At 70.1% G+C, this 55,965-nt stretch carries 53 protein-coding genes and 4 tRNA genes; 35 read left to right on the forward strand and 22 right to left on the reverse strand.

The features are described from left to right. Nucleotides 1-430: 430 nt before the first annotated feature. The 9 genes from ACFSL4_RS11600 (at nt 431) to ACFSL4_RS11640 (ending at nt 10,065) form a co-directional block, all read left to right on the forward strand. On the forward strand, nt 431-1,399 hold the full coding sequence (locus tag ACFSL4_RS11600) for a complex I subunit 1/NuoH family protein (RefSeq protein ID WP_381081343.1): 969 nt from the start codon (nt 431-433) through the stop codon (nt 1,397-1,399). 110 nt (nt 1,400-1,509) lie between these two features. Further along, on the forward strand, nt 1,510-2,013 hold the full coding sequence (locus ACFSL4_RS11605) for a 4Fe-4S binding protein (RefSeq protein ID WP_381081619.1): 504 nt from the start codon (nt 1,510-1,512) through the stop codon (nt 2,011-2,013). Continuing rightward, a complete protein-coding gene (locus tag ACFSL4_RS11610; protein ID WP_381081345.1) occupies nt 2,010-2,645 on the forward strand; it encodes an NADH-quinone oxidoreductase subunit J family protein in 636 nt (211 codons plus the stop codon). The genes ACFSL4_RS11605 and ACFSL4_RS11610 overlap by 4 nt, the downstream gene beginning before the upstream one ends. Then, nucleotides 2,645-3,010 carry an NADH-quinone oxidoreductase subunit NuoK gene (nuoK, locus tag ACFSL4_RS11615; protein WP_381081347.1) on the forward strand — a complete coding sequence of 122 codons (366 nt, stop codon included), beginning with the start codon at nt 2,645-2,647 and terminating at the stop codon, nt 3,008-3,010. The genes ACFSL4_RS11610 and nuoK overlap by 1 nt, the downstream gene beginning before the upstream one ends. Beyond that, nucleotides 3,007-4,998, forward strand: coding sequence for an NADH-quinone oxidoreductase subunit 5 family protein (locus tag ACFSL4_RS11620; RefSeq protein WP_381081349.1), 1,992 nt, complete (start codon nt 3,007-3,009; stop codon nt 4,996-4,998). The genes nuoK and ACFSL4_RS11620 overlap by 4 nt, the downstream gene beginning before the upstream one ends. A gap of 6 nt (nt 4,999-5,004) precedes the next feature. After that, nucleotides 5,005-6,579: a complex I subunit 4 family protein gene (locus tag ACFSL4_RS11625; RefSeq protein WP_381081351.1), complete on the forward strand. Its 1,575-nt coding sequence runs from the start codon at nt 5,005-5,007 to the stop codon at nt 6,577-6,579. After that, nucleotides 6,576-8,075 (forward strand): NADH-quinone oxidoreductase subunit N, encoded by a 1,500-nt coding sequence (locus ACFSL4_RS11630; protein ID WP_381081353.1) that lies wholly within the window; start codon nt 6,576-6,578, stop codon nt 8,073-8,075. The genes ACFSL4_RS11625 and ACFSL4_RS11630 overlap by 4 nt, the downstream gene beginning before the upstream one ends. Nucleotides 8,076-8,296: 221 nt before the next feature. After that, nucleotides 8,297-9,160, forward strand: a complete 864-nt coding sequence (gene htpX / locus ACFSL4_RS11635) for a zinc metalloprotease HtpX (RefSeq protein WP_381081355.1) — start codon at nt 8,297-8,299, stop codon at nt 9,158-9,160. A 404-nt stretch (nt 9,161-9,564) separates the two neighbouring features. Further along, the gene (locus tag ACFSL4_RS11640) at nt 9,565-10,065 is read left to right on the forward strand and encodes a GNAT family N-acetyltransferase (protein WP_381081357.1); all 501 of its coding nucleotides are present in this window, start codon (nt 9,565-9,567) and stop codon (nt 10,063-10,065) included. A gap of 145 nt (nt 10,066-10,210) precedes the next feature. On the opposite strand, the gene ACFSL4_RS11645 is transcribed toward ACFSL4_RS11640, so the two are convergent. Next, the gene (locus ACFSL4_RS11645) at nt 10,211-10,612 is read right to left on the reverse strand and encodes a YccF domain-containing protein (protein WP_381081359.1); all 402 of its coding nucleotides are present in this window, start codon (nt 10,610-10,612) and stop codon (nt 10,211-10,213) included. 597 nt (nt 10,613-11,209) lie between these two features. Between ACFSL4_RS11645 and ACFSL4_RS11650 the strand changes: the two genes are divergently transcribed. Continuing rightward, complete coding sequence (locus tag ACFSL4_RS11650) at nt 11,210-11,776, forward strand: SMI1/KNR4 family protein (RefSeq protein ID WP_381081361.1); 567 nt, start codon at nt 11,210-11,212, stop codon at nt 11,774-11,776. A 111-nt stretch (nt 11,777-11,887) separates the two neighbouring features. Here the strand turns inward: ACFSL4_RS11650 and ACFSL4_RS11655 are convergent, their stop codons facing one another. Further along, on the reverse strand, nt 11,888-13,090 hold the full coding sequence (locus tag ACFSL4_RS11655) for an APC family permease (RefSeq protein WP_381081363.1): 1,203 nt from the start codon (nt 13,088-13,090) through the stop codon (nt 11,888-11,890). A 35-nt stretch (nt 13,091-13,125) separates the two neighbouring features. Here ACFSL4_RS11655 and ACFSL4_RS11660 point away from each other — a divergent pair, with 35 nt between their 5' ends. Continuing rightward, complete coding sequence (locus ACFSL4_RS11660) at nt 13,126-13,392, forward strand: GlsB/YeaQ/YmgE family stress response membrane protein (protein ID WP_381081365.1); 267 nt, start codon at nt 13,126-13,128, stop codon at nt 13,390-13,392. Nucleotides 13,393-13,532: 140 nt separating this feature from the next. Here ACFSL4_RS11660 and ACFSL4_RS11665 read toward each other — a convergent pair whose 3' ends face one another. Beyond that, the gene (locus tag ACFSL4_RS11665; protein WP_381081367.1) at nt 13,533-14,021 is read right to left on the reverse strand and encodes a YajQ family cyclic di-GMP-binding protein; all 489 of its coding nucleotides are present in this window, start codon (nt 14,019-14,021) and stop codon (nt 13,533-13,535) included. A gap of 275 nt (nt 14,022-14,296) precedes the next feature. Here ACFSL4_RS11665 and ACFSL4_RS11670 point away from each other — a divergent pair. From ACFSL4_RS11670 to ACFSL4_RS11680, 3 genes are all read left to right on the forward strand, one after another. Further along, nucleotides 14,297-14,378: transfer RNA gene (locus ACFSL4_RS11670), tRNA-Tyr, on the forward strand. A gap of 592 nt (nt 14,379-14,970) precedes the next feature. Beyond that, a complete protein-coding gene (locus tag ACFSL4_RS11675) occupies nt 14,971-15,402 on the forward strand; it encodes a nitroreductase/quinone reductase family protein (protein ID WP_381081369.1) in 432 nt (143 codons plus the stop codon). A 347-nt stretch (nt 15,403-15,749) separates the two neighbouring features. Continuing rightward, a complete protein-coding gene (locus ACFSL4_RS11680) occupies nt 15,750-15,962 on the forward strand; it encodes a hypothetical protein (RefSeq protein WP_381081371.1) in 213 nt (70 codons plus the stop codon). An 83-nt stretch (nt 15,963-16,045) separates the two neighbouring features. Here the strand turns inward: ACFSL4_RS11680 and ACFSL4_RS11685 are convergent, their stop codons facing one another. After that, nucleotides 16,046-16,702 (reverse strand): SDR family oxidoreductase, encoded by a 657-nt coding sequence (locus ACFSL4_RS11685; RefSeq protein ID WP_381081373.1) that lies wholly within the window; start codon nt 16,700-16,702, stop codon nt 16,046-16,048. A gap of 196 nt (nt 16,703-16,898) precedes the next feature. Next, nucleotides 16,899-18,146, reverse strand: coding sequence for an amidohydrolase family protein (locus ACFSL4_RS11690; RefSeq protein WP_381081375.1), 1,248 nt, complete (start codon nt 18,144-18,146; stop codon nt 16,899-16,901). Nucleotides 18,147-18,526: 380 nt separating this feature from the next. Between ACFSL4_RS11690 and ACFSL4_RS11695 the strand changes: the two genes are divergently transcribed. The 8 genes from ACFSL4_RS11695 to ACFSL4_RS11730 all read left to right on the forward strand — a co-directional run bounded on the left by ACFSL4_RS11695 (nt 18,527) and on the right by ACFSL4_RS11730 (nt 23,810). Continuing rightward, a tRNA-Thr gene (locus ACFSL4_RS11695) sits at nt 18,527-18,599 on the forward strand. Nucleotides 18,600-18,645: 46 nt separating this feature from the next. Beyond that, nucleotides 18,646-18,718 (forward strand) — tRNA-Met (locus tag ACFSL4_RS11700). Between the two features lie 89 nt (nt 18,719-18,807). After that, nucleotides 18,808-18,972, forward strand: coding sequence for a 50S ribosomal protein L33 (gene rpmG, locus ACFSL4_RS11705; protein ID WP_065962933.1), 165 nt, complete (start codon nt 18,808-18,810; stop codon nt 18,970-18,972). A gap of 347 nt (nt 18,973-19,319) precedes the next feature. Continuing rightward, on the forward strand, nt 19,320-19,775 hold the full coding sequence (locus ACFSL4_RS11710) for an FAS1-like dehydratase domain-containing protein (protein WP_381081377.1): 456 nt from the start codon (nt 19,320-19,322) through the stop codon (nt 19,773-19,775). 5 nt (nt 19,776-19,780) lie between these two features. Then, nucleotides 19,781-20,209: a MaoC family dehydratase gene (locus tag ACFSL4_RS11715; protein WP_381081379.1), complete on the forward strand. Its 429-nt coding sequence runs from the start codon at nt 19,781-19,783 to the stop codon at nt 20,207-20,209. 211 nt (nt 20,210-20,420) lie between these two features. Continuing rightward, the gene (locus ACFSL4_RS11720; protein ID WP_381081381.1) at nt 20,421-21,002 is read left to right on the forward strand and encodes a TetR/AcrR family transcriptional regulator; all 582 of its coding nucleotides are present in this window, start codon (nt 20,421-20,423) and stop codon (nt 21,000-21,002) included. 170 nt (nt 21,003-21,172) lie between these two features. Then, nucleotides 21,173-22,627 (forward strand): MFS transporter, encoded by a 1,455-nt coding sequence (locus ACFSL4_RS11725; RefSeq protein ID WP_381081383.1) that lies wholly within the window; start codon nt 21,173-21,175, stop codon nt 22,625-22,627. 127 nt (nt 22,628-22,754) lie between these two features. Continuing rightward, nucleotides 22,755-23,810, forward strand: a complete 1,056-nt coding sequence (locus tag ACFSL4_RS11730; RefSeq protein WP_381081385.1) for a UDP-N-acetylmuramate dehydrogenase — start codon at nt 22,755-22,757, stop codon at nt 23,808-23,810. Between the two features lie 123 nt (nt 23,811-23,933). Here ACFSL4_RS11730 and ACFSL4_RS11735 read toward each other — a convergent pair whose 3' ends face one another. Further along, entirely contained in the window at nt 23,934-24,566 is a 633-nt protein-coding gene (locus ACFSL4_RS11735; protein WP_381081387.1) for an NAD(P)-dependent oxidoreductase, read from the reverse strand. 133 nt (nt 24,567-24,699) lie between these two features. On the opposite strand from ACFSL4_RS11735, the gene ACFSL4_RS11740 reads away from it, so the two are divergent. Then, nucleotides 24,700-25,356 (forward strand): TetR/AcrR family transcriptional regulator, encoded by a 657-nt coding sequence (locus tag ACFSL4_RS11740; protein ID WP_381081389.1) that lies wholly within the window; start codon nt 24,700-24,702, stop codon nt 25,354-25,356. 51 nt (nt 25,357-25,407) lie between these two features. On the opposite strand, the gene ACFSL4_RS11745 is transcribed toward ACFSL4_RS11740, so the two are convergent. Continuing rightward, nucleotides 25,408-26,448: an adenosine deaminase gene (locus ACFSL4_RS11745; protein ID WP_381081391.1), complete on the reverse strand. Its 1,041-nt coding sequence runs from the start codon at nt 26,446-26,448 to the stop codon at nt 25,408-25,410. Between the two features lie 222 nt (nt 26,449-26,670). Further along, nucleotides 26,671-27,897, reverse strand: coding sequence for a pyridoxal phosphate-dependent aminotransferase (locus ACFSL4_RS11750; RefSeq protein ID WP_381081393.1), 1,227 nt, complete (start codon nt 27,895-27,897; stop codon nt 26,671-26,673). A 402-nt stretch (nt 27,898-28,299) separates the two neighbouring features. On the opposite strand from ACFSL4_RS11750, the gene ACFSL4_RS11755 reads away from it, so the two are divergent. The 11 genes from ACFSL4_RS11755 to ACFSL4_RS11805 all read left to right on the forward strand — a co-directional run bounded on the left by ACFSL4_RS11755 (nt 28,300) and on the right by ACFSL4_RS11805 (nt 42,716). After that, a tRNA-Trp gene (locus tag ACFSL4_RS11755) sits at nt 28,300-28,372 on the forward strand. Nucleotides 28,373-28,479: 107 nt separating this feature from the next. Next, complete coding sequence (secE, locus tag ACFSL4_RS11760) at nt 28,480-28,767, forward strand: preprotein translocase subunit SecE (RefSeq protein WP_381081395.1); 288 nt, start codon at nt 28,480-28,482, stop codon at nt 28,765-28,767. Between the two features lie 80 nt (nt 28,768-28,847). Then, complete coding sequence (gene nusG / locus ACFSL4_RS11765; protein ID WP_381081397.1) at nt 28,848-29,705, forward strand: transcription termination/antitermination protein NusG; 858 nt, start codon at nt 28,848-28,850, stop codon at nt 29,703-29,705. A gap of 173 nt (nt 29,706-29,878) precedes the next feature. Further along, the gene (gene rplK, locus ACFSL4_RS11770; protein WP_030345386.1) at nt 29,879-30,313 is read left to right on the forward strand and encodes a 50S ribosomal protein L11; all 435 of its coding nucleotides are present in this window, start codon (nt 29,879-29,881) and stop codon (nt 30,311-30,313) included. Nucleotides 30,314-30,409: 96 nt separating this feature from the next. Further along, nucleotides 30,410-31,135, forward strand: coding sequence for a 50S ribosomal protein L1 (gene rplA, locus ACFSL4_RS11775; protein WP_381081399.1), 726 nt, complete (start codon nt 30,410-30,412; stop codon nt 31,133-31,135). 174 nt (nt 31,136-31,309) lie between these two features. Beyond that, on the forward strand, nt 31,310-32,191 hold the full coding sequence (locus ACFSL4_RS11780; RefSeq protein WP_381081401.1) for an SCO4651 family lipoprotein: 882 nt from the start codon (nt 31,310-31,312) through the stop codon (nt 32,189-32,191). A 129-nt stretch (nt 32,192-32,320) separates the two neighbouring features. Further along, nucleotides 32,321-33,178 (forward strand): SCO4651 family lipoprotein, encoded by an 858-nt coding sequence (locus ACFSL4_RS11785; RefSeq protein ID WP_381081403.1) that lies wholly within the window; start codon nt 32,321-32,323, stop codon nt 33,176-33,178. Between the two features lie 290 nt (nt 33,179-33,468). After that, a complete protein-coding gene (rplJ, locus tag ACFSL4_RS11790; protein ID WP_381081405.1) occupies nt 33,469-33,999 on the forward strand; it encodes a 50S ribosomal protein L10 in 531 nt (176 codons plus the stop codon). 134 nt (nt 34,000-34,133) lie between these two features. Further along, a complete protein-coding gene (gene rplL / locus ACFSL4_RS11795) occupies nt 34,134-34,520 on the forward strand; it encodes a 50S ribosomal protein L7/L12 (protein ID WP_381081407.1) in 387 nt (128 codons plus the stop codon). Nucleotides 34,521-35,231: 711 nt separating this feature from the next. Beyond that, nucleotides 35,232-38,720: a DNA-directed RNA polymerase subunit beta gene (rpoB, locus tag ACFSL4_RS11800; RefSeq protein ID WP_381081409.1), complete on the forward strand. Its 3,489-nt coding sequence runs from the start codon at nt 35,232-35,234 to the stop codon at nt 38,718-38,720. Between the two features lie 96 nt (nt 38,721-38,816). Continuing rightward, the gene (locus tag ACFSL4_RS11805) at nt 38,817-42,716 is read left to right on the forward strand and encodes a DNA-directed RNA polymerase subunit beta' (RefSeq protein WP_381081411.1); all 3,900 of its coding nucleotides are present in this window, start codon (nt 38,817-38,819) and stop codon (nt 42,714-42,716) included. A 64-nt stretch (nt 42,717-42,780) separates the two neighbouring features. On the opposite strand, the gene ACFSL4_RS11810 is transcribed toward ACFSL4_RS11805, so the two are convergent. From ACFSL4_RS11810 to ACFSL4_RS11875, 14 genes are all read right to left on the reverse strand, one after another. Then, nucleotides 42,781-43,047, reverse strand: coding sequence for a hypothetical protein (locus tag ACFSL4_RS11810; RefSeq protein WP_381081413.1), 267 nt, complete (start codon nt 43,045-43,047; stop codon nt 42,781-42,783). Beyond that, complete coding sequence (locus ACFSL4_RS11815; protein ID WP_381081415.1) at nt 43,044-43,319, reverse strand: hypothetical protein; 276 nt, start codon at nt 43,317-43,319, stop codon at nt 43,044-43,046. Before ACFSL4_RS11815 ends, ACFSL4_RS11810 begins: the two co-directional genes overlap by 4 nt. Nucleotides 43,320-43,334: 15 nt before the next feature. Further along, the gene (locus tag ACFSL4_RS11820; RefSeq protein ID WP_381081417.1) at nt 43,335-44,240 is read right to left on the reverse strand and encodes a peptidoglycan-binding protein; all 906 of its coding nucleotides are present in this window, start codon (nt 44,238-44,240) and stop codon (nt 43,335-43,337) included. Nucleotides 44,241-44,348: 108 nt separating this feature from the next. After that, nucleotides 44,349-44,744, reverse strand: coding sequence for an ATP-binding protein (locus ACFSL4_RS11825; protein WP_381081419.1), 396 nt, complete (start codon nt 44,742-44,744; stop codon nt 44,349-44,351). A 56-nt stretch (nt 44,745-44,800) separates the two neighbouring features. After that, the gene (locus ACFSL4_RS11830) at nt 44,801-45,517 is read right to left on the reverse strand and encodes a hypothetical protein (RefSeq protein WP_381081421.1); all 717 of its coding nucleotides are present in this window, start codon (nt 45,515-45,517) and stop codon (nt 44,801-44,803) included. Next, nucleotides 45,517-46,620: a hypothetical protein gene (locus ACFSL4_RS11835; protein ID WP_381081423.1), complete on the reverse strand. Its 1,104-nt coding sequence runs from the start codon at nt 46,618-46,620 to the stop codon at nt 45,517-45,519. Before ACFSL4_RS11835 ends, ACFSL4_RS11830 begins: the two co-directional genes overlap by 1 nt. Nucleotides 46,621-46,647: 27 nt before the next feature. Beyond that, nucleotides 46,648-47,670 carry a hypothetical protein gene (locus ACFSL4_RS11840; protein ID WP_381081425.1) on the reverse strand — a complete coding sequence of 341 codons (1,023 nt, stop codon included), beginning with the start codon at nt 47,668-47,670 and terminating at the stop codon, nt 46,648-46,650. A gap of 31 nt (nt 47,671-47,701) precedes the next feature. After that, entirely contained in the window at nt 47,702-48,895 is a 1,194-nt protein-coding gene (locus tag ACFSL4_RS11845) for a hypothetical protein (protein WP_381081427.1), read from the reverse strand. 24 nt (nt 48,896-48,919) lie between these two features. After that, a complete protein-coding gene (locus tag ACFSL4_RS11850; protein WP_381081429.1) occupies nt 48,920-50,137 on the reverse strand; it encodes a hypothetical protein in 1,218 nt (405 codons plus the stop codon). A gap of 70 nt (nt 50,138-50,207) precedes the next feature. Continuing rightward, the gene (locus ACFSL4_RS11855) at nt 50,208-51,014 is read right to left on the reverse strand and encodes a hypothetical protein (protein WP_381081431.1); all 807 of its coding nucleotides are present in this window, start codon (nt 51,012-51,014) and stop codon (nt 50,208-50,210) included. 5 nt (nt 51,015-51,019) lie between these two features. After that, nucleotides 51,020-51,940: a phage distal tail protein gene (locus ACFSL4_RS11860; RefSeq protein WP_381081433.1), complete on the reverse strand. Its 921-nt coding sequence runs from the start codon at nt 51,938-51,940 to the stop codon at nt 51,020-51,022. Between the two features lie 104 nt (nt 51,941-52,044). Continuing rightward, nucleotides 52,045-53,337, reverse strand: a complete 1,293-nt coding sequence (locus ACFSL4_RS11865; protein WP_381081435.1) for a phage tail tape measure protein — start codon at nt 53,335-53,337, stop codon at nt 52,045-52,047. Then, nucleotides 53,334-54,527: a phage tail protein gene (locus tag ACFSL4_RS11870; RefSeq protein WP_381081437.1), complete on the reverse strand. Its 1,194-nt coding sequence runs from the start codon at nt 54,525-54,527 to the stop codon at nt 53,334-53,336. The genes ACFSL4_RS11865 and ACFSL4_RS11870 overlap by 4 nt, the downstream gene beginning before the upstream one ends. Before the next feature lie 52 nt (nt 54,528-54,579). Continuing rightward, nucleotides 54,580-55,218, reverse strand: a complete 639-nt coding sequence (locus ACFSL4_RS11875; RefSeq protein ID WP_381081439.1) for a hypothetical protein — start codon at nt 55,216-55,218, stop codon at nt 54,580-54,582. Between the two features lie 65 nt (nt 55,219-55,283). On the opposite strand from ACFSL4_RS11875, the gene ACFSL4_RS11880 reads away from it, so the two are divergent. Then, on the forward strand, nt 55,284-55,685 hold the full coding sequence (locus tag ACFSL4_RS11880) for a hypothetical protein (protein ID WP_381081441.1): 402 nt from the start codon (nt 55,284-55,286) through the stop codon (nt 55,683-55,685). The last annotated feature ends 280 nt before the right edge of the window (nt 55,686-55,965 follow it).

Genomic DNA, 55,965 nt, shown 5'->3' on the forward strand with positions numbered 1-55,965 from the left:
CCGGCGCGGGGGCCCCGGCTCCGGCCGGGCCGCGGCGTGCGCGCAGTGCGTCCGAGGGCTCTGCCTCGCAGCGTGCGGCCGCTCCGGCGGCAGAGGGCACGGCCCCCGCGTCCCGCACCGCACCAAGCAGCTCGGACGCGCCCTGGCACCACGCCCGCCCGGCCTTCGACGAGCCCGAACCCCCTCTCGGCCAGGGCCCGGAACCGGCGGCCGGGGCGGAGACGGCAGACGAGCCCGCAGACGAGACCGGAGCCGAGCCGGGCGCGGCCGGCCGTGAAGCCGGCCCTGGTGAAGCCGCCGACACCGGCGAAGCCCGCAGCCCCGGTGAAGGCCACCCCGGCGACGCTGAACCCCCCAGGCCCGCTCCCTCAGCCGAGACCGTCACTCGGGACGAGACCGCCACCCCCGACGACTCCACCGGAGGCACGCAGTGAACGGCGCACTCGACGTCGCCCTGCGACTTCTCGTCGTCTTCGTCGTCTTCCTCACCTTCCCCCTGATCGTGGGCCAGACCGAACACAAGGTCATGGCGCACATGCAGGGCCGCCTCGGCCCGATGTACGCCGGCGGATTCCACGGCTGGGCACAGCTCGTCGCCGACGGCGTGAAGTTCGCGCAGAAGGAGGACGTCGTCCCCGCGGGCGCGGACCGCCGCATCTTCCAGATGGCCCCCGCCGTCGCGCTCCTCCCGTATCTGCTCGTGCTCCTCGCGATCCCGATCGGCCCCGGTGAGGGCGCCGTCGGTCAGGCCATCGACGCGGGCATCTTCTTCGTCCTGGCCGTGATGGGCGTCGGCGTCCTCGGCTCCCTCATGGCCGGCTGGGCCTCCGCCAACAAGTTCTCCCTCCTCGGCGGCCTGCGCACCGCGGCCCAGCTCCTCGCCTACGAACTTCCGATGCTGCTCGCCGCCGCCTCTGCGGCGATGGCGGCGGGCACCGTCTCACTGCCGGGCATCGTCGACGCCTTCGAGTGGTGGTGGCTGCCCTGGCAGATCGTCGGCGCGATCGTCTTCTTCGTCGCCGGCCTCGCCGAGCTGCAGCGGCCGCCCTTCGACATGCCCGTGGCCGACTCGGAGATCATCTTCGGTGCGTACACCGAGTACACCGGTCTCCGCTTCGCCCTGTTCCTCCTCGCCGAGTACGCCGGAATCGTCGTCCTGTGCGGTCTGACCACTGTCCTGTTCCTGGGCGGCTGGCACGGCCCGTGGGGTGCCGACGGGCTCGGCTGGCTCTGGACGCTGCTGAAGACCGCGCTCCTCGCCTTCGTCGTCATCTGGCTGCGCGTCACCTACCCCCGCCTGCGCGAGGACCAGCTCCAGAAACTCTCCTGGACGCTCCTCGTCCCCCTCTCCCTCGCCCAGATCGCCCTCACCGGCATCGTCAAGGTGGTGATCTCCTGATGTCCCGCCCGTCGCCGGGCCGGCGCCCCGCAACGACGTCCTCCGGACGGTCCCGACTGTCGATCCCCGGCTCCGGTCTGGCCAAGGGCCTGGCCGTCACCCTCCGCACGATGACGAAGAGGTCCGTCACCGAGCAGTACCCGGACGCCCAGCCCGACCTCCCGCCCCGCAGCCGTGGCGTCATCGGCCTCTTCGAGGAGAACTGCACGGTCTGCATGCTGTGCGCCCGTGAGTGCCCCGACTGGTGCATCTACATCGACTCCCACAAGGAGACGGTGCCGCCCGCCACCCCCGGCGGCCGTGAGCGCAGCCGCAACGTCCTGGACCGCTTCGCCATCGACTTCTCCCTCTGCATGTACTGCGGTATCTGCATCGAGGTGTGCCCCTTCGACGCCCTTTTCTGGTCCCCGGAGTTCGAGTACGCCGAGACCGACATCCGCGACCTCACCCACGAACGCGACAAGCTCCGCGAGTGGATGTGGACGGTGCCCGCCCCGCCCGCCCTCGACCCGGGCGCCGAGGAGCCGAAGGAGATGGCCGCCGCCCGCAGGACCGCCGAGAAGCTGGCCGCCGCCCAGGCCGAACCGACCGACCCGCAGGAGGGGGAGTCATGAGCCCTGCCTCCGCCGTACTGGCCACGGCCACGGCCGCCGGGACGCACGGTTTCCTCTCGCCGACCGGCGTCGAGGGCGCCTTCCTCCTCGTCGGCCTGGTCACCTTCGGCGCCGCGCTGGTGACCGTGACCACCAAGCAGCTGGTGCACGCGGCCCTGTGGCTCGTGGGCGCCCTCGGCGGGCTGGCCGTCGAGTACCTCCTGCTCACCGCCGAGTTCATCGCCTGGATGCAGGTCCTCATCTACGTGGGTTCCGTCGTCGTCCTCCTCCTCTTCGGTCTCATGCTCACCAAGGCGCCCATCGGCCGCTCCCCGGACGCGGACTCCGGCAACCGCTGGGCCGCTCTCACCGTGGCCGTCGCGGCCGCGGCCGCCCTGGTCTGGGTGGTCGTCGACGCCTTCCGCACGACCTGGATCGACCTCGACGGCCCCGCCTCCGGCTCCACGAAGGTCACCGGCGCGAGCTTGTTCCAGAACTGGGTCCTCCCCTTCGAGGCCCTCTCCGTCCTCCTCCTTGCCGCCCTGGTCGGCGCCATCGTCCTCTCCCGCAAGAGGAAAGCGGACGCGGCGACCACCGCCCCCGGCGCCGCGGCCGTTCCGGACGGCGGCAGCGAGAAGAAGGGCGTCCGCTGATGCACCTCGTCTATCCCGCCGTGCTCTCCGCCCTCCTCTTCTGCACGGGCCTGTACGGTGTCCTCGCCCGCCGCAACGCGATCCTCGTCCTGATGTCGGTCGAGCTGATGCTCAACGCCGTCAACCTCAACCTCGTCGCCTTCGACGTGTGGCTCAGCAGGGCCGCCAGCGAAACGCTGCACTCCGGCCAGGCCCTGACCCTGTTCACCATCGCCATCGCCGCCGCCGAGATCGGCATCGGCCTCGCGATCGTCCTCGCCGTCCACCGCAACCGGGGCACCTCGGACATCGACAGACTCCGCGACACCGCCGAGGGCCGCGAAGGTGACACCCCTGCGGCCGAGAAGGCTGAGGCCACCGCGTGACCACGACCACCCTCGCCGTCCTCGTTCCTCTCCTTCCGTTCCTGGGCGCCTTGGCCGGCCTGCTGCTCGGCCGCACGGCCCCCGGCTTCGTCCGCCCGCTCGCCGTCCTGCCGATCCTCGCGTCGCTCGTGGTGGCCGTGCTGGTCGCCGCGCGCCAGGGCGGTGGCCGGGCCGTCGACTCGGCCACCGAGCTCACGCCCACCGGCTCGGTCCCGATCGAGCTGGCCCTGCACATCGACGGCTTCGCGGCCCTCGTCGCCGTCCTGGTCGGCGTCGTCGCCACCTGTGTGCAGATCTACTCGACGGGCTACCTGCACGACGACCCGCGGTATCCCTCGTACGCGGCTCTCGTCTCCCTGTTCAGCTCCGCGATGCTCCTGGTCGTCTACTCCGGTGACCTGATCGTGCTGCTGGTCGGCTGGGAAGTGATGGGCATCTGCTCGTACTTCCTGGTCGGCCACTACTGGGAGACGCCCGAGGCCCGTGCCGCGTCCATCAAGGCGTTCCTGGTCACCAAGCTCGGCGACGTCCCCTTCCTCATCGGGCTGTTCGCCCTCGGCACCGACGCGGGCTCCTTCCGCATCACGAAGGTCCTGGGGGCCGTCGCGACCGGCGGACTGCATCACCCGACCCTTGTCGCCCTGCTGCTCTTGGCCGGAGTGGCGGGCAAGTCGGCGCAGTTCCCGCTGCACACCTGGCTTCCCGACGCGATGGCGGGCCCCACCCCCGTCTCGGCACTGATCCACGCCGCGACGATGGTCGCCGCCGGTGTCTACTTCATCGCACGTCTCCTCCCGGTCTTCGAGGCATCCTCCGCCGCGATGGTGGTCCTCGCCGTCATGGCCGCCGTCACGATGGCCGGCTCGGCGCTCGCCGCGCTCGCCCAGGACGACATCAAGCGTGTCCTCGCCTACTCGACGATCGGCCAGCTCGGCTACATGGCCGGCGCCCTCGCCGTCGGCGACCGCGGTGCCGCTGTCTTCCACCTCCTCGCCCATGGCGCCTTCAAGGCGCTGCTGTTCCTCGCCGCCGGCGTGATCATCCACGCCGCCGGCACCAACTCGCTGGCCGCCATGTCCCGCATGAAGGACCTGCGCGTCCGTGTTCCCGACGCCTACTGGACGATGACCGTGGCGCTCCTCGCGCTCGCCGCGATCCCGCCGTTCGCCGGCTTCTTCTCCAAGGAGTCCGTCCTCGGCGCCGCCGAGCGTGTCGCCACCGGCCACACCGAACACGCACCCGGTGCCGCGGGCTGGATCGTCCTCGTCGTCGGCCTGGTCACGGCTCTGCTCACCGCCGCGTACGCGTGCCGCCTGTGGCTGCTGGCCTTCCGCGGCCACGGCGCCGAGGCCCCCGACCACGGCAGACAGCCTCTCGTCATGAACACCGTGCTGTGGGTGCTCGCCGTCCCGTCGCTCGCGTTCGGACTCACGTACCGTGTCCTGCCCGACTGGTTCGGCGGCGGCGATCTGGCGCCGACGCTGACAACCTCCGTCCTCGGCACCGGCCTCGCCCTGACCGGCGCGCTCGTGACATACGCCGCCTGGCGCCACACCACCGCGCTCGCGGGCCGCGTGGCACTGGGCGCGGTCGCGGCCCACCCCGAGGGGGGCGCCGGTGCCGTGGAGGCCGAGGCCATCGCGACCCATGCGCCCGCGTACGGTGGCGTGGCCTACACAGCGGACCCGGCGGACCCGGGCCGCCTCCTGCTCGGCCCGCTGCACCGCCATGCGGCCGTCGGCTTTCACCTGGACGCGGTGTACGACGCGCTCTTCGTCCGCCCGGTCAGCGCCGGAGCGAACCTGGTCCGGTTCCTGGACCGCGAGGTCATCGAGACCTATGTACGCGGAGTGGCCGCCCTGCCCCGCCTGCTCGGCGCGGCCGTACGACGCGCCCAGACCGGCAATGTGCAGACCTATGTGAGCGCGTTGCTCGCCGGCACCCTCGTCCTGGCGGTGGCCGCCCTCCTCGTCGCCACGGGAGCGTGAACAGGCGTGATCGATATCAGCGAGTCCGTGATGCAGTTCCTACTGGCGTTCATCGTCGTCGCGCCGCTCCTCGGCGCGCTCGCCGCGCTCCTGCCGGCCCCGCCCGGGCTGAAGGGGAAGTCGCCCGAGCATGCCGTGCTGCGGCACGGCGTGACGGTCACCGGCGCCGTGCTCATCGCGGCGATCGTCCTCGCACTCGGCTTCGACCACGACCACCCGTCGACGATGCAGGCCACGACCGACATCAGCTGGATCCCCGCGCTCGACGTACGGATCCACCTCGGTACAGACGGCATCTCTCTCCCCCTTCTCGTTCTGACCGCGCTGCTGACCTTCCTCTGCGCGCTCTACTCCTACTTCAAGATGCCTTCGGGCCCGTCCCCGAAGGCGTTCGTCGCCCTGCTGCTCGTCCTCGAGTCCGGCACCCTCGCGGCCTTCGCCGTCCTGGACCTGCTGCTGTTCTTCCTCGCGTTCGAGACGGTGCTCATCCCGATGTACTTCCTGATCGCCCGCTGGGGCGGTGAGGGGCGGACCCGGGCGGCCTGGAGGTTCATCCTCTACACGTTGCTCGGCTCCGTCGTCATGCTGCTCGGCCTGCTCCTGATCGGAATCAAGGCGGGCACGTTCGACATGGTGGCACTCGCCACTGACAACGGCCGGTCCCTCACCACATCCGTGCAGGTCATCGCGGTCTTGGCGATCGGGATCGGGCTCGCGGTCAAGACGCCGATGTGGCCGCTGCACAGCTGGCTGCCCGACGCCCACACCGCCGCGCCCACCGTCGGCTCGGTCCTGCTGGCCGGTGTCCTGTTGAAGATGGGTACATATGGGTTTGTCCGGATTCTCCTTCCGGGTGTGCCCGACGGCTTCCACACCTTCGCGCCCTACCTCGCCGCCTTCGCGGTCGTCGGGATCGTCTACGGGTCCCTCGCCTGCCTCGCCCTCGCCAAACGGGGCGCGAAGGGTGACCTCAAGCGGCTCGTCGCCTACTCCTCCGTCGGCCACATGGGCTTCGTACTGCTCGGCATCGCGTCCGCGACCCCCACCGGCGTGAACGGGGCCCTGTTCGCCAACATCGCCCACGGCCTCATCACCGGCCTCCTCTTCTTCCTGGTGGGCGCCCTGAAGGACCGCACGGGCACGACCGACCTCGACACCCTGGCCGAGGAGACCGGCGCCGCCCTCTACGGCAAGGCACCCCGCCTCGGCGGCCTGCTCGCCTTCGCCGCCGTCGCCTCACTCGGCCTGCCGGGACTGGCCGGGTTCTGGGGCGAGATGCTGGCGATGTTCGGCGCCTTCAAGCCCGCCGCAGGCCTCAGCCGCCCCGCCTTCCTCACCTTCATGGCGGTCGCCGTGTTCGGCACCCTCCTCACCGCCGCCTACCTGCTCATCGTCGTACGGCGCGTCTGCATGGGCGTGGTGACCGAGGAAGCCCCGAAGATCGCCGATGTCCACACGTACGAATTCGCGGCCTGGACGCCGCTCGTCGCCCTCACCGTCGTCGCCGGCCTGTGGCCGAAGGCACTCCTCGGCCTGACCGACCCGGCCGTGCAGCAGCTCCTCGCAGGAGGCACCCGATGAGCTCCCTCGTCCAGTCCGTCGACTGGTTGCCGATCGCACCGCCCACCATCGCGGCGGTCGCGGGGCTGGCCGTCCTCGTCGCCGACCTCTTTCTCGCAGAGCGGAACAAGGCCCTCCTCGGCTGGGTGTCCATCGCCGGACTGGCCGCGGCGGCGCTCATGCTGCTGCCCCTCCTCGACGCCGACCGCGCCACCTTCTGCCTCACGGGTGATCCGCAGGTCTGCAGCTATGTGGCGGACCGCTTCACACTCGTCATCCAGTTCCTGGTCGTCGGGGGTGCCCTCCTCGCGGCCCTCCTGTCCGTCACCGCCCTGAAGGACGCCGGGAAGGAACTCCCCGAAGGGGAGTTCTGGTTCCTGCTGCTGTCCTCGGCGGCGGGCGCGGCCCTGCTGCCCGCCTCCCGCGACCTGGCGACCCTCGTCGTCGCCCTGGAGGTCGCCTCCCTGCCCGCGTTCGCCCTCGTCGGCATACGGCATGGGGACAAGCGCTCCTCCGAAGCGGCCCTGAAGTTCTTCCTGTCGTCCGTCACCGCGACCGCGGTCAGCCTCCTGGGCATCAGTTTCGTGTACGCGTCCACCGGCACCCTCTACCTGACCCAGGTGGCCGAACGGATCCAGCACGTGGACGGCCCGCTCCGCACGCTCGCCCAGGCGGGCGTCGTGCTCACCCTGGTGGGCTTCGCCTTCAAGACGGCCGCCGTCCCGTTCCACTTCTGGGTGCCCGACACCTATGTGGGCGCGCCCCTGCCGGTCGCCGCCTACCTGTCGGTCGTCGGCAAGGCGGTCGGCTTCTCCGGCCTGATCCTGGTCACCGTGGTCGCCCTGCCCACGTACTCCGACGTGTGGGGCCCGGCACTCGCCGCGCTGGCCGCGCTCACCATGACCGTCGGCAACGTCGGCGCCCTCCGGCAGCAGGCCACGCGCGCGTACAGCGCGGTACGCCTGCTCGCCTGGTCCTCCATCGGCCAGGCCGGCTACCTCCTGGTCCCGGTCGCCGCGGCCGCCTACACCAAGGACGTGCAGAAGCCGATCGGCTCCACCGTCGCGTACGCCCTGATGTACGCGGTGGTGAACCTCGGCGCCTTCGCAGTGGCCGCCCTCGTGGGCCGTAGGAGGACCCTGAACCGCGTCAGCGACTACCGCGGCCTGTACGCGTCGAACCCCCTCGCGGCCCTGCTCCTGGCGTTCTTCCTGCTCTGCCTGGCCGGCCTGCCGCCGGGCATCATCGGTCTCTTCGCCAAGGTCACCGTCTTCTCCACGGCCGTCGACGCGGGCCTCGGCTGGCTCGCGGTGGTGATGGCCGCCAACGTGGTGATCGCGCTCGTCTACTACCTCCAGTGGACGGCCCTGCTCTTCCGCGCCTCCGAGGGCGAGCCGGAGAAGCATCGCGTTCCGGGCCCGCTCACCGTGGCCATCGGCCTGACCTCCGTCGTGGGCATCGCCCTCTCCGGAGCGCCCCAGCTGGTACTCCGCTTCTCGGCCACCGGCCTGTTCTGACGGGCGCCCTCACGCGCGCGGGCACCCGGGGCCCCGCAGGCGGGGACGCCTGGACGGCACCGGGCCGCGTCACCCGGAGGGCCCACGTGCTCCGATGCGCGCACAAGGGAACTTGCGCTCCTCGCCTGGCGTTGACCAGTGCGGGAGGGTCCACTGAGAAGTGGAGTCAACAGCATTCGCAGACAAAGGGTTCCCCTGCCGCACCACTTGGAGGGCGTACCGTGCACCGCCGGCACAACGGGCTCAGGACCGCAGTACTCCTCGGGGGACTGTCCGCACTCATCATCGTCATCGGCAGTTTCTTCGGGCGTACCGGCCTGGTCGTCGCGGTTCTCATCGCGATCGGCACCAACGCGTACGCGTACTGGAACAGCGACAAGCTGGCGCTACGCGCGATGCGCGCCCGTCCGGTGAGCGAGTTCGAGGCCCCTGGGCTGTACCGCATGGTCCGCGACCTGTCCAACCAGGCCCGCCAGCCCATGCCCCGCCTGTACATCTCGCCGACGGACGCGCCGAACGCCTTCGCGACGGGCCGCAACCCGCGCAACGCGGCGGTGTGCTGCACCGAAGGCATCCTCCGCATCCTCGACGAGCGTGAACTGCGCGGCGTCATCGGACACGAGCTGAGCCACGTCTACAACCGCGACATCCTGATCTCCTCCGTCGCGGGCGCCCTCGCCTCGGTGATCATGTTCCTGGTGAACTTCGCCTGGCTGATCCCGGTCGGCCGCTCGGACGACGACGACGGCCCCGGCATCCTCGGCCTGCTGCTGATCATGATCCTGGGCCCGTTGGCCGCGACCCTCATCCAGCTCGCCATCAGCCGCTCGCGGGAGTACGAGGCGGACGCCTCAGGCGCTCAGCTGACCGGCGACCCGCTCGCACTCGCCAGTGCCCTGCGCAAGCTGGAGGCGGGCACCAAGCAACTCCCGCTCCCGCCCGAGCCGCGCATCGAGACGGCGAGCCACATGATGATCGCGAACCCCTTCCGTCCCGGTCAGGGATTCTCCAAGATGTTCTCCACACACCCGCCGATGGCGGAGCGCATCGCCCGGCTCGAGCAGATGGCGGGGCGGCACCGGTAAGCCAATCCTGAGCGTCATGCGGCTCGTTCCGAGCGGTTTCTGCGGGACGGCTCGGCGCTCTCCGCCGGCCGAAGGCCTCGCGGAGGCGGGCCCGCGAAGGCCAGCATCGAGACGACCGACAGCAGCGGGGTGACGCTGAACGTCGACAAGCTCGGCGCGCTCGGCGAACCGGCCTTCTCGCCGCCTGCCGCGACAACGGCCGCTCCCGTCTCCGAGAGCGGTTCCAGCGAGCTGCCGACGACAGCGATCGCCTCCGGAGGCCGGTCCGGGGGCGCCTGGCCCGCCGGCCGGCTCCGGGGCGGTGCCCCTGGTCTCGGGCACGCCCCACTGCCGTTCAGCCGCCGCCTCCCGTGCGAAATCGCGATTGCTGACGAGGGCGTCGGCGGTCCCGGTAGAGTTGCCCGGTGCCCGAGCTGCAGCAGCTGCATGCCAGCCATGCCCCGACGGTCTTGGCCTTCGAGCTGGCGAACCGCGCCTACTTCGCTGCCTCGGTCTCCGACCGCGGCGACGAGTTCTTCGACCACTTCACCGACCGGCACAGCGCCTTGCTGGCAGAGCAAGAGGCAGGCACCGGCGCCTTCTACGTGCTCGTTGACGAGGACGGCTCGGTTCTGGGCCGGTTCAACCTGTACGGCTTCACGGACGGTACCGCCGAACTCGGCTACCGGGTCGCGGAGCACGCCGCCGGCCGCGGCGTGGCGACCGCGACCGTCCGGGAGCTGTGCCGTCTGGCGGCGGCGCGGCACGGGCTGCGCGTACTGCGGGCGGCCACCTCCCGCGACAATGTCGCCTCCCAGAAGGTCCTGGCCAAGGCCGGATTCGTTCCGGTCGGCCCGGCCGGCCCGGCCGACCTCGGCGGTAAGCCAGGCACTTGGTATCAGCGTGACCTGGCACTCCAGCCATAAACCGTGCTGTTGCCGGTGGATCGGCTCTCCGCGTTGCGCCATGGGCGAGGCATGTCGAGCACCACACCCCGGTCCGCACCGCGCCGCAGCCCGACACGACAGTGCCGGGCCCGCAGAGTCGGGACTCCGCCGTATCCAGACCTGATCAGCGCCCGCCGAACCCGTCGTGGCTCGACACAATCTCGTGCCCGAGAGGCATGAGGGAGATCGGGATCAGTTTGAGGTTCGCCCATCCGAAGGGGATACCGATGATCGACAGGAAGAGCGGGATGCTCGTGATGAGGTGACCGATGGCGAGCCACCAGCCTGCGAAGATGATCCAGATCACGTTGCCGATCAGCGAGCCCGCTCCTGCGCCTGCTTTCGGCACCGCCGTACGGCCGAAGGGCCAGAGCACGAAGCCGGCGATCCGGAGCGAGGCGACGCCGAAGGGGATCGTCACGATCAGGACGAAGCAGATCAACGCGGCCAGTGTGTAGGCGAGTGCCATCCAGATCCCGCAGAAGATCAACCACAGGAGGTTCAGGATGAGGTTGATCAGTTTCATGATCACTGCCCCTTCGAGATTGACGCTCGCACCCGGTGCCACCAGCTAGTATCCGGCGCTCAGCACGGAGCCGGAACCGTGGCGGCCTTGTTGGCGTGTTGTGGGCGTCGGAAAGCGATCCCGTTCGGCCTAGGGGGTGTTTCGGAAGTCCCGCACAGCACCCACGGTGCCCGGCACGCTCCCCCATCCTCTTCGAGCAGGGGGCACCCCCACTCGCCGCACCGGCCGAAACCCCGAGTACGTCCAGTACGAGGGCTTTCGTCCGGCACGCCGAGAGCACGCACCGGACACCGCGGGCACCGCACAGGACTTTCGAAACACCCCCTAGCCCACTTCATGCTCCTCCCGCGTTCGCGGCGCGTACGAGCAACGCCAGGCCCCGGTACGGCGACGGCTCCGGCCGGTGGTCCGGGAATCGCCGAGGGCGAAGCGGCGGCATGGACTTTGTCCGCGCCCGGCCGTGGCCTGGCGGAGTGACCTGCGGAGCGGCCTGCGGAGTGACCTGCGGAGCGACGCGTCGACATCGACCCGGTCCGAGGGATGCGAGGGTTGTCCACAGGCTGCCCGATTGTCAGTGGCGCCCTGCATCATGAACCCATGACCGAGATGGAGCAGTTGCTGGACAGGGTGGCGCTGCAGGCCCGCAACACCCGCCCGTGGGGCTGGCCTTCGCTTCCCGACCCGGTGGAGGAGGCCGCGATCGCCCGTGCCGAGGCGGTCCTGGGCTTCTCCCTGCCCTCGCTGCTCGCCGCGCTGTATCTGCGGATAGGAGACGGTGGCTTCGGCCCGGCATACGGTTTGCTGCCCCTGCTCGACAGTCCGCCGTCCGGTGAGCCGGCCGCCGTCCCGCAATACCTCGCGAACCGCGAGAGCGGCCGCAAGGACCCCGACTGGCCCTGGCCCGAGAGCATCCTGCCGATATCCCACTGGGGCTGCGGCATGTACGCCTGCGTGGACTGCCGCACCCCGCAGGGCACGGTTCTGCTCTACGAGCCGAACGCCGACGAGGCCGACCATGCCTGGTACGTGGACGCCCCCGGTCTCGCAGAGTGGCTTCAGTCATGGCTCGACGGCACGGGCTGGTACGAGGAGTCCAACGCCGGAGCCGACCTGGCGCCGTGGGCCGACCTCCCTATACGCACGGACGGTGCGCGCCCGTCATAGGGAAGCCCCGCCCGTACGGCGCCTGCCCGCAAGGACTCCGGGCACGCACGGCCACCCGTGAACCCTCCGGGCCTGGGTGAACCCTCCGGGCCCGGGTGAACCCGCGGCTCGCTACCGAGCAGCGACCCTGCGCCGTACGACGTACGCCACCACGCCCAGAAGCAGCACGCCCGCGCCCAGGCCCACCGACGCCCTCGGCAGCGCGAACGCCAGGATCACGCAGCCGAGGAGCCCGAACGTGGGCAGAGTACGCGACGCCGGCGCCCAACTCAGCGTCCAGGCGGACGCGTTGGCGATCGCGTAATAGGCCAGCACCCCGAAGGAGGAGAAACCGATCGCGCCCCGCACATCCACCGTCGCGGCGAGCACGGCCACCACGGCGCCCACGGCCAACTCTGCCCGGTGCGGCACCTGGAAGCGTGGGTGCACGGCGGCCAGGGAGCCCGGCAGATGCCGGTCGCGGGCCATGGCCAGCGACGTCCGCGAGACGCCCAGGATGAGCGCGAGCAGCGAGCCCAGTGCGGCTACCGCGGCGCCCACCCGCACCACCGGCGCGAGACCGGGCACGCCCGCCGCCCGTACCGCGTCGGCCAGCGGCGCCGCCGCCTGCCCCAGCCCCTTCGTACCCAGCACGGAAAGGACGGCGACAGCCACCGCCGCGTACACCACCAGCGCGATGCCCAGGGCGAGCGGGATCGCGCGCGGGATGGTGCGCGCCGGATCCCGTACCTCCTCACCGAGGGTGGCGATCCGCGCGTACCCGGCGAACGCGAAGAAGAGCAGGCCCGCCGCCTGAAGCACCCCGCCGGCGCCCCCGAAGCCCCCGCTGTCCAGCCGGGAGGCGTCGGCCGCCGCGGACCCGAGGGACACGACCACCACGGAAGTGAGGACAGCCAGGACGACCGCCACGATCACCCGCGTCAGGAGGGCCGACTTCTGCACGCCGCCGTAGTTCACGGCGGTCAGTGCCACCACGGCCGCCACCGCCACCGCATGCGCCTGCCCGGGCCAGACGTACGCCCCCACGGTGAGCGCCATCGCCGCGCACGAGGCGGTCTTCCCGACGACGAACGACCAGCCCGCCAGATACCCCCAGAAATCCCCGAGCCGTTCACGTCCGTACACATAGGTGCCGCCCGAGGCGGGATACCGGGCTGCCAGCCGTGCCGAGGACATCGCGTTGCAGTAGGCGACCACCGCTGCAACCGGCGGGCGATGCCAAGGCGTCCTCCCCGACAGCGACGGGCCGGCACGTTGATCAGCGGCGGCGAGCGGCGTCCGAGCATGCGCACAGCCGGACCGGAGCAGGAGCACAGCACAGGCACAGCACGGAGAGGCAGGATCACGGCATGGGCATTGTCAGCTGGATCGTTCTGGGGCTGTTGGCAGGCGCCATCGCCAAGTTCCTGCTGCCGGGCAAGGACCCCGGCGGCTTCATCGGCACGACTCTCATCGGCATCGCGGGTGCCTTCATCGGCGGCTGGATATCCGCCCGCTGGCTCCACCACCCGATCACCAAGGACTTCTACGACGGGCCCACCTGGGCGGCTGCGATCGGCGGCTCGCTGGTGCTGCTGATCGTCTACCGCGTTCTGTTCGGCGACTCACGCCGCTGAACGCACTTCCCCGGCCGCAGCCGGCAGCACACGCAGAAGGGTGGGCACCCGCACTCCGGGGTGCCCACCCTTCCTGCACGAGCGATGAACCGGCCCCGGGGGGACACCCGCCCGACCACCGGGACCGGCCATCGAACGACCTACCGGTAGTTCACGAACTGCAGCGCGAAGTCGAATTCCGTGCTCTTCAGGAGGGCGATCACGGCCTGGAGATCGTCGCGGCTCTTCGAGCTGACGCGAAGTTCGTCCCCCTGAACCTGTGCCTTGACGCCCTTCGGGCCCTCGTCACGGATGATCTTCGCCACCTTCTTCGCGTTCTCCTGGGAGATGCCCTCCTGGATCGACGCGAAGATCTTGTACTCCTTGCCGGAGAGCTGCGGCTCGCCGGTGTCCAGAGACTTCAGGGATACGCCGCGCTTGACCAGCTTGGACTGGAAGACGTCGAGGATGGCCTTCGCCCGGTCCTCGGAATTGGCCTGCATCAGGATCTTGTCGCCGGACCAGGCGATCGAGGCACCGACGTTCTTGAAGTCGTAGCGCTGCGAGATCTCCTTGGCGGCCTGGTTGAGGGCGTTGTCGACCTCCTGCCGCTCGACCTTCGAGACGATGTCGAAACTGGAGTCGGCCATGTCCTGTGGCTCCTTGTATCGGGGTGGATCGGGGTGGATCGGGGTGGATCGGGGTGGATCGGGGTGGATCGGGGTGGATCGGGGTGCGTTTCGGCGTGCGGGAGCGCGGCCGCCCGGCCCGGCATCGATCCCGGGCCGCATCCGGATAAGCCTAGCCACCTCGCCCCCTCCGAACGCCGATCTATCGGGTGGCGAAGCACCCCCCCGCATCAGGTATCGTTTACGTCGTTGCCAGGGGGCACCGCCGAAAAGCGGCCTCCGCAGCAACAAACCATGGCGGTGTGCCCGAGCGGCCAAAGGGAGCAGACTGTAAATCTGCCGGCTCAGCCTTCCTAGGTTCGAATCCTAGCGCCGCCACACTGGGAAGACCCCCTCTGAACTGCGGAGACGCAGAGCGGAGGGGGTCTTGTCGTGTCCGCGCGCGAACGTTCGACGGTGATCAGGCCGTCGGGTCATCAAAGGGGCGACTTGTCCCGCCCCGTTCCCCCCCGCTTCTGCAGGGCCGGGTCGATCCGTCGGTTCGTCCGTCCCGAGCCGTGCGTGAACGAGTGCCTTCGCGGACGCCGGTCGGGCGGCCAGGAAGAGGCCGGCGAACCTGGGCCGGCAACGCGGGCCCCCTTCACCGGGTTGCGCCGGAGCTGAGCCGGAACAAGAGGCTCGTGTGCCGAAGATCATATGGCTGACGGGTGAGAGGCGAGGCGCATCGGGTTCCCCGGATGCGGAGCGGTGGAAGCCGCCATGGCCTCGACCGGCCAGGCCCGCCGTTGCTGACGAGGCCGGGCCGGACCGTTCGCACGGGTGCGGCAGGGAGCCACGCCGAGCGCCGACAACTCGCCCGGTCGGCCGACAGGTCCGATGTTCTCCGCTGGGCTGCGGCGAGGCTCGTCGCGGCCGCCGCCCCCGCTGGTTAGCTGATAGGTGGTCAGTTCCTTGGCGGAGTGAGGCGGACATGGGCGATGTGAATGAGGCGAACAAGCAGGTCATCAGCCAGTTCCGGGCACATGGCGGCGTCGTGGGAGGGCCCTTCGAGGGCAAGCATCTGCTGCTCCTGCACACCGTCGGCCGCCGTACCGGCCGGGAACGCGTGAATCCCTTGGTCTACGCGGCCGATGGGGACGGCTTCCTTGTCTGCGGCTCCTCGCGTGGCGCGGAGAAGGACCCTGCGTGGGTGGGCAATGCCGCCGCCATGGCCGAAGTGACCATCGAGGTGGGCGAGCGCGTCCTGAGGGCGACGCCCACCGTCGTCACGCATGCGTCGCCGGAATGGGAGCGTCTGTACGGGATCTGGTCGGCGTACTGGCCCGACAGCGCGCAGTACGAGGCCAGGACGTCGCGCAAGTTCCCCGTCGTGAGACTGGAGCCGGTCGCATCCGAGGACTGAACCCGTGCCGCAGCGAGTTCGAGCGGCTGTCGGGGCACCGGCGGCGGTCCGGTGGCCGGCCCTCGGCCGGCGGGCGCGGGCCGGCGCTGCTCGGCCGGGCGTTCGGCGCGTTCGCCAACCTGGTCGGCCGGTCCGTGGTGCCTTCGGGGTGCGTCGAAGTTCCACGCTCTCCTCTGACCGCGGGGCACCTTGAGTCCCTGTGGTGCCGGTCATGTCGAACCTATGGCTTCTTCGGTCTACGGCCTCTTCGGCCCACGGTCCTTCGCTCTGCGGCCCCTTTCAGCGCACGGCGACTTCAGCCGTCCCGCCTCCCTGCCGGGGTGAGCCGGCACTCGTACGCTGAGGGCATGTCCCCGCGCCGCAGGAACTGCCCAGAGTGCCGTCGGGACATCGCCGTCGTCGCGGGGCGGTTCGCGCGGCACGACCCGCCGGGTGCACGGAGCAGCGGCATGCTCGTCTCGTGCTGCGGATCCCGTCGGTCGGCCCAGACCGACGCCACGCGGCCCGCCCTCGACGGGTACGCCCCGCCGGAGTTCCCCGGCCGGCTCGCCCTCTTCTGAGCCGCGCCCCCCAAAAAGAGTGGCCGGACCGTCCAGTTCCCCAGGGGGCGGACGAGAGGTGGCGGCGCTGCGGTATGCGCGGTTCAGTTCCCCGCCACCGACTTCACGGCCACCGACACCGGAGTCGAACCACTGATCAGCTCCAGGGTCAGACCGGCCGTCGCGGGCGTGTCGACCAGTTCCGCGAGGACCGCCGCCACGTCGTCGCGCGGGATCGAGCCGCGTCCCGTGTGCGCCTCCAGGCGGACCAGCCCCTTGCCGGCGTCGCTGGTGAGCGAGCCGGGGCGCAGGATCGTCCACTCAAGGGACTTGTGGGCGCGCACGTACGCGTCGGCCTCGCCCTTCGCGCGCAGATACACGTCGAAGACCTCGTCGCCCGGGTGCTCCGGGTCCGCGCCCATCGATGAGACGACGACGAACCGGCGTACGCCCGCGCGTTCCGCCGCGTCCGCGAACAGGATCGCCGCGTCCCGGTCCACCGTGTGCTTGCGGGCCGCGCCGCTGCCCGGCCCCGCGCCCGCCGCGAAGACGGCCGCGTCGGCTCCCTCCAGGTGCGCGGCGACCTCTTCGGCCGACGCCGCCTCCAGATCGCACACGATCGGCTCCGCGCCGGCGGCCCGCAGATCGCCGGCCTGTTCCGCGTTGCGGACGAGTCCCGCGGCCTCGTCACCGCGCGCGGTGAGCAGCCGCTCCAGCCGTAGCGCGATCTGACCGTGACCACCAGCGATGACAATGCGCATGTTTCCGACCGTACGCCCGGGCGGGCCCCTTCGCCGTGCGACGTCCCGCACGCCCTGTCGCCGCACCGCCGTGCACCGGCGCGCACCACCGTCCGTGCGCATCACCGCCGCGCACCCCGTGGCAACGGGCACACACCGCCGCGCACCGCCGACAGGGCACCGCCACAGGGCGCCCCGGTCACCCGGCGCGCCACGGTCACGGCGGCTGGACCCGGCCCTGCCGTGGCAGGTCAAGTGCCACCGCCGCCGAGCTGCAGTACTCCCGCACCGCGCTGGTACGGGCCACCACGCGCCCCCGGTGGACCACGATGCGGCTGTACGCGAGCGACAGCGCGCCCGCCAGCCGGTCGCCGCGCACGGCCAGCAACTCTGCCGGGAAGCCCGCCTCCACACGTACCTCGGGCAGCCCGAGCGCGGCCCGCGCCGACGTGCTGACGGTGTCGTAGGCGTCCTCGGGGCGCAGCCCGTACCGCGAGGCCAGCAGGTATGCGGCCTCCAACGGATCCCCGCGCCCAACGGGGTTCGACACGTCCCTGAGCGCCCCGCTGCCCGCCGCGACCCGCACCCCGGCCGACCGCAGCAGCCGTACCGGGGCGGTGTCGCGCCGCTCGGCACCGCCGCAGCCGCCCTGCGGCAGGCAGACCACCGTGACCCCGGCGGCGGCGAGCTGGTCGGCGGCGCGCGCCGCCGTGTCCGCCGGAAGGCGTCCGAGCCCGCCGCACGGTCCGAGCGCCACTCCCGGGCGCAGCCCGCCCGCCATCGCCGCGACCCGGCCCAGGCGCGCCGGATCGTCGGCGTCCGTGTGCAGGTCGACCGGGCATCCGTGCTCGGAGGCCAGCTGCAGGACCGCTTCCACGTACCCGATCGGGTCGGGGTCCGCGTCCGGGCAGCCGCCCACGACCGTCGCGCCCATCTTCACCGCGTCCCGCAGCATCGCGAGCCCGTCCGCCCCTGCGGCCCCGGTCAGTACCCGCGGCATAGCCACCGCCGTCAGCTCGGCGAGCCCGTGCAGGGAGTGTCGCGCCCTCAGCACCGCGGCCAGCGCGTCCAGCCCCTGTACGTCCCCGATGTGCACGTGCGAGCGCAGCACCGTCGCGCCGTGCCCGAGCTGCAGCAGGGCGGCCTCGGTGGTGCGGCGCTGGACCTCCTCGGCGTCGTACGACATCGGCCCGTCCCGGTCCGCGGACAGGGCCGTGTCGCCGTGCGCGTGGGGTTCGGCGGGGGCCGGAAGGAGCAGATGGCCGCGGAGATCGACCCGTGCGCCCACGGCCCCCACCGCCAGGCTGCCGGCGGTGCCCACGGCCTCGATGCGCCCGCCGCCCAGCCGCACGTCCACCGTCCGGCCGTCGGTGAGCCGTGCCCCGCACAGCAGCAGGGGGGCCGAGTCGGCCGGACCTGACGACGAGGACGAGGAGTGGGGCGGCTGCGGGCAGCTGTCGGGCATCGCGCTCCTGTGGCTCGGGGCGGCTGCGCACCAGGGGCAAGATCACGCAGAGTGAGTCGAGCCTAGGATGACGACCCGGCCGGGGCGGGGAGGAGCGCAATAGTCGTACTGGTGTGGTGTTCGGCGGCGGTTCGGGTGCGTGGGCTTCCCATTGTCGGCACGGGCCGGAGACGGAGCATCGCAGGCGAACAAGAGCGGTTACGCCAAGTGAGCACACCGCTGCGGCCATTGGGGCTGGGGTGACTGCGGTGGTTCCCGCCACCCGCTGGACCGAAGAATGGCCGGGGAAACGCCCGGGCGGCGCGGGGGACAGGTCGGGGCGGGTGCCGTGAAACGGATTTGGGCGAACGGCGGGCGACCGTGTAATGTCTTCATCGCTCGCCCCAATAGCTCAGTCGGCAGAGCGTCTCCATGGTAAGGAGAAGGTCAACGGTTCGATTCCGTTTTGGGGCTCTGGTGTGAGAGGTACTCGCTGCGAGGCGGGGCCCGATCGCATCGCAGCGGTGTAGCTCAGTCGGTAGAGCAAGCGGCTCATAATCGCTGTGTCACCGGTTCAAGTCCGGTCACCGCTACTCACAGTAGCCGATTGTGGGGTCGGTCCTTCGATCGGCTACTCTTTCTTGCGTTAATTTCGTCTATCCGTTCGTCAAGGAGCACTCACGTGGCTGCCACCGACGTCCGCCCGAAGATCACGCTGGCCTGCGTGGAGTGCAAGGAGCGGAACTACATCACCAAGAAGAACCGGCGCAACGACCCGGATCGCCTTGAGCTGAAGAAGCACTGCCCGCGCTGCAACGCGCACACCGCGCACCGCGAGACGCGATAACTCAGGCTTGTTCGCGAGGCCGCTCCCAGAGCCATGGGGGCGGCCTCGCGGCGTTACGGCGGCCGCCCGCCGCTCCACGGTGCACACCACCGGACCCGGCCACGCCGGGCGTGCCCGGTGGCGTACGCCCCGCCGTACGGCTGAAGAAATCGGACCTGAGATGTCAGGCCCGAAGCACCAGGACAGACACATCGGATGGAGAATCGGTCGCTGCGACCGGTGACGCCGTGCCGGTCGCACCGACCGGACCCGCCGCGTCGGACACGTCAGCCGAACGGAGAGCCCGCCGCCGCGGCGTCGGCGGCCTCGTGAGGCAAACCCGTGAACAACCAGGAGGTGCCGAGCCCATGGCGCTCGACCAGTCCTTCGTGGGGCGGTCCTACCCGCCCACCGACCCGTACGAGGTCGGCCGGGAGAAGATCCGCGAGTTCGCGGAGGCGATCGGAGACGCCAACCCGGCCTACACGGACCCGGAGGCCGCCAAGGCGCTCGGTCACTCCGATGTGATCGCCCCGCCGACCTTCGTCTTCGCGATCACCTTCAAGGCCGCGGCGCAGGTCGTCGAGGATCCTCAACTGGGGCTGGACTACAGCCGGGTGGTGCACGGCGACCAGAGGTTCAGCTATGCCCGCCCGGTCCGGGCCGGCGACCGGCTGAGCGTCACCTCGGCCATCGAGTCGATCAAGTCCCTGGCCGGCAACGACGTCGTGGACATCCGCGGCGAGGTCCGCGACGAGGCCGGTGAGCGCGTGGTGACCGCCTGGACCAAGCTCGTGGCCCGGGCGCCGGAAGAGGAGGCGTGAACCCGATGACCGCGAAGATCGCGTACGACGCCGTCGAGGTCGGTACCGAGTTGCCGGCACAGACGTTCCCCGTCAGCCGAGCCACGCTCGTGCGGTACGCCGGCGCATCCGGGGACTTCAACCCGATCCACTGGAACGAGAGGTTCGCCAAGGAGGTGGGCCTGCCGGACGTCATCGCGCACGGCATGTTCACCATGGCCGAGGCGATCCGTGTGGTGACCGACTGGGTGGGCGACCCGGGCGCGGTCGTCGAGTACGGCGTCCGCTTCATCAAGCCCGTCGTCGTCCCCGACGACGACCAGGGCGCCCTCATCGAGGTCGGCGGCAAAGTGGCGGCGAAGCTCGACGACCGGACCGTTCGTGTCGACCTCACGGCGATGAGCGCCGGTCAGAAGGTGCTGGGCATGTCGCGAGCGGTCGTACGGCTGGCCTGACCGGAGGAACCCCGGCCTCCCGGTGCGCTGCCCGCCTGTCAGGCCACCCTCGGCCACGGGCCCGGTAAGGGGCGTCCGCCTGGCGGACGCCCCTTACGCCGCCCGTCGCCCGTCGCCCGTCGCTCGTCGTCTGCCGGGCGCCCGGCAGACGACGAGTAGGGTCTTCGCTGCGCCTTGACGTAGTTAGTGATTGAACACTAACTTGGCTCGCATGGTCAGGATGAGCGCAGCGGAGAGGCGCGAGAGCGTCATCCGCGCGGCGATCGCCGAGTTCGCGCAGAAGGGCTACTACGGAACGTCCACCGAGGCGATCGCCAAGCGTGTGGGCGTGTCGCAGCCGTATCTCTTCCGGCTCTTCCCGGGCAAGAAGGCGATCTTCACCGCCGCCTCGCTGCGGTGCGTGGAGGAGACGCGCCTGGTGTTCGAGGGGGCGGCCGAGGGGCTGGAGGGCGAGGAGGCCCTGCACGCCATGGCCCGGGCGTACATGCGGCTGATCGCGGAGCATCCCGAGAAGCTCCAGATGCAGATGCAGACGTACATCGCCGTGGCGGCCGTCGAGGCGGAGGGCGACCACGAGTTCGGCGAGGCCGTTCGGGCCGGCTGGATGAGGCTGTGGGAGGCGGTGCACCTGCCGCTGGGGGCCGACGTGGGCGAGACCACGACCTTCATGGCCTACGGCATGCTGGTCAACACCCTCTCGGCCATGGGGTTTCCGGCGGAGCACCGGGTCTGGGAGGGGATGTACCCGTCGGCCCGGCTCACGGGCCGGCTGGAGAAGGGCGAGGCCGGGTGATCGAGTGGGCTTCGCGGCGGCGGCCGTTTCATGCCTCCCAAAGTTAGTCATTGATAACTAACCGGCAGGTGTCACCACTGCCACAACCGGCGAAGGTCGTCAGCCGGCAAGCCGACGACTCGACGAGCGCCATCAACCGGCGAGCGCCATCAACCTTCTGGGGGAAAGCGATGTCACAGCAGCAGACAGCACGTCGCGGGGGAGCGGCCTGGGCCCTCGTGATCACCAGTGTGGCCGGATTCATGGCGGCCCTGGACAACCTGGTCGTCACCACGGCCCTGCCCTCCATCCGCAAGGACCTCGGGGGAGCCCTGGACGACCTGGAGTGGACCGTGAGCGCTTACACGCTCACCTTCGCGGTCCTGCTCATGTTCGGCGCGGCCCTCGGTGACCGGTTCGGCCGCAGGCGTCTCTTCCTCGCCGGCCTGGCCGTCTTCACGGGCGCGTCGGCCGCAGCGGCCATGGCGCCCGGCATCGATTCCCTCATCGCGGCCCGCGCGGTGCAGGGCGTCGGCGCGGCCGTCATGATGCCCCTGACGCTCACCCTGCTGACAGCCGCGGTCCCGGCGGAGAAGCGCGGCATGGCGTACGGGATCTGGGGCGCCGTCAACGGGCTCGCCGTAGCGTCCGGACCCCTCATCGGCGGCAGCCTCACCGAGCACGTGTCCTGGCACTGGATCTTCTGGCTGAACGTCCCGCTGGGTCTCGCCGTGCTGCCGCTGGCCCGCCTCCGCCTCACCGAGTCGTACGGCACCGGCGCCCCGCTCGACGTCCCCGGCACCCTGCTCGTCAGCGGGGGACTCTTCGGGATCGTGTACGGGCTGGTGCGTGGCCCGGTGGACGGCTGGAGCGGCTCCCTCGTGCTGACCGGTCTGTTCGCGGGCACCGCGCTGCTCGTCGGCTTCGTCCACCACGGCATCCGCGGCCGCAGCCCGATGCTTCCCATGCGACTGTTCCGCTCCCGGGCCTTCTCCGGGATCAACGCCGCGAGCCTGCTGATGTTCCTGGGGATGTTCGGTTCGATCTTCCTGCTCAGCCAGTACATGCAGGGTGTCCTCGGATACTCGCCGACCCAGGCGGGCCTGCGGATGCTGCCCTGGACCGGCATGCCCATGCTGGTGGCCCCGATCGCCGGTTATCTTTCCGACCGCGTCGGAGGGCGTCCGGTCGTCGCGGCCGGGCTGTTCCTGCAGGCCGCCGGGCTCGCGTACTACGCCGTCGTGGTCGGCGCCGACGCCTCGTACACGGTTCAGCTGCCCGCCCTGATCATCAGTGGCATCGGGATGTCCCTCTACTTCGCCCCGGCCTCCAACCTGGTCATGTCCAGCGTCCGGCCCCATGAGCAGGGCATCGCCTCGGGCGCGAACAACGCCCTGCGGGAGGTCGGCGGTGCGCTCGGGATCGCGGTCATGTCGTCGATCTTCTCGGCACAGGGCGGTTACGAGACCGCGCGGACCTTCGTCGACGGCCTGCGGCCCGCGCTGGTGACCGGCTTCGCGGTGGTGGCGCTGGCCGGCCTCGCGGCCCTGTTGATCCCCGCCCGCCGGCGTACCGCCTCCTCGGTCACCGTCACGCGGCCGGCCCCGGTCCCGGAGACGACCGCTCTGGAGACGACCGCTCCCTGAACCACCGCCCCACCGCTCTCCTGCCCGGCCACCGCCCGCTCTGCGGTGACGACGGCCCCGCCGGTCCTCCGGCGGGGCCGTCGTCGCGCGATGCGGGGCCGTCGGTGGCGTCTCGTAGTCTTGGCGCGTGCAGGAACTCCACGACGCCCCGCTCGCCCCGCTGACCACCTTCCGGCTGGGCGGCCCCGCCACCCGCCTGATCACGGCCACCACCGACGCGGAGGTGGTCGCCGCCGTCCGCGAAGCCGACGCCTCCGGTACGCCGCTGCTGCTCATCGGCGGCGGATCCAACCTCGTCATCGGCGACAAAGGCTTCGACGGCACCGCCCTGCGCATCGCGACCGAGGGCTTCTCCCTCGACGGGACACGGCTGGAGCTGGCCGCCGGGGAGGTGTGGACCGACGCCGTCGCCCGCGCCGTCGAAGCCGGGCTCGCCGGCATCGAGTGCCTCGCCGGAATCCCCGGCTCCGCGGGCGCGACCCCGATCCAGAACGTCGGGGCGTACGGCCAGGAGGTCTCCGCCACGATCACGGAAGTGATCGCATACGACCGCAGGACGTGCGAGACGGTCACGATCCCGGGCGCCGAGTGCGACTTCTCGTACCGCCACAGTCGCTTCAAGGCCGATCCCGAGCGCCATGTGGTGCTGCGCGTCCGCTTCGCGCTGGAGGACGCCCAGGGGCTGTCCGGCCCCCTCAGGTACGCCGAGACGGCCCGCGCCCTCGGCGTCGAGCCCGGTGACCGCGTGCCGCTGGCCGCCGCCCGTGAGGCCGTCCTGAAGCTGCGCACCGGGAAGGGCATGGTGCTGGACCCGGAGGACCACGACACCTGGTCGGCGGGCTCCTTCTTCACCAACCCGATCCTCACGGACGCGGAGTTCGCCGCGTTCCGCGCGCGGGTGAGGCAGCGGCTGGGCGAGGACGTGGAGCCGCCCGCGTACGCGGCGGGCGACGGCCGCACCAAGACCTCCGCGGCCTGGCTGATCGACAAGGCGGGCTTCACCAAGGGGTACGGAGACGGACCCGCCCGTATCTCCACCAAGCACACCCTCGCCCTGACCAACCGCGGCGGCGCCACCACCGAGGACCTGCTCGCTCTGGCCCGCGAGGTCGTGGCGGGAGTTCGCGAGGCGTTCGGGATCACCCTGGTCAACGAGCCGGTGACGGTGGGCGTGAGCCTCTGAGGCGCCCCTCCGGACGACCCGGCGACCCGGCGAGGCGACTCTCGGACGACCCGGCGACCCGGCGAGGCGACTCTCGGACGACCCGGACGACTCCGGGTGATCCCGGGCGAATCCGGTATTCGGCTAATAGGCCACCCCCACCCCCTGTTTCACCGTCCCCGGGTCGTCCACCATCGCCAGCATCGCGTGGGCGACATCGGCGCGCGCGATGAAGCGGCCCCTCGGTGGGAAGCCGCCCACGACCGTGCGGTAAGAGCCGGTGGGCGGCTTGTTCTGCAGGCGCGGCGGGCGCACCACCGTCCAGTCCGTGGCGCTGCGGGCGAGTTCCGCCTCCATCTCCCTCAGATCGGCGTAGACGTCCTTGAGGGCCGCCGAGAGGAGCCCGCAGACGGCGCGGTCCAGCGCCCCGGCGCCCTCCGGCTCGGGGCCGACCGGGCTCGCGCTGACCACGAGCAGCCGGCGGACCCCCTCCGCCTCCAGGGCACCCAGCACCGTTCGGGTCAGCCGGGTGGCCACCCCGGCGTCCTTGCGGCTGCGCGCGCCGAGTCCCGACAGGACCGCGTCCCGGCCGGCGACCGCCGGGCGCAGGGCGGCGAAGTCGCCCAGGTCCGCACGGAACACCTCCAGGCCCGCGCCGGTCACGGTGAAGCGTGCGGGATCCCGCGCGACGGCGGTGACCTGGTGGCCGGCCGTGAGGGCCTGCCGGACGATCTCCTGGCCGATGCCGCCGGTGGCACCGAAAACGGTGAGCTTCATGGCATGTCTCCGTCTCCCCCGCTGATCCACCCCGATGGTGGGTGAGTGTTCACTCACCCACCACCCATCCAGGGTGGGCAAGCACTCACCCACCCGTCAAGCCCGCAGGAACAGACCGTGGAATCCTTGGGCCATGCAGCACTCAGGGGCGCAGCAGGAGGCGGCGCGGCAGAGGACGGCGCGGCATCGGCCCGCCCGGCTCCGCATCCTCGACGCGGCACACGAGCTGATGCTCACGGTGGGACTCGCCCGCGCCACGACCAAGGAGATAGCCAAGGCCGCGGGCTGTTCCGAGGCCGCCCTCTACAAGTACTTCGCGAGCAAGGAGGAACTGTTCATCCAGGTCCTCGCGGAGCGGCTGCCCCGGCTCGGCCCGCTGCTGAGCAGCCTCGCGGCCGAGCCCGGCCGGCGCACCCTGGAGGAGAACCTCACCGAGATCGCCCGCCAGGCCGCCCTCTTCTACGAGCAGAGCTTTCCGATCGCCGCGTCGCTGTACGCCGAGACCCAGTTGAAGCGGCGGCACGACGAGGCGATGCGGCAGATGGGATCGGGGCCGCACCTGCCGATCCGTCTGCTCGACACGTACCTGCGTGCGGAGCAGGCCGCCGGGCGGGTCCGTGCCGACACCGACACCTTCGCCGCGGCCTCGCTCCTGCTGGGCGCCTGCGCGCAGCGGGCGTTCGCCTACGAGGCGGCGGAGCCGGGCACGTGCCCGCCCGTGGACGACTTCGCACGACGCCTGGCGCGGACGCTGCTGGGCGGTATCGCCGTGGCCCCCGGCCCCTCCTGACGGGACCGCCGGGCCCTTCGGGGACCGGGCTGTGCCGCCGGGGGCGGGGCTTCAGGCGGTCGGGCCGTCGAGCCAGTCGTCGACGCCCGCCAGCAGCTTCTCCTTCACGTCCTTCGGTGCCGCCGAGGCCCGCAGCGACTGTCGTGCCAGTTCAGCCAGTTCCGCGTCCGTGAAGTCGTGGTGGCGGCGGGCGATCTCGTACTGGGCCGTCAGCCGGGAGCCGAACAGCAGCGGGTCGTCGGCGCCCAGGGCCAGCGGCACGCCCGCCTCGAACAGCGTCCTGAGCGGAACGTCCTCCGGCTTCTCGTAGACGCCGAGTGCGACGTTGGACGCCGGGCACACCTCGCACGTCACGCCCCGTTCCGCGAGCCGCCCGAGCAGGCGGGGGTCCTCCGCCGCGCGCACCCCGTGGCCCACGCGGTCCGCGACCAGGTCGTCCAGGCAGTCGTGCACCGACGACGGCCCCGTCAGCTCGCCGCCGTGCGGTGCCGACAGCAACCCCCCGTCGCGCGCGATCGCGAACGCCCGGTCGAAGTCGCGGGCCATGCCCCGCCGCTCGTCGTTCGACAGCCCGAAGCCCACCACGCCGCGGTCCTGGTAGCGCACCGCCAGGCGCGCCAGCGTGCGCGCGTCCAGCGGGTGCCTCATGCGGTTGGCGGCGACCAGGACCCGGATCCCGAGGCCCGTCTCCCGCATCGCCGACTCCACCGCGTCCAGGATGATCTCCAGTGCCGGGATCAGACCGCCCAGGCGCGGCGCGTACGACGTCGGGTCCACCTGGATCTCCAGCCACCCCGAGCCGTCCCTGAGATCCTCCTGCGCGGCCTCCCGCACCAGTCGCTGGATGTCCTCCGGCTCCCTGAGGCACGAACGCGCCGCGTCGTACAACCGCTGGAAGCGGAACCAGCCCCGTTCGTCCGTCGCCCGCAGCTTCGGGGGCTCCCCGCTGACCAGCGCCTCGCTCAGTGCCTCGGGCAGCCGTACGCCGTACTTGTCGGCCAGCTCCAGCAGGGTGGTGGGCCGCATCGACCCGGTGAAGTGCAGGTGCAGATGGGCCTTCGGCAGCACCCGGACGTCTCGAACCGTCTCCATCAACTCTCCGTATGCGCTAGGCTCCGCTCCGTGCCGAGACGTGCCGGGCAGGGCTTGTCCGCCGCTGGGTGTCAGCCGAGCGGGAAGCCCGTGGGGGCGGAGTCACCCCAGGATCCTGCCGTAGAAATCCTGGACAGGCAGCGAGTTCACCGAACGGGCGCGTGCCCGAACGCACAAGCGGGCCCCCGGTCCCACCGGAGGCCCGCCTGTGCGCCGTACGTGTCAGTCCCGGGCTTCCGCCAGCAGCTTCTGGATCCGGCTCACGCCCTCGACCAGGTCCTCGTCACCCAGTGCGTACGACAGCCGCAGATACCCCGGCGTACCGAACGCCTCGCCCGGCACCACCGCGACCTCGGCCTCCTCCAGGATCAGCGCGGCCAGCTCCACCGTGTTCTGCGGGCGCTTGCCGCGGATCTCCTTGCCGATCAGCGCCTTCACCGACGGGTAGGCGTAGAACGCGCCCTCCGGCTCCGGGCAGACGACACCGTCGATCTCGTTCAGCATCCGCACGATCGTCCGGCGGCGGCGGTCGAACGCCTCGCGCATCTTCGCGACGGCCTCCAGGCCGCCGGAGACGGCCGCCAGCGCCGCCGCCTGGGAGACGTTGGCCACGTTCGACGTCGCGTGCGACTGCAGGTTCGTGGCCGCCTTCACCACGTCCTTCGGGCCGATGATCCACCCCACGCGCCAGCCGGTCATCGCGTACGTCTTCGCGACGCCGTTGACCACGATGCACTTGTCGCGCAGCTCCGGCACGATCGTGGGCAGCGAGGTGAAGGCGGCGTCGCCGTACACCAGGTGCTCGTAGATCTCGTCCGTCAGCACCCACAGGCCGTGCTCGACCGCCCAGCGGCCGATCGCCTCGGTCTCGGCCGCGCTGTAGACCGCGCCGGTCGGGTTCGAGGGGGAGACGAACAGGAGGACCTTGGTCTTTTCCGTGCGGGCCGCTTCCAGCTGCTCGACGGAGACGCGGTAGCCGGTCGTCTCGTCCGCGACGACCTCCACCGGGACACCGCCGGCCAGCCGGATCGACTCCGGATACGTCGTCCAGTACGGGGCCGGGACGATCACCTCGTCGCCCGGGTCGAGGATCGCGGCGAACGCCTCGTAGATGGCCTGCTTGCCGCCGTTGGTGACGACGACCTGGGAGGCGTCCACCTCGTAGCCGGAGTCACGCAGCGTCTTCGCGGCGATCGCGCTCTTCAGCTCGGGCAGACCACCGGCCGGCGTGTAGCGGTGGTACTTCGGGTTCTTGCATGCCTCGACGGCCGCTTCGACGATGTAGTCCGGCGTCGGGAAGTCGGGCTCACCGGCGCCGAAGCCGATCACCGGGCGCCCGGCGGCCTTGAGGGCCTTGGCCTTGGCGTCCACGGCGAGGGTGGCGGACTCGGAGATCGCGCCGATCCGGGCGGAGACCCGGCGCTCGGTGGGAGGGGTTGCAGCGCTCATGGGCCCATCGTTTCAGACCGGAAACCGCTCCGACACCCCGGTTTCCCCTGTGGGCCCGCCGGCCGGTGCCTCCCGGGCCGGTGCCACCGGGCGTGTCCGGTGCGGCATGCCGCCGGCGGTGGGCAGGAGTGCGGCGAGGCGTGGGTGGCCGGGCACATGTGTTCGGCCGTTCACGACCCAGAAGGCAGCGGGCCGGGCGGGACACGGTGGTCCCCCGGACATTCGTCCGGATCCGGGCGGCGGTCTGGCCGATCTTCCAGGGGCAAAGCCCTTACGGGCACTTTCTGTTCGACGCCCGGCCGTGGACCACGTACACTCTCACCTCGTTGGCCTCCAGCGGCCGTGACCGTGCCGGTGCACACCGAGCACCCGGTCGGATGCGGTACGTTGGGGTACACACAAAGGGTCGTAGCTCAATTGGTAGAGCACTGGTCTCCAAAACCAGCGGTTGGGGGTTCAAGTCCCTCCGGCCCTGCTACACACTCCCCACCAGGAAGTGTGCGCACAGTACGTACGTATTGCACCGCCGTGCGGCTCCACCGGGCGCGGCACGGCCACGACCCGGGAATCAGGTGAGGACGAGTGACGGACGCCGTGGGCTCCATCGACATGCCTGATGCCCAGGACGAGGTGCAGGAGTCGAAGAAGAAGTCCCGCAAGGGTGGCAAGCGGGCCAAGAAGGGTCCGCTGAAGCGCCTTGCCCTCTTCTACCGCCAGATCATCGCGGAGCTCCGCAAGGTCGTCTGGCCGACGCGTAACCAGCTGACCTCCTACACCACCGTGGTGATCTTCTTCGTTGCGATCATGATCGCCCTGGTGACCTTGATTGACTATGGGCTCAACCACGCCGCCAAGTACGTCTTCGGCTGAGCCGAGAGCGAAGGACGCCGAGGTGCCCGGCGTCCCTTTCGCGTGTTCCACCCCTATGTATCCAGGAAGAAGCAGCCACCGTGTCTGACCCGAACCTGAACGACGCCATGGAGCCTCGCGGGGAGGCCGCCGAGTCCGTGGACGACGAGCTGGACATCGTCGAGGGCGCGGACGAGGTCGACGAGGCCGAGGCTGCCGAAGCCGCCGCGGGTGAGCCGGCCGAGGAGGCCGCCATGCACACCGTGGACGAGGACGCGGCCGCCGAGTCCGAGGAAGAGGCCGACGAAGAGGCCGACGAAGCCGACGAAGAGGGGCCCGTGCTCGATCCGGTCGAGAAGCTCCGCGAGGAGCTGCGCGCCCTGCCCGGCGAGTGGTACGTGATCCACACCTACGCCGGCTACGAGAAGCGAGTGAAGGCCAACCTGGAGCAGCGTGCCGTCACGCTGAACGTCGAGGACTACATCTACCAGGCCGAGGTCCCCGAGGAAGAGATCGTCCAGATCAAGAACGGCGAGCGGAAGACCGTCAAGCAGAACAAGCTGCCCGGTTACGTCCTCGTCCGTATGGACCTGACGAACGAGTCCTGGGGCGTCGTCCGCAACACCCCCGGCGTCACGGGCTTCGTGGGCAACGCCTACGACCCCTACCCGCTGTCCCTGGACGAGGTCGTCAAGATGCTCGCCCCGGAGGCCGAGGAGAAGGCCGCCCGTGAGGCCGCCGAGGCCGAGGGCAAGCCCGCGCCGCAGCGCAAGGTCGAGGTCCAGGTGCTGGACTTCGAGGTCGGCGACTCGGTCACCGTCACCGACGGTCCGTTCGCCACGCTGCAGGCGACCATCAACGAGATCAACGCCGACTCCAAGAAGGTCAAGGGCCTCGTGGAGATCTTCGGCCGCGAGACGCCGGTCGAGCTGAGCTTCGACCAGATCCAGAAGAACTGATCACCTTCTGGCGCGAAAGCCTCCGGGTCAGGTCAGACGGGCTGTCACAGCTCGTCTGACCTGCCCGGTTTTTGGCCGCACAGGGATTCCCGTTAGGGTTGTGCGGTTGCCTTCGGGCACTTCCACGCCCTCGGGCACCAGGAAAACGAAACGGAAACGGGAGAGGACCCGGAATGCCTCCCAAGAAGAAGAAGGTCACGGGGCTCATCAAGCTCCAGATCCAGGCCGGCGCCGCCAACCCGGCCCCGCCGGTCGGCCCGGCGCTGGGTCAGCACGGCGTCAACATCATGGAGTTCTGCAAGGCCTACAACGCCGCGACCGAGTCGCAGCGCGGCTGGGTCATCCCGGTGGAGATCACGGTCTATGAGGACCGCTCCTTCACCTTCATCACCAAGACGCCGCCGGCCGCGAAGATGATCCTCAAGGCCGCCGGCATCGAGAAGGGCTCCGGCGAGCCGCACAAGACCAAGGTCGCCAAGATCACCGAGGCGCAGGTCCGTGAGATCGCCCAGACCAAGATGCCCGACCTCAACGCCAACGACCTGGACGCGGCCGCGAAGATCATCGCCGGTACCGCCCGTTCCATGGGCGTCACGGTCGAGGGCTGAACCCCGCCTTCGTAGAACCATGCGGCCGTCACGGCCGCACGTGGCAGGGCCTGCTCGGCCCGTACCACGACTCCTTCAGAACACACAGGAGCAGTTGTGAGCAAGCGCAGCAAGGCTCTCCGCGCTGCGGACGCCAAGGTCGACCGGGAGAAGCTCTACGCCCCGCTCGAGGCCGTCCGTCTCGCCAAGGAGACCTCCACGACCAAGTTCGACGGCACCGTCGAGGTCGCCTTCCGTCTGGGCGTCGACCCGCGCAAGGCCGACCAGATGGTCCGTGGCACCGTGAACCTCCCGCACGGCACCGGTAAGACCGCCCGGGTCCTGGTCTTCGCGACCGGTGACCGTGCCGAGGCCGCTCGTGCCGCGGGCGCCGACATCGTCGGCGCCGACGAACTGATCGACGAGGTGTCGAAGGGCCGCCTGGACTTCGACGCCGTCGTCGCCACCCCGGACCTCATGGGCAAGGTCGGCCGCCTCGGCCGCGTGCTCGGTCCCCGTGGTCTGATGCCGAACCCGAAGACCGGCACCGTGACCCCGGACGTGGTCAAGGCCGTCAACGACATCAAGGGCGGCAAGATCGAGTTCCGCGTCGACAAGCACTCGAACCTGCACTTCATCATCGGCAAGACGTCCTTCGACGACACGAAGCTGGTGGAGAACTACGGTGCGGCGCTGGAGGAGATCCTCCGTCTGAAGCCGTCCGCCGCCAAGGGCCGCTACATCAAGAAGGCCGCCATCACCACCACGATGGGTCCCGGCATCCCGGTCGACCCGAACCGCACCCGCAACCTCCTCGTCGAGGAGGACCCGGCCGCCGTCTGACACCGACGGCAGCCGCGGGCACGCGCAGCCGACGACGGGCCCCGCACCTTCCGAGGTGCGGGGCCCGTCGGTGTTCCCCGGGACGGACGCGCACGCCGTTCCGGGGGAGGGTGCGTGCCGTTTCCCCCGCGTCGGAGTTAGCGTGAAGATCACCGAGCGCACGAGGGGGAACGGATGAGGGACAGGGTCGTGAGGCGGGGGATCCTGCCTGTCGCGGCGGTCGTCGCGCTGTGCACGGTGGCGGCGTGCACCTCCTCCGGCGACACCGACTCCGGCAAGGGCCAGGCGCAGCCCTCCGGCGGCCGTGCCGGCCGTGCCGACGCCCGGTCGGCGGCCGCCCTGCACGCTGTCGAGAAGGCCACCACCGGGGCGGGCTCGGCGCGGATCGAGTCCTCGACGGCCATGGGCGGGTTGCTCTCCCTGACGACGGACGGCACGCTCGGCTGGGCCGACGGCTCGCTCGGCACCCTCCGCATCACCTGCACCGGCGGCCGCCTCGCCGAGACCATGCACCAGCTGAACAGCACGTCCATGGAGGCCAGGCTGCTGCCCGACGCCTACTACGCGAAGGTCGGCGACGCGTTCGCCCGCCGGCTGCACGGCAGGCACTGGATCAGGTACGCCTACGACGACCTGGCGGCCCTCCCCGGCGGCTCGGGCGCGCAGCTGAAGGACCAGTTGCGCAGCACCGCCCCGCTCCAGCCGGTCAGGCTGCTGCTCGCCTCCGGGGACGTGCGCCGGGTCGGGGAGGAGACGGTGCGCGGCCGGCGCACCACGCACTACTCGGGCACGGTCGTCCCCGCGGCCCTGACCGGTCGGTACGCCACCGCCCTCAGGGAGCAGCTGCAGCAGGCCGGGGTCACCACGGAGACCGTCGACCTGTGGGTCGACGACCACGACCTGCTGGTCAAGAAGGTGGAGCGGGGCGAGCTGGCGAGCGGGCGGATGTTTTCGACGGCGTACTACCGCGACTACGGGGTGAAGGTCTCGGCGAACCGGCCGCCGGCGGAGGACACCGCCGACTTCACGGAGCTGATGGGCACCCGGAGCCCGTAGGGCGGCGCGGGCCCCGTGGCCCGGCGGCGGCGCCCAGCTACCCCAGGGAAATCGCGGGCCCCGCACGCCCCGGACGGGGTACGCTCGCGGCCTTGCTGTGAATCGTCCATGTGTTCCTTGGGGGGAATCATGAAGAGTGCCGTGCGTGGCGCGGTGGAGCGGGGAGCGGCGGGCGCGGTGCTCACGGCCCTGCTCCTGGGCGGGGGAACGGTCGCCTGTTCGAAGGGTGCCGCGCGGGAGCCGCGGATGACGCCCGCCGCGGCCGTGGCCGTGGCCGCGAAGAACGCGGACGCCGTCACGTCCGTTCACTACCGGATGAAGGGCACGGTCCCGGGCGCGGGCCGGGTCGGCGGCGAGGCCGTGATGAGCGTGAAGCCGCTCGCCATGAGCATGAAGATGACGGCCGAGGACCAGGCCGTCGACGGTCCGGTCGAGATCCGCCTCGTCGGCAAGGCGATGTACGTCGGCGGAGGCGCCCGGATGGCCAAGGAGATGGACGGCAAGAGCTGGGTCAAGTTCGACATGTCCGCCCTGGGCGCGGACAAGCAGCTGAACGGCGACCAGCTCGGTGCCGGCCGGGCCGACCAGAACCCGGCCCAGGAGTCCACCTTCCTCACCGCCTCCAAGAACGTGAAGAAGCTCGGCACCGAGACCGTCGACGGCGTGCGGACGACGCACTACGAGGGCACGCTCACCCTCGCCGACCTGCGCGCCTCCCTCAAGGGCAAGGACAGGGCGACCCGTGAGCGGCGGGAGAAGAGCATCGACCAGTACGAGAAGATGGGCGCCGACACGATCACGATGGACATGTGGATGGACGGCGCCAGCCACACCAAGCAGTTCCGGATGCGCAGCGACACCCCTGAGGGCCGGCTCGACATGACCATCACCTTCCTCGACTTCAACAAGCCGGTGACGGTCACCGCCCCGCCCGCCGAGGACACGGTCGACCTCGGCGACATGATGAAGGACGCCGCACAGGGCTGAGTGCCCGGGAACGGATTTGCCTGACGGCGATCCGTTCCCGTACTCTCCAACAGAAGCCAAAGACCGCTGGTCGTTGCCGTGCGCTCGTTCGAGGGCGCGGTGGCCGAAGGATCCGCTGAACTGCGGACGACCCGCGCAGGTGACAGTGGAAGAGCTCCCGGAGTGCGTGCGTCCCTCGTGCGTGCGACCGGTCGAGTCCGCCCCGTGCGCCTGCGCCGGGGCGTTTCGTCTTTCCCAGTCCTCCTTCGGGTCCGCGCGGTCCGAATCACCCGGAAGGAGGCCGAGGCTCTATGGCGAGGCCCGACAAGGCTGCCGCGGTTGCCGAACTGACGGACAAGTTCCGCAGCTCCAGCGCCGCCGTGCTGACCGAGTACCGCGGTCTCACCGTGGCGCAGCTGAAGAACCTGCGCCGGTCGCTCGGTGAGAACGCCCAGTACGCCGTGGTGAAGAACACGCTGACCAAGATTGCGGCCAACGAGGCCGGGATCACGACGCTGGACGACCTGTTCAACGGTCCGACGGCGGTCGCCTTCGTCACCGGTGACCCGGTGGAGTCGGCGAAGGGTCTGCGCGACTTCGCCAAGGACAACCCGAATCTCGTCATCAAGGGCGGTGTCCTTGACGGCAAGGCGCTGTCCGCCGACGAGATCAAGAAGCTTGCGGACCTCGAGTCCCGCGAGGTTCTGCTCGCCAAGCTGGCGGGCGCCATGAAGGGCAAGCAGTCCCAGGCTGCCGCGCTCTTCCAGGCGCTCCCGTCGAAGCTCGTCCGCACCGTGGACGCGCTGCGCGCCAAGCAGGCCGAGCAGGGCGGTGCCGAGTAACTCGGCTCGCACATTGACCGCCGCCTGACGCGGCGGTCGCCGCGGGCCGTACGTCTACGCAGTAATGCCGCCAGGCACACGCCCGCCGACATGTACACACGGCACCAGCCGAATGAGTGGAAGGATCGCCCGTCATGGCGAAGCTCAGCCAGGAAGACCTGCTCGCGCAGTTCGAGGAAATGACCCTCATCGAGCTCTCCGAGTTCGTGAAGGCGTTCGAGACGAAGTTCGACGTCACCGCCGCCGCCCCGGTCGCCATGGCCGCCGCCGGTGTCCCGGGTGCCCCGGCCGCCGAGGCCGAGGAGGAGAAGGACGAGTTCGACGTCATCCTCACCGGCGCCGGCGACAAGAAGATCCAGGTCATCAAGGTCGTGCGCGAGCTGACCTCCCTCGGCCTGAAGGAGGCCAAGGACCTGGTGGACGGCGCCCCGAAGCCGGTCCTGGAGAAGGTCAACAAGGAGGCCGCGGAGAAGGCCGCCGAGTCCCTCAAGGGCGCCGGCGCCTCCGTCGAGGTCAAGTAAGACCTCCGCGGGGTCCGCAGCGGACTCACGGGTCCGACGTGACCCACGGGGCCGTACGGGGCGGCACGCCCCGTACGGCCCCTTCGTGAGCGCCGCCCACAGTTCACCCGGACGCCGGATGGGGACCCCATGGGTTTCCGGACGCGGCTCACCCGTAGGGCTGTAACGCGAACGCGGCGAAGAGCGATCATCCATCCGGGTGGTCGCTCTTCGGCGTTCCGGGGGGTCGGACGGCGGCTGCCTTGCGCCTGTCGCCGCGGGGAGTATGGTGATCTTCGTCGTGCCTCCGAGGGCCCCGGTGACAGGTTGCAAGTGACGATGGCAGCACCCGGTTCGGGCAAGGGGGGCCTTGACGAACTGCACGCAGCGCGCAATTCTCAGGACGCGTCGTCACAACGATCCGGATCCGAGGCATGGATCGGCGACGAAGAGGGCAGTATCGATGTGCATCGAGGGCGTGGCTTGCCGCAGGTGTTGAGGGACAACGAAGGACTCCGTCGTGAGCCTGCAAACCCGCACTGGACATCAGTGTGCCAAGTGGCTACACTGACCCTTTGCGCTGCCTGTTAGCTGCCTCCTGCCCGTCACCAGGAGACACGCCCCTCACTTGAGCATCGACGATGAAGAGTCTCCGACCTGGGACTTCCATCTCTGTGCCCGGTGGGGGCCGGTACGCGCGTAGTGAGTCCGAGCCCTCGGAAGGACCCCCTCTTGGCCGCCTCGCGCACTGCCTCGACCGCGAATACGAACAACGGCGCCAGCACCGCCCCGCTGCGCATCTCCTTTGCAAAGATCAAGGAGCCCCTCGAGGTTCCGAACCTTCTCGCGCTGCAAACCGAGAGCTTCGACTGGCTGCTCGGCAACGACGCGTGGAAGGCTCGCGTCGAGGAGGCTCTGGAGTCAGGTCAGGACGTCCCCACCAAGTCCGGTCTTGAGGAGATCTTCGAGGAGATCTCCCCGATCGAGGACTTCTCCGGGTCGATGTCGCTGACGTTCCGCGACCACCGCTTCGAGCCGCCGAAGAACTCGATCGACGAGTGCAAGGAGCGCGACTTCACCTACGCCGCGCCCCTCTTCGTCACGGCCGAGTTCACCAACAACGAGACCGGCGAGATCAAGTCCCAGACGGTCTTCATGGGCGACTTCCCGCTCATGACGAACAAGGGCACCTTCGTCATCAACGGCACCGAGCGTGTCGTGGTGTCCCAGCTGGTCCGTTCCCCCGGTGTCTACTTCGACTCCACCATCGACAAGACGTCCGACAAGGACATCTTCTCCGCCAAGATCATCCCGTCCCGCGGTGCCTGGCTGGAGATGGAGATCGACAAGCGCGACATGGTCGGTGTGCGCATCGACCGCAAGCGCAAGCAGTCCGTCACCGTGCTGCTGAAGGCGCTCGGCTGGACGACCGAGCAGATCCTCGAGGAGTTCGGCGACTACGAGTCCATGCGCGCCACCCTGGAGAAGGACCACACCCAGGGCCAGGACGACGCGCTGCTCGACATCTACCGCAAGCTGCGCCCGGGCGAGCCCCCCACGCGCGAGGCCGCGCAGACGCTGCTGGAGAACCTCTACTTCAACCCGAAGCGCTACGACCTGGCGAAGGTCGGCCGCTACAAGGTCAACAAGAAGCTGGGTACGGACACCCCGCTGGACGCGGGCATCCTGACCGTCGAGGACATCATCGCGACGATCAAGTACCTGGTGAAGCTGCACGCGGGCGAGACCGAGACGGTCGCTGACAACGGCGAGACGGTCGTCGTCGAGACCGACGACATCGACCACTTCGGTAACCGCCGCCTGCGCAGCGTCGGCGAGCTCATCCAGAACCAGGTCCGCACGGGTCTGGCCCGTATGGAGCGCGTCGTGCGCGAGCGCATGACCACCCAGGACGTCGAGGCGATCACGCCGCAGACCCTGATCAACATCCGGCCGGTCGTCGCCTCCATCAAGGAGTTCTTCGGCACCAGCCAGCTGTCCCAGTTCATGGACCAGAACAACCCGCTGTCCGGACTGACGCACAAGCGGCGCCTGTCCGCGCTCGGCCCGGGTGGTCTGTCCCGTGAGCGGGCCGGCTTCGAGGTCCGTGACGTGCACCCCTCGCACTACGGCCGCATGTGCCCGATCGAGACGCCCGAAGGCCCGAACATCGGTCTGATCGGCTCGCTCGCCACCTACGGCCGCGTGAACGCGTTCGGTTTCGTCGAGACCCCGTACCGCAAGGTCGACGAGAACGGTGTCGTCACCGAAGAGGTCCACTACCTCACGGCCGACGAGGAGGACCGGTTCGTCATCGCCCAGGCCAACGCGCCGCTGACCGAGGACCTCCGGTTCGCCGAGGCCCGCGTCCTGGTGCGCCGCCGTGGCGGCGAGGTCGACTACGTCGCCCCCGAGGACGTGGACTACATGGACGTCTCGCCGCGCCAGATGGTGTCGGTCGCGACCGCCATGATCCCGTTCCTGGAGCACGACGACGCCAACCGTGCCCTCATGGGCGCGAACATGATGCGCCAGGCCGTTCCGCTGATCCAGTCGGAGGCCCCGCTCGTCGGCACCGGCATGGAGTACCGCTCCGCCGTCGACGCCGGCGACGTCGTCAAGGCCGAGAAGGCCGGTGTGGTCCAGGAGGTCTCCGCGGACTACATCACCACCGCCAACGACGACGGCACGTACATCACGTACCGCCTGGCCAAGTTCGCCCGCTCCAACCAGGGCACCTCGGTCAACCAGAAGGTCGTCGTCAACGAGGGCGACCGGATCGTCGAGGGCCAGGTCCTCGCCGACGGTCCGGCCACCCAGAACGGCGAGATGGCGCTCGGCAAGAACCTGCTCGTGGCGTTCATGCCGTGGGAGGGCCACAACTACGAGGACGCGATCATCCTGTCGCAGCGCCTCGTGCAGGACGACGTCCTCTCCTCGATCCACATCGAGGAGCACGAGGTCGACGCCCGTGACACCAAGCTCGGCCCCGAGGAGATCACCCGGGACATCCCGAACGTCTCCGAGGAGGTCCTCGCCGACCTCGACGAGCGCGGCATCATCCGCATCGGTGCCGAGGTCATCGCCGGTGACATCCTCGTCGGCAAGGTCACCCCGAAGGGTGAGACCGAGCTGACCCCCGAGGAGCGTCTGCTGCGCGCGATCTTCGGTGAGAAGGCCCGTGAGGTCCGTGACACCTCGCTGAAGGTGCCGCACGGCGAGACCGGCAAGGTCATCGGCGTGCGCGTCTTCGACCGCGAGGAGGGCGACGAGCTGCCGCCGGGCGTGAACCAGCTGGTCCGCGTCTACGTGGCCCAGAAGCGCAAGATCACCGACGGTGACAAGCTCGCCGGCCGCCACGGCAACAAGGGCGTCATCTCGAAGATCCTGCCGATCGAGGACATGCCGTTCCTGGAGGACGGCACCCCGGTCGACATCATCCTCAACCCGCTGGGTGTGCCGTCCCGGATGAACCCGGGACAGGTCCTGGAGATCCACCTCGGCTGGCTCGCCAGCCAGGGCTGGGACGTCTCAGGGCTCGCCGACGAGTGGGCGCAGCGCCTGCAGGCCATCAGCGCCGACCAGGTGGAGCCGCGCACCAACGTGGCGACGCCGGTCTTCGACGGTGCCCGCGAGGACGAGCTGGCCGGTCTGCTGGAGCACACCATCCCGAACCGCGACGGCGACCGCATGGTGCTCCCGTCCGGCAAGGCCCGGCTGTTCGACGGCCGTAGCGGTGAGCCGTTCCCGGAGCCGATCTCGGTCGGCTACATGTACATCCTGAAGCTGCACCACCTGGTCGACGACAAGCTGCACGCCCGCTCGACCGGCCCGTACTCGATGATCACCCAGCAGCCGCTCGGTGGTAAGGCCCAGTTCGGTGGCCAGCGGTTCGGCGAGATGGAGGTGTGGGCGCTCGAGGCGTACGGCGCCGCCTACGCCCTCCAGGAGCTGCTGACCATCAAGTCCGACGACGTCACCGGCCGCGTGAAGGTCTACGAGGCCATCGTCAAGGGCGAGAACATCCCCGAACCCGGCATCCCCGAGTCCTTCAAGGTGCTCATCAAGGAGATGCAGTCCCTGTGCCTGAATGTGGAGGTGCTGTCCAGCGACGGTATGTCCATCGAGATGCGTGACACCGACGAGGACGTCTTCCGCGCTGCGGAGGAGCTCGGCATCGACCTGTCCCGGCGCGAGCCGAGCAGCGTCGAAGAGGTCTGACGGGAGTCCGGCGGGCCTTGCACCAGCAGGGCCCGCCGACCCCCAGGCCCCCGTATCAGACCAAAGACTCACAACCCTGAGAGGGATTGACGCATAGTGCTCGACGTCAACTTCTTCGACGAGCTCCGGATCGGCCTGGCCACCGCTGACGACATCCGCCAGTGGAGCCACGGCGAGGTCAAGAAGCCCGAGACCATCAACTACCGCACCCTCAAGCCCGAGAAGGACGGCCTCTTCTGCGAGAAGATCTTCGGCCCCACCCGGGACTGGGAGTGCTACTGCGGCAAGTACAAGCGCGTCCGCTTCAAGGGCATCATCTGCGAGCGCTGTGGCGTCGAGGTCACGCGCGCGAAGGTGCGCCGTGAGCGGATGGGCCACATCGAGCTGGCCGCCCCCGTCACGCACATCTGGTACTTCAAGGGCGTTCCGTCGAGGCTGGGCTACCTGCTCGACCTCGCCCCGAAGGACCTGGAGAAGGTGATCTACTTCGCGGCGTACATGATCACGTACGTCGACGAGGAGCGCCGCACGCGTGACCTGCCCTCCCTGGAGGCGCACGTCTCCGTGGAGCGGCAGCAGGTCGAGAACCGTCGCGACGCCGACCTGGAGGCCCGCGCCAAGAAGCTCGAGGCCGACCTGGCCGAGCTGGAGGCCGAGGGCGCCAAGGCCGATGTGCGCCGCAAGGTGCGCGAGGGCGCCGAGCGTGAGATGAAGCAGCTGCGTGACCGCGCACAGCGCGAGATCGACCGCCTCGACGAGGTGTGGACCCGGTTCAAGAACCTCAAGGTCCAGGACCTCGAGGGCGACGAGCTGCTGTACCGCGAGCTGCGTGACCGCTTCGGCACGTACTTCGACGGCTCGATGGGTGCCGCGGCGCTGCAGAAGCGCCTGGAGTCCTTCGACCTGGAGGAGGAGGCCGAGCGGCTCCGCGAGATCATCCGCACCGGCAAGGGCCAGAAGAAGACCCGTGCCCTCAAGCGGCTGAAGGTCGTCTCCGCGTTCCTGCAGACCTCCAACAGCCCCAAGGGCATGGTCCTGGACTGCGTCCCGGTCATCCCGCCGGACCTGCGTCCGATGGTGCAGCTGGACGGTGGCCGCTTCGCGACCTCCGACCTGAACGACCTGTACCGCCGTGTCATCAACCGCAACAACCGTCTGAAGAGGCTCCTGGACCTCGGTGCCCCGGAGATCATCGTCAACAACGAGAAGCGCATGCTTCAGGAGGCCGTTGACGCCCTCTTCGACAACGGCCGGCGCGGCCGCCCGGTCACGGGCCCCGGCAACCGTCCGCTGAAGTCCCTCAGCGACATGCTGAAGGGCAAGCAGGGCCGCTTCCGCCAGAACCTGCTCGGCAAGCGTGTCGACTACTCGGCGCGTTCCGTGATCGTCGTCGGTCCGCAGCTGAAGCTGCACCAGTGCGGTCTGCCGAAGGCGATGGCGCTGGAGCTGTTCAAGCCGTTCGTGATGAAGCGCCTGGTCGACCTGAACCACGCGCAGAACATCAAGTCGGCCAAGCGCATGGTCGAGCGCGGCCGCACCGTCGTGTACGACGTCCTCGAAGAGGTCATCGCCGAGCACCCGGTGCTGCTGAACCGTGCGCCCACCCTGCACCGCCTGGGCATCCAGGCCTTCGAGCCGCAGCTGGTCGAGGGCAAGGCCATCCAGATCCACCCGCTCGTGTGCACCGCGTTCAACGCGGACTTCGACGGCGACCAGATGGCCGTGCACCTGCCGCTGTCCGCGGAGGCGCAGGCCGAGGCCCGCATCCTGATGCTGTCCTCGAACAACATCCTCAAGCCGGCCGACGGCCGTCCGGTCACGATGCCGACCCAGGACATGGTCCTCGGTCTGTTCTTCCTGACCACGGACGGCGAGATGCGGAACGTGAAGGGCGAGGACCGCTCCTTCGCGTCCGTGGCCGAGGCGATCATGGCGTTCGACGCCGGCGAGCTCTCCCTGCAGTCGCGCGTGGACATCCGCTTCCCGGTGGGCACCATCCCGCCGCGCGGCTGGACCCCGCCGGCCCGGGAGGAGGGCGAGCCCGAGTGGCAGCAGGGTGACAGCTTCCGGCTGCGCACCACGCTGGGCCGTGCGCTCTTCAACGAGCTGCTGCCCGAGGACTACCCGTTCGTCGACTACGAGGTCGGCAAGAAGCAGCTCTCCGAGATCGTCAACGACCTCGCCGAGCGCTACCCGAAGGTCATCGTGGCGGCGACGCTCGACAACCTGAAGGCGGCCGGCTTCTACTGGGCCACCCGTTCCGGCGTCACGGTCGCCATCTCCGACGTTGTCGTCCCCGAGGCGAAGAAGGAGATCGTCCGCGGCTACGAGGCGCAGGACGAGAAGGTCCAGAAGCAGTACGAGCGCGGTCTGATCACCAAGGACGAGCGCACCCAGGAGCTCATCGCCATCTGGACCAAGGCGACCAACGAGGTCGCCGAGGCGATGAACGACAACTTCCCGAAGACGAACCCGATCTTCATGATGGTGAACTCGGGCGCGCGAGGGAACATGATGCAGATGCGCCAGATCGCGGGCATGCGCGGTCTGGTGTCCAACGCGAAGAACGAGACGATCCCGCGTCCGATCAAGGCGTCGTTCCGTGAGGGTCTGTCCGTGCTGGAGTACTTCATCTCCACGCACGGTGCCCGTAAGGGTCTGGCGGACACCGCTCTGCGTACCGCCGACTCGGGTTACCTCACCCGCCGTCTGGTCGACGTCTCCCAGGACGTCATCATTCGCGAGGAGGACTGCGGCACCGACCGCGGCCTCAAGCTGCTCATCGCGGACCGCGGCGCCGACGGCGTGCTGCGCAAGGCGGAGAACGTCGAGACGTCCGTGTACGCGCGCTGCCTCGCCGAGGACATCGTGGTCGACGGCAGGGTGCTGGCCCCGGCCGGCACCGACCTGGGCGACGTGCTCATCGACGAGCTGATCCTCCAGGGCGTCGGGGAGGTCAAGACCCGCTCGGTCCTGACCTGCGAGTCCGCGGTCGGCACCTGCGCCATGTGCTACGGCCGTTCGCTGGCCACCGGCAAGCTGGTCGACATCGGCGAGGCGGTCGGCATCATCGCCGCCCAGTCCATCGGTGAGCCCGGCACCCAGCTGACGATGCGTACCTTCCACACCGGTGGTGTGGCCGGTGACGACATCACCCAGGGTCTGCCGCGTGTCGTCGAGCTCTTCGAGGCCCGTACCCCGAAGGGTGTCGCCCCGATCTCCGAGGCCTCCGGCCGTGTCCGGATCGAGGAGACCGAGAAGACCAAGAAGATCGTCGTCACGCCGGACGACGGCAGCGACGAGAGCGCGTACCCGATCTCGAAGCGCGCCCGGCTCCTGGTCAGCGAGGGCGAGCACGTCGCGGTGGGCCAGAAGCTCACCGTGGGTGCCACCAACCCGCACGACGTGCTGCGCATCCTGGGCCAGCGTGCCGTCCAGGTCCACCTGGTCGGCGAGGTCCAGAAGGTGTACAACTCGCAGGGCGTGTCGATCCACGACAAGCACATCGAGATCATCATCCGGCAGATGCTGCGCCGTGTGACGATCATCGAGTCCGGCGACGCCGAGCTGCTGCCCGGCGAGCTGGTCGAGCGCACGAAGTTCGAGCAGGAGAACCGCCGTGTGGTCCAGGAGGGCGGTCACCCGGCCTCCGGCCGTCCGCAGCTGATGGGTATCACCAAGGCCTCGCTGGCGACCGAGTCGTGGCTGTCGGCGGCGTCCTTCCAGGAGACGACCAGGGTCCTCACGGACGCGGCGATCAACGCCAAGTCCGACTCCCTGATCGGCCTCAAGGAGAACGTCATCATCGGTAAGCTCATCCCGGCCGGTACGGGCCTGTCCCGCTACCGCAACATCCGGGTCGAGCCGACCGAGGAGGCCAAGGCCGCGATGTACTCGGCCGTCGGCTACGACGACATCGACTACTCGCCGTTCGGCACGGGCTCCGGCCAGGCCGTGCCGCTGGAGGACTACGACTACGGTCCGTACAACCAGTAAGCGAGCAGCCTGAGCCCAAGGGCGGTCACCCCCTGCCATGTGGGGTGGCCGCCCTTCGGCGTGTTCACCGAGCGGTCAGCTCCCAGGCCGCGACGACCGCCGTCGCCACGGTGGCCAGCACGCCGATGCTGGCGAGCGGCCAGCGGGAGCGTTCCAGCGCGTCCAGCCGCTGTTCGTGGTCGGCGAGCTGCTTGTCGGTCTGGTCGCTGCGCTGCACCAGCAGGGCGAGCGACCCGTCGACCCGGGCGAAGCCGGCTTCGACGGTGCCGCGCAACCGCTCCAGTTCGACGGCGACGGCGGCCGGATCGGACAGGGACGAGGGTTCGTTCACGCGTCCCTCCGTCCGGCGGTCGCGTCCGCGAGGGACAGCAGTGCGGCGTCGTCGTTCGGCGGGGCGTCCGTGCGCAGCCACGAGGGCAGCAGTGCCTGGACACCGGGCAGCGCCATGACCCTGGTCACGGCGCCGGCGGCGGCCAGGGCCCCGGCGACCCAGGGAAGGGTCTTCGGGACCCCGGCGGTCTCCGCGATCGTCGGCAGCAGCACACACAGGCCGACAGCGGTTTGCAGCACGGTGCGGAGGGTCCGCTTGGCGGCCTCTGACATGGGAGACCTCGTTTCTCAGGAGCTGTGGGGGACCTTCAGCGCGTTCCAGGACGTGGGCCCCGGCCAGCCGTCGGCGGCGGAGCCGCGGAAGCCGAGTCTGCGCTGCCAGGCGGCGTACGACTCACGGTCGGCCTCGGTCCAGTGGGGGCCCGGGCCGACCCGGTAGCGGCCGCAGCCCTCGGCCACCAGGCGTCGGCCCATCGCGGTGACGATCGGCGACCGGGGGCCCGCCTTGAAGAACGAGGCCCCGGGGAACGGCTGGTAGCGCGGGGTGCTCGGCGGCGGGGGGACGGGCCGGCCGGCGCCGGTGGAGAGCCGCGCCTGTACCCGGCGGCGCATGCCGGTCATGGAGAAGCCGCGCGGGTCGCTCTTCCAGTCGGACCACTCCAGGTGCCCGATGACGGACTTGGCGCCCCAGCCGTGCGCCCGGCACAGCGCGGCCGCGACCCGCTCGATGGCGTCGAGCTGCTCGGCCGGCCAGGGATCGTGGCCGTCTCCGAGGTTCACGCACTCGAAGCCGTAGAAGCGGGCGTTGCCGTCGACGGCGCCGGCGCTGCCCTCGTGCTGGTGCGGGGCCGGCGGCCGGTCCCCGTACGTCTCGGTGATCACTGCCTGGAGGACCGACGGATCGCCGCCGCCGGCGTGGTTGGCGCGGCCGTTGCCGACGAGGTGGACCGTGCCGTCCTTGGCGATCACGCCGTGGCACAGCGGGCCGGGCAGCTCCGCGTGGCCGCTGTAGCAGAGGGAGACGGACGCGGTGGTGCCGGAGGAGACGGTGTGGTGGATGATCACGCCGTTCACGGGGCCCCAGGGACCCTTGAGGTTGCGGTTGTGCGTGCGCCAGCCGTCGTGCTCGACGACGGCGACGCCTTCGGCGCGCAGGGCGGATACGAGGGCGTCGGCGGACAGGGGGTTGGCCATGGGCGGATGCCTCCCGGGAGAGGGTGCGGGCATGAGAAAGCCCCGGCCGGTGGGGTCGGCTCGGGGCTGTGCGGGTGGCGCGAGGACGGTGCGCGGACCGTGCGCGGGTCAGACGGTGGTGCCGGTTCCGGTGCCCGGACCGCCGCCGGCCGGCCATGCGGCGCACAGGGCGGCGTACGCCGATGTGTTGGCCTCGAAGTCGGCCAGCGCGGCGGCGACCGCCTGCTGGACGGCCGTCTGGTCGGGGACGACCGGGTCCGCGCCGACGGGCATGACCGTGACGCGGCCGGTGCCGCGCAGGACGGCGCCGTTGTCGCCGGTCTCCGTGAACTGGGCGGTGACGGTGACGGGCGAGTAGGTTCCGGTGATCGAGTCCGGCGCGATGATGCTGCTGAGGCTGGTGTCGGAGACGTTGACGTAGACCGTGTGGCCGGCCTCGGTGAGGGTGGCGCGGCCCGCGTAGTCGACGGCGATGCCCCAGGGCTGGGTGGTGTCGATGTTCATGGATGGCTGCCTTTCTTCAGGTCTGACGGCCGTACATCAGGTCTGACGGCCGTACATCAGGTCTGACGGCCGTACATGAGGACCGGGACGGCGTAGACGGTGCCGGAGGTGCTGGTGACCTGGGCCTGGATCTCGACCTTGAGCAGCGTGCGGTACACCGAGGCGAAGTCGGTGGCGACCAGGTCGCTGTAGTCGAAGTCCGCGGGGGCGGTGACGGTGCTGCCCCACTGGGCGCCGTTGACGAGCACCCGGACGGAGCCGGTCGCGCCGGAGCTGGCCCTGGTGTTCAGCAGCAGCCGCATCTTCGGCTGCCAGACGACGTTGTACGACATCGCGATCGTCGTCCACGAGGTCGAGCTGGTCTGCGGCCAGCGCGTGTAGCCGGTGTCCTGCGGCGGCAGCATGGCCAGCCAGGGCCGGGCGAGTCCGCCGGTGGTGATGTCGTCGGAGATGATCTCCCGGTTGGCGGAGTCGTAGATGCGCAGCGGCTGCAGCGACGTGCTGAGGCCGTCGCCGTTGTACAGGCTCATCGCGAGGCTGCCGGACTGGCGGTGGATCTCCATGCCGTACTCGCCGCCGCTCCAGCCGCCGACCCGGAACATCGGCGTACCGGACGGCGTCCGCACCAGCAGCGAGCCGCCGTCGGTGATCTCCACCGTGCCGCCGGAGATCTGGTTCAGCGCCGGCCGGTTGTTGACCGCGGTGGACAACTGCTGGATGCGGCGTTCCATCTGGGTCAGCCGGTCGATGATGTCTTCGGGCAGCTGGGGCATCAGATCTCCTCCAGGTAGAGCTCGGCGGTGTCGGGACGGCCGCGCTGCGCCGGGCTGACCTTGACGCCGACGATCCGGTAGCGCATGTCCAGGCCCTCGGTCCACCACTCGTCGGTGACCCGGATCCGCACGGTCCGGCCGAGCAGCGCCGACGGCACCAGGTCGTCGAGGCGCACGGTGACCGCGGGGATCACCACCGCGCCGGCGGCCTGGGCGAGTTCGGCGGTGGCCAGCGACTTCAGGACCTCCCTGCTGGTGGTCTCGTTGTGGTCGGAGGACAGGTCGATGCGCGGATAGCCGGCTGCGATCAGGGCGCTCGCCTCGTCCGCGTCGGCGTACACCGGACGGGATTCCGCGGCCTGGTTGGAGTTGTCGGTCCCACCGCGCGCCCGGGCCGTGGTGCCGCCGCGGGTGGCGTCGCGCGGGAAGGAGTACGACAGGATCGTGCCCGGCCGGTCCAGCACCAGGTCGGTCGTTCCGACGCGGATCTGCGGGCTGCCGAGCTGCAGCCGGCGGATGCGTACGCCGCTGACCGGATCGCGGTAGACGGCGATGCGGTGTTCGAATCCGTTGTCCAGGGCGGCGAGCGCGTCGAGCGCCTCCAGGTAGACGGTTTCGTCGCCGTTGCGGTAGGAGACCGTGCGGTTCTGCGCGGAGGTCTCGTTCCCGGCGGTGACGCCGATGTCGCCGCCGGGCAGCGAGGTCTGCAGGTGGTCCCACAGGCTCCGGGCGATCGCCAGCTGGTCGGTGTCCGTGTAGGCGAGGTCGGCGCGGATCCGGCGGCGGTTCGCATAGGACTCGAACGTGGCCGCCTGGATGCCGAGGGTGAGCACCCCGTGATCGTTGCTCTGCAGGGTGGCCGTCCAGATGATGCCGCCCCACCACAGGTCGCCCCCGCGTTCGAGGTAGACGGAGGTGCGGCCCTCCTCGATGCGGCGGACGCGGGCCGCCGTCTTCGCGTCGGGCACGGGAACGGTGCCGGCCAGGGAGCCGGCCTTGCCGATGTAGTCGTCGACGGTGACGTCCCGCAGCGGCAGGATGTCGATGGTGCGGTCGGTGCGCAGATCGCAGAAGATCGCGCGATAGGGCGTGTTCGTGGTCATGGGGCGGTCAGCTCCTCCGTTCGGTCGTCACAGCACGAAGCAGGCGGAGATCCGCACGTTGTTGCCGGTATGGATGACGCCGCTGGTCGTCCAGGCGATCAGCTGGACCGAGCCGTCGGCGACGATGCGGGCGGCTCCGGTGCCGTATCCGTCGGAGGCGGCCGCGGTGGTCTCGCCGGCCGGACGCCACCCCGCCGGCAGGGTGGCCATCAGCTGGTCGGCCACGTTGCCCGGGTTGGTGGTACCGGCGGCGGTGGCGGTGAGGTCGGCGCCGGTGCGGATGAGCGCCAGGGTGAAGGAGCACACACCGCCGGTGCGGCGGGCGCTGTACCACGCCACCGACCAGTCGGTGGCCGCGGTGACCCCGGTGGTGGTGGTCTCCACCGCGACCGGGGGCTGGTAGTCGGCCCAGGCGGTGCCGTTCCAGCGCTGCAGCACCCCGCTCGCGTCGCGGTACTGGCCCGGGTAGGCGCCGCCGGTGGTGTCGGTGACGACGGGCAGGATGCCGCCGGCCGCGACGGTGGCGGTGCGCAGGCCGGTGAGCGCCGTGCTCCAGTCGATGCCGCCGCTGCCCGCGCCCGCGCCGGCCGGTACGGAGACCTTGTGCAGCGGGAGGGACTGACCGGGGGCGGGGGGCGCGGTGGGCGTCGCCGTCGGGGATCCCTGGATGATCTCGACGACGGCCTCGGTGCGGCCCGATCCGTCGTAGGCGTGGTCGTAGACGCGCAGGACGACGAGGTCGATGCGGCCGTACTGGGCGTCGCCGTCGGCGAAGGTGAGGGACAGGTCCTCGGCCAGTGCGACGGGGTAGGCCCCCTGGGCGTCGGTCCCCTGGACGAGGGCCCGGCCGGGGCCGACCGTCGCGGTCATGCTGCCGGCCGTGCCGGTCAGGGTGAAGCCCGAGAGGCGGTGCTGGCCGTCGTAGGAGCCCGGCAGGACGCCGGAGCGGGTGGCGACCGGGGAGGTGGGGGTGAGGGCACCGAGGGCGACGAGCCGGGTGTCCTCGCGTGTCTGGCCATCGGGGGAGAGCCAGCCGGAGCGTACGGGCATGGTCGGGCTCCTTTCGGGACGGGGGAGGCTGTCAGCCGGCCGGGTCGACGCGCATGAAGATGTTGTCGAACCAGCAGGTCACGGTGGAGTCGTTGGTGCGGTGCAGGGCGGTCATCGTGCAGGTGGCGCCGGGAGTCAGCCCGTTCAGCCGCCACATGGTGGAGACCGAACCGGCCACGGGACCGCCGTACACGGCGGAGTACTCGTCGTTGACCGGGTTGAAGAACACGGTGCCGTCCTGCGTGATCTGCGGGGCCATGTACGCGGCGGCGGTGGTGCTGCCACTGGTCCACATGCGGGCGCCGAAGTGGAGCAGCACCGCGCCGGTGGGCGGGGCGGTGAAGGTGAGGGTCAGCGAGGTGACGGCGGTGGCCGACAGCGTGGCCGTGTAGGCCGTCGACGTGGTGGACCCGGCGTCCAGGGACGAGGCGAACACGGGCGTCACCACGGCCGTCGTCCATGCCGAGCCGTTCCAGCGCTGCAGGACGCCGTTCGAGGCGTCACGGTACTGGCCGGTGTACCCGCCGGAGGTCAGGGCGCCGGCCGGGGCGATGCCGCCGATTCCCTTCGGGTACGGGATCCAGGCCGTGCCGTCCCAGCGCTGGAGGGTGTTGACGATGTCGCGGTAGTGGCCGGGGTAGCCGCCGGCGGCGTTGTCGTCGGAGCGGGTCGGCAGGATGCCGCCGATGGCGACGGTGGTGGGCCGCAGGTCGGTGGGCGCGGTGTCCCAGTTGATGCCACCGGTGCCCGCGCTGGTGCCGGCGGCGACGGTGACGGTGAACAGGACGAGGGAGACGTCGGGGGCGGGGGGCGCGGACGGGGTGGCGGCGGGAGTGCCCTCGACGATCTCGACGACGGCCTCGGTGCGGCCCGATCCGTCGTAGGCGTGGTCGTAGACGCGCAGGACGACGAGGTCGACCCGGTCGTACTGGGCGTCGCCGTCGGCGAAGGTGAGCGAGGCCGGCTCGGTCAGGGCGATCGGGTAGGCGCCGCGGGCGTCCGCCGCCTGGATGACGGCCCGGCCGGGGCTCACCGTCGCGGTCATGCCGCCGGCCGTGCCGCCCAGCCACAGACCCGTGACCCGGTAGATTCCGTCGGCGGAGCCGGGCAGGACACCGGACCGGCCCCTGAGGTCGGTGACCGGGGTGAGGGCGCCGATCTGGGTCACCCGGGTGTCCTCACGGGTCTGGCCGCTCGGGGAGAGCCAGGCGGAACGTGCGTTCATGTTCGGTTCCTCTCGGTCGGCCGGTCAGGAGGCGGATTCGTAGGTGCCGTAGATCGACAGCACGTCGCCGGTGTCCCAGGCGAAGGGGAAGCTCTTGTCCCAGATGGCGGCGCCGATCTGCTGGGTGTCGCGCAGGGAACGGACGACGCCGCCGTTGTTCGTCGACAGCAGCCCGCAGCCGCTGTACATGTGGGCCACGGAGCTGTCGAAACCGAGCACGTCGAGCACGCGGCCGTCCAGCTTCCAGCCCGTCGACACCGGCGGGACCGGCAGCGAGAACGTCCAGTTGGCGTTGGCGTCCTGGGCGGACAGGTTGGTCGTCGAGCCGATCTTCAGGTAGAGCCGGACGTGCACGAGCGTGCCGAGCTTGGCGTAGGACCCCGCCAGTGTGCCGTTGCCGATGCTGGGGGCGGTGCCGTTCTCGGCGCCCCACACCGGTGTGTAGTCGGTCCAGGCCGGCACCGGCTGGTAGGACACCCACGCGGAGCCGTTCCAGCGCTGCAGCACCCCGGAGGAGCTGTCGCGGTACTGCCCGGTGTAGCTGGCAGTGGTGACCGTGCCCGCCGGGGCGATCCCGCCCAGCGCGCTCGGGTACGCCACCCAGGCCGAGCCGTCCCAGCGCTGCAGGGCGCCGCCGGAGTCGCGGTACTGGCCCGGGTAGGCACCGTTGCCGGTGTCGCCGTACGCCGGGAGGATGCCGCCGGCCGCGACGGTGGGCGTGCGAAGGTCGGTGGCGTCGCCGTTCCAGTTGACACCGCCGTTGCCGGCGCTGGCCCCGGCCCGGACGGTGACCTGGTAGATCGGCATGGCGATGCCGGGGAGCGGCGGCACCTCAGGGGTGGGGGCCGGGGTGCCCTGGACGATTTCCAGGGTGGCCTTGGTGAAGCCGGAGCTGTCGTACACGTTGTCGTAGATCCGCAGGACGACGAGGTCGATGCGGTCGTACGTGGCGTCGCCGTCGGCGAAGGTGATCGTGGTCTGCTCGGGCAGCGTGACCGGGTAGGCGCCCTGGTTGGCTGCGGCCTGGACGACGGCCCGGCCCTCGTGCACGGTGGCGGTCATGGTGCCCGAGCCGCCGTCCATCCAGAAGCCCGAGACGCGGTACCGGCCGTCGTAGGAGCCGGGCAGGATGCCGGAGCGGACCTCCAGCGGGTTGGTCGGTGTGGTCGCACCCGTCTGGGTCAGGCGGGTGTCCTCGCGGGTTTGACCGGTCTCGGCCGCCCATGAGCTGCGCAGGTTCATCTGAGGTCTCCTGTGATCTCCGGAAGGGAACGGGGGAGTGCGGGGAGGCGAGGGGGCGTCAGGACCTGAGTCATTCGGCCGTGAGGTTGGTGTAGTAGCCGGAACCGCCGAGAGTGGTGATGGTGGAGCCGGAGTTCTGCTGGCCGTACAGCGCGAGCTGGTCGCCGGCGGCGCACTTGAGCAGGGCGCTGCCACCGACGCTGGTGGCGCTCGGGCCCGCGCCGACCAGCCAGGTGGCGCGCGGGACGCCGGAGCCGTCCCAGCGCTCCAGGACGCCCGGGGTGTCCCGGTACTGGCCGGCGTAGGCGCCGTTGAAACCGGACGCCGGGACGATCCCGCCGAGGGCCGCCGTGGCACAGCGCAGGTTGGTGACCGCGCTGTCCCAGGCCAGTCCGCCGCCGCCGGCCGACGCGCCGGCGGGCACCGTGATCCGGTAGAGCGGCAGGGCGCTGCCGTCGGGGCTGTCCGGAGCCGCGGGTACGGCAGCGGGAGCGCCCGGGACCAGGCGGACCAACGCCCGGGTCTGGCCGGTGCTGTCGTAGACGGTGTCCTGGACCGCCAGTTCGACGAGGTCGATACGGGCGTACTGGGCGTCGCCGTCCGCGGCGGTCAGGGTCTCCGGCTCGGTCACCGCCACCGGGTAGGTGCCCTGGACGAGCCGGCCGCCCTGCACGAAGGCGCGGCCGGGGCCGACGGTGAAGGTCATGCTCCCGGCCGTACCGGTGAGCGCGAACCCTCCGGGGACGATGCCGCCGCGGGCCTTGAACGGGATGTCCTCCGCGGCGAAGGCGTTCGGGGTGAGCAGACCGGACAGGGTGACGCGGGTGTCCTCGCGGCTCTGGCCGGACGCGGTGAGCCATGCTGAGCGTACGGTCATGGCACTCACCACTCCGCCGAGCGCCAGCGGACGGTCATCCACGCACCCGAGTCGTAGGTGTCCGGGCGGAACGCCAGCTGCGCCTGCCCCGGTTCGAAGGCGAACAGCTCCTCCGGGCTGCTGTCGGCGGCGGCGGTGTGGCGGCGTGAGGCGCTGCCGTTGAGGGTGACCGTGCCGGCCGCCGTGTCGACGACCAGCTCGTCGCCGGCGGCCAGGGCGATCCCGTAGCGCAGCTTGCGGCCCGAGGCGCGGTCGGTGACGGTCGGATTGCCGCACGGGCCGGTGAAGGTGATCAACGGGTGGGTGGGCGCGGAGCCGTCGTTGGTGATCGTGACGTCACCGGTGGCGGCCACCTGCCCCCAGTAGAGAGGCCAGGTCAACGGCCAGGTCAGGCCGCTCTCCGGCTGCGGCGCGCCGGTGACCGCGGACTGCTCGGCGACCGCGTACCGGCGCGGGTCGGTGGCGTACCACTGCACGGACGCCCGGGAGACGCCCTGCGTGGTGTAGGTCCGGTCGGCGGCCAGTACCCGCTGGCCGACCCGGGCCCGCACGGCCAGCGTCTCGCCGTGCAGCCGCACCGCCAGCCAGCGTTCCTCTTCGCCCAGGAGCAGCGCCTGGCGCAGGGCGCGCATCGCGGCGAGCGAGGAGGCGCTGTCGTCGGCCGCCGGCAGGGTCCACACCGTGCCGCCGACCTTGCGGGGCTTGGCGTAGCGGGCGCCCGGCCAGGCGCCGTGCGCGGTGGGGCGGTCGGCGTCGGAGGTGTCGTAGTCGGGCAGGTCCTCCCAGCCGGTCAGGCCGCCCCGGTCGATCTCGTAGGGGGTGCCGGGGCCCATCAGCAGTCCGGCCCACTGCATCTGCCCGTCGCGGGTGATGAGTGAGCCGGGGAGAACGTCGTCGGTGTATGCGGTTGTGGTCGTCTCGGCCATGGGGCCGTCACCTCACTGTCGTGGCTGAATGACGGTTGTGGGCGGTGGGCCGGCCGGCGCGGTGGCCTCGATGGCCGGTGCCGGCCGCCCGCCGTTCCCGGCCGTCATGCGCTGGCATGGGCGGATGCCAGGAAGAGCAGGTCCTCCGCGATGCCGCGGGCACCGGTGCCCGCACTCTCGTGGAACTCCTCGATGCGGTGGCGGTGGTCTTGGTGGCGGGCGGTGGCCGCGGCCCGGCGCCGGGCGGCGAGCACGCGCTCCCGGCCGAGGGCGGTGAGCGGCAGCACCCGGCCGGTGCGCGGGGTGGCGCCGGGGACCGCGACGCCGCCTTCCGCGAGCATCGGGATCTTGCTCAGGTGCACCCCGAACTTCTTGCCGAAGAAGCTGAAGCTGAGCTTGTTGAGGCCGTCGATCACCCAGTTCGCGAAGGCGACCAGCCCCTGGATCGGGCCCTTGACGACCCCGGCCACGGTCTGCGCGCCGGTGGTGACGAACCGGCCCATCGCGCCGAGCGTGCCGGACAGGGCTCCCTTGACCCGGGAGAACATCCGGGGAATGTCGTGGGTGATCCAGTTCAGTACCGGCTTGACCGCGTTCCTGAATCCCCGCCAGATCGAGGCCGCCCTGCCGTGCAGGGCGCGGGTGTCGCCGGTGGTGAGGGCCTTCAGGACGGCGAAGCCGGTGCCGATGAGGGTGCCGATGACGGTGAGGGCGGTGGTGATGACGGTCAGATAGGCCGTGACGTAGGTGCCCACCGCCTTCGCGATCACCTTGAGCAGCGGGGTCATGATCTTCAGGTAGCTCTGGACGTACTTCAGGACGAGCTTGGCGAGCTGGTCCATCAGCCGCTGGCCCGTCTCGGAGTTCATCGCCAGGTCCAGCAGCCAGCCGGCGACCGGGAGGAGCAGGCCGGTGACGAAGCCGATGGGATTGGCGCGGGTGACGAGGTTGATCACCGTCATCACGCCGGAGCCGATGGTCATGGCGGTGCCGAAGGTGCCCATGAGGTCGCCGACGATGCCGGCGACGTCGATGAGACCGGCCACCAGGGACAGGACACCGCCGAGGCCGGCTGACAGCTTGCCGAAGGAGCGGACGGCGCCCTTGGCCCTGCTGCCGACGGACTTCACGCCCCGCATGCCGGTGGCGGCGGTCCGCCCGGTGTGCGCCACGGAACGGGCCGCGGCATCGGCGTCCGCCTTGGTCCGGCGTACGGCGCCGTCGGCCTGGCCGGCGCCGGAGCGGATGCGGTCGACGGAGGTCGCGGCGTTCTTGATCCGGCCGGTGAGGGAACGAAGGGCGCTGCTGCCGTGCTGGACGCTGCTGCGCAAGCCGCGCAGCGCCGGTGCGACCCCCGCAAGGGGGTTGACCGGCGCACCCATGGCCGCCGTACTCATCCGCGTGCCTTCGCCAGGAACATCAGCGCGTCGGCGGTGTGCTGCGGGCTGCTGGCCTCGGCCGCGTAGTAGTTCTCGATGTGCAGCGCGCCGTGGTGTTTCTTGGATCCGTGGTGCGCCCGGCCGTGCCCGGCGGCCCTGCGGAGCAGCCGGTCGAGCTTGCTCAGCGGCAGGACGGCCTCGGCCTCACCGGCCTCGGCCAGGATCGCCGGCACACCGCCGGAGCGGGGCATGACGACACCGCCGGTCGCGAGGGCGGGGATGCGCGGGAGGGAGACGCCGAAGGTCTTGCCGCCGACCATGGGCACCCAGCCCGGGATGTGCACCTTGATGCCGTTGAGGGCGCCGATCGCGCGGTTGATGATGCCGATGACCGCGTTGATCGGCCCCCGCACGGCGCTCTTGATGCCGTTGAAGGCGCGGCTCGCGATGCCCTTCAGGCCGCCCCAGATGCTGGACAGCTTGTTCTTGACGGCACGGAAGGCGTTCGGGATGGCGGACTTGATCCAGTTGACGACCGGCGAGATGACGGCCTTGATGCCCCTCCACACGCTGCGGACGACCGTCTTGATCGCCTTCAGCGCGGTGGTGATGACCTTCTTCCAGATGCCGACGTAGGTCTTGATGACCTTGGCGACGGCCTTGACGACGGCCGAGACCGCCTTCTTGATGCCGCTCCAGACGGACTTGATCAGCTTGGCGGCCTTCTTCATGATCGGCCCGATGGCCTTCATGACCTTGCCTATCACCGACTTGATGACGCCGAAGGCCGTCTTGAGGACCTTCTGCATGGTCTTCGACCTGGTCGCCATCTCGACGACCTTCTCGATGAGCGGCTGGAGCAGGTCCATGAGCATGCCGAAGAAGTTGCCCTTCATCGACTTGTTCATCTTGTCCTGGCCCTTGGCCGCCTTCTTCGCCCCGGACTCGTACTTGCCGAGGTTCTTGCCGGCGGTGGAACCGGTCCTGCCGGCCTTGGCGAGGGACTTCTCCGCCTGGTCGGTGGCGGTCTTGAGCTTCTTCAGCTCACCACTGGAGTTCTGGGCGGACGACTTGATTTTTCCGAGCCCAGAATCAGCGGTGCGGGCCTTGTCGCCGATTCCCTTGGCGGCCGTGGCAGCGGCATCCGACTTCTGGGTGAAGGCGGTGAGCGACGTGGAAGACCGGCGCAAGGACTGTACGAGGGACATGTGAGCCTCCAGGATTCATGAGGAGCCGCACTTGGGTGCAACCGAGGCAGGCTCACCCGAGAGCTTCCGTGAGGAGACGCACTCGCGTCTCGAGGATGACCAAGCGGTCAGTTGTACCCGCGAGGGCCGGGGACGACTCCGAATGGCGGACGGCCTGCCGGGTCGTGTTCGACCTCCTTTTCAGCTGGGCGACCGTCTTCTCGAGATAGTTGAGGCGTCTGTGCGCGTTCTTGACCTTGTCGGGGAGGCCTTCCTTTATCAGGCGATCGATTCGTTGCTGGTTGGACTCCTTCCAAAGGAGACCGTTCTTCTGTCGAACGACGTGAAATTTATTTTCCAACCACTTTGTGAGGATGTCGCTGGTGGAGAAGAAGGATGGAAGTGTGAGTGCGAGGGCGGAGCCGAGTCCTGCGCTGATGAATGACCCCATGGATATGGAGCCTATGGAGTATTTCGATGCGCTCAGGGGGTCCAGGTCCTGGATGGTCTTCCAGACCGAAGCTGGTGCCGTCTTTTGGTCCACATACGACCTGGTGGCGAGGTCGCTTGTTTTTTCGTCGTCTGTCTTGAGGACTCCTTTTCTGGCTTGAGTGGGGCTTATGGCGTCGGATTTGTCGGCCTTGTTGTTGAGTGTTGTCTCAAGCTTGGAGATCTTTGTCTCGAGGGTGTCGATTCTCTGCTTGTCGCTCATCTTTTTTGTATCCTTGCTCCGATATTGCCGACAGCGGAACGCGTTATGTCACGAAAGAGACTGATTTGTTCATTTTCCTGGTCTATGTGCCGGCGCTTGTGTTCCTGGGGTTGGGGATTTTCGGTCTGCGCGACGTGTGGATCCTCAGGAGAAGGGGTGTGCGAACCGAAGGTCGATGTGGCGGTACAAGCTGGAATGCAAACATTCCATCGGTCGATGTCATTTATCGGGACGAAGCGAGGAAGAGGCACTACGTGACAATGGCGGCCGAGGATCTTGGGCTCGTGGGTGGCGAATCCATCGTCCAAGTCGTTTATGACCCTCTCAAGCCAGGCAGGGCGACGACGGAGAAGGTTTTGAAGAAGCCGCTATGGAGGACCCAGGAGGGGTATATGGCGCTCCTGGGTCTGTGCCTTGCCGTAGTGGTGACCGCAATGATCGCAGTCGCTGCCCGGTTTTCGCTTTGACGCCTGTGTCTGCGGTAGGCGTGCCCAGTCGGCCGGTGACGTACGGCCGTACGCGGCGGCGGCCCGGGCGTCACCGGGAGTCGCGGCCAGTGCCGCCCACTCTGCCGCCGTTGTCCCCGGAGTCGGGTGGGTCTGCCCCGTGGGCAAGTGGTGGATCTGGGCCACCGGCAGCCCCGGGAGACTTGGCAAACGGCGGCATGACCTGCCCGAACTCGCTCATTTCCGACCCGCGCGGTGTGCATCGCGGCGCTCTGCTCCCTCGGGGGGCAAGGGGACCTTC

The sequence above is a fragment of the Streptomyces caeni genome, from assembly GCF_042678285.1.
Taxonomy (GTDB): domain Bacteria; phylum Actinomycetota; class Actinomycetes; order Streptomycetales; family Streptomycetaceae; genus Streptomyces; species Streptomyces caeni.

Bases quoted from the DNA above. Each gene is read 5' to 3' on its own strand.
- ACFSL4_RS11605 (WP_381081619.1), top strand. From the start codon at position 1,510: ATGACGAAGAGGTCCGTCACCGAGCAGTACCCGGACGCCCAGCCCGAC.
- ACFSL4_RS11610 (WP_381081345.1), top strand. From the start codon at position 2,010: ATGAGCCCTGCCTCCGCCGTACTGGCCACGGCCACGGCCGCCGGGACG.
- nuoK (WP_381081347.1), top strand. From the start codon at position 2,645: ATGCACCTCGTCTATCCCGCCGTGCTCTCCGCCCTCCTCTTCTGCACG.
- ACFSL4_RS11630 (WP_381081353.1), top strand. From the start codon at position 6,576: ATGAGCTCCCTCGTCCAGTCCGTCGACTGGTTGCCGATCGCACCGCCC.
- ACFSL4_RS11645 (WP_381081359.1), bottom strand. From the start codon at position 10,612: ATGAAACTGATCAACCTCATCCTGAACCTCCTGTGGTTGATCTTCTGC.
- ACFSL4_RS11650 (WP_381081361.1), top strand. From the start codon at position 11,210: ATGACCGAGATGGAGCAGTTGCTGGACAGGGTGGCGCTGCAGGCCCGC.
- ACFSL4_RS11660 (WP_381081365.1), top strand. From the start codon at position 13,126: ATGGGCATTGTCAGCTGGATCGTTCTGGGGCTGTTGGCAGGCGCCATC.
- ACFSL4_RS11665 (WP_381081367.1), bottom strand. From the start codon at position 14,021: ATGGCCGACTCCAGTTTCGACATCGTCTCGAAGGTCGAGCGGCAGGAG.
- ACFSL4_RS11675 (WP_381081369.1), top strand. From the start codon at position 14,971: ATGGGCGATGTGAATGAGGCGAACAAGCAGGTCATCAGCCAGTTCCGG.
- ACFSL4_RS11680 (WP_381081371.1), top strand. From the start codon at position 15,750: ATGTCCCCGCGCCGCAGGAACTGCCCAGAGTGCCGTCGGGACATCGCC.
- ACFSL4_RS11685 (WP_381081373.1), bottom strand. From the start codon at position 16,702: ATGCGCATTGTCATCGCTGGTGGTCACGGTCAGATCGCGCTACGGCTG.
- ACFSL4_RS11690 (WP_381081375.1), bottom strand. From the start codon at position 18,146: ATGCCCGACAGCTGCCCGCAGCCGCCCCACTCCTCGTCCTCGTCGTCA.
- ACFSL4_RS11710 (WP_381081377.1), top strand. From the start codon at position 19,320: ATGGCGCTCGACCAGTCCTTCGTGGGGCGGTCCTACCCGCCCACCGAC.
- ACFSL4_RS11715 (WP_381081379.1), top strand. From the start codon at position 19,781: ATGACCGCGAAGATCGCGTACGACGCCGTCGAGGTCGGTACCGAGTTG.
- ACFSL4_RS11720 (WP_381081381.1), top strand. From the start codon at position 20,421: ATGGTCAGGATGAGCGCAGCGGAGAGGCGCGAGAGCGTCATCCGCGCG.
- ACFSL4_RS11725 (WP_381081383.1), top strand. From the start codon at position 21,173: ATGTCACAGCAGCAGACAGCACGTCGCGGGGGAGCGGCCTGGGCCCTC.
- ACFSL4_RS11735 (WP_381081387.1), bottom strand. From the start codon at position 24,566: ATGAAGCTCACCGTTTTCGGTGCCACCGGCGGCATCGGCCAGGAGATC.
- ACFSL4_RS11740 (WP_381081389.1), top strand. From the start codon at position 24,700: ATGCAGCACTCAGGGGCGCAGCAGGAGGCGGCGCGGCAGAGGACGGCG.
- ACFSL4_RS11745 (WP_381081391.1), bottom strand. From the start codon at position 26,448: ATGGAGACGGTTCGAGACGTCCGGGTGCTGCCGAAGGCCCATCTGCAC.
- ACFSL4_RS11750 (WP_381081393.1), bottom strand. From the start codon at position 27,897: ATGAGCGCTGCAACCCCTCCCACCGAGCGCCGGGTCTCCGCCCGGATC.
- rplK (WP_030345386.1), top strand. From the start codon at position 29,879: ATGCCTCCCAAGAAGAAGAAGGTCACGGGGCTCATCAAGCTCCAGATC.
- ACFSL4_RS11780 (WP_381081401.1), top strand. From the start codon at position 31,310: ATGAGGGACAGGGTCGTGAGGCGGGGGATCCTGCCTGTCGCGGCGGTC.
- ACFSL4_RS11785 (WP_381081403.1), top strand. From the start codon at position 32,321: ATGAAGAGTGCCGTGCGTGGCGCGGTGGAGCGGGGAGCGGCGGGCGCG.
- rplJ (WP_381081405.1), top strand. From the start codon at position 33,469: ATGGCGAGGCCCGACAAGGCTGCCGCGGTTGCCGAACTGACGGACAAG.
- rplL (WP_381081407.1), top strand. From the start codon at position 34,134: ATGGCGAAGCTCAGCCAGGAAGACCTGCTCGCGCAGTTCGAGGAAATG.
- ACFSL4_RS11815 (WP_381081415.1), bottom strand. From the start codon at position 43,319: ATGTCAGAGGCCGCCAAGCGGACCCTCCGCACCGTGCTGCAAACCGCT.
- ACFSL4_RS11820 (WP_381081417.1), bottom strand. From the start codon at position 44,240: ATGGCCAACCCCCTGTCCGCCGACGCCCTCGTATCCGCCCTGCGCGCC.
- ACFSL4_RS11825 (WP_381081419.1), bottom strand. From the start codon at position 44,744: ATGAACATCGACACCACCCAGCCCTGGGGCATCGCCGTCGACTACGCG.
- ACFSL4_RS11830 (WP_381081421.1), bottom strand. From the start codon at position 45,517: ATGCCCCAGCTGCCCGAAGACATCATCGACCGGCTGACCCAGATGGAA.
- ACFSL4_RS11835 (WP_381081423.1), bottom strand. From the start codon at position 46,620: ATGACCACGAACACGCCCTATCGCGCGATCTTCTGCGATCTGCGCACC.
- ACFSL4_RS11840 (WP_381081425.1), bottom strand. From the start codon at position 47,670: ATGCCCGTACGCTCCGGCTGGCTCTCCCCCGATGGCCAGACACGCGAG.
- ACFSL4_RS11845 (WP_381081427.1), bottom strand. From the start codon at position 48,895: ATGAACGCACGTTCCGCCTGGCTCTCCCCGAGCGGCCAGACCCGTGAG.
- ACFSL4_RS11850 (WP_381081429.1), bottom strand. From the start codon at position 50,137: ATGAACCTGCGCAGCTCATGGGCGGCCGAGACCGGTCAAACCCGCGAG.
- ACFSL4_RS11855 (WP_381081431.1), bottom strand. From the start codon at position 51,014: ATGACCGTACGCTCAGCATGGCTCACCGCGTCCGGCCAGAGCCGCGAG.
- ACFSL4_RS11860 (WP_381081433.1), bottom strand. From the start codon at position 51,940: ATGGCCGAGACGACCACAACCGCATACACCGACGACGTTCTCCCCGGC.
- ACFSL4_RS11865 (WP_381081435.1), bottom strand. From the start codon at position 53,337: ATGAGTACGGCGGCCATGGGTGCGCCGGTCAACCCCCTTGCGGGGGTC.
- ACFSL4_RS11870 (WP_381081437.1), bottom strand. From the start codon at position 54,527: ATGTCCCTCGTACAGTCCTTGCGCCGGTCTTCCACGTCGCTCACCGCC.
- ACFSL4_RS11875 (WP_381081439.1), bottom strand. From the start codon at position 55,218: ATGAGCGACAAGCAGAGAATCGACACCCTCGAGACAAAGATCTCCAAG.